The sequence below is a fragment of the Pseudoalteromonas sp. SWYJZ98 genome (genome assembly GCF_015864495.1).
Classification (GTDB): Bacteria; Pseudomonadota; Gammaproteobacteria; order Enterobacterales; family Alteromonadaceae; genus Pseudoalteromonas; species Pseudoalteromonas distincta.
This window is the reverse complement of sequence record NZ_JADYXA010000026.1, coordinates 1-53,613: the sequence shown is the minus strand read 5'-3', so window position 1 is coordinate 53,613 and position 53,613 is coordinate 1. Positions and strand designations below refer to the sequence as shown.

At 36.8% G+C, this 53,613-nt stretch carries 31 protein-coding genes; 3 read left to right on the top strand and 28 right to left on the bottom strand.

Features of this window, described 5'->3' with window-relative positions:
- Nucleotides 1-351 precede the first annotated feature (351 nt).
- The 3 genes from I6F10_RS14100 to I6F10_RS14090 all read right to left on the bottom strand — a co-directional run bounded on the left by I6F10_RS14100 (nt 352) and on the right by I6F10_RS14090 (nt 4,848).
- Entirely contained in the window at nt 352-3,273 is a 2,922-nt protein-coding gene (locus tag I6F10_RS14100; protein WP_165744494.1) for a TonB-dependent receptor, read from the bottom strand.
- A 413-nt stretch (nt 3,274-3,686) separates the two neighbouring features.
- Nucleotides 3,687-4,385, bottom strand: coding sequence for a metallophosphoesterase (locus I6F10_RS14095; RefSeq protein WP_165744495.1), 699 nt, complete (start codon nt 4,383-4,385; stop codon nt 3,687-3,689).
- A gap of 214 nt (nt 4,386-4,599) precedes the next feature.
- On the bottom strand, nt 4,600-4,848 hold the full coding sequence (locus tag I6F10_RS14090) for a YfhL family 4Fe-4S dicluster ferredoxin (RefSeq protein ID WP_024591186.1): 249 nt from the start codon (nt 4,846-4,848) through the stop codon (nt 4,600-4,602).
- Between the two features lie 259 nt (nt 4,849-5,107).
- Between I6F10_RS14090 and I6F10_RS14085 the strand changes: the two genes are divergently transcribed.
- Both I6F10_RS14085 and I6F10_RS14080 read left to right on the top strand, forming a co-directional pair.
- Entirely contained in the window at nt 5,108-6,781 is a 1,674-nt protein-coding gene (locus tag I6F10_RS14085) for a tyrosine-type recombinase/integrase (protein WP_197099041.1), read from the top strand.
- A gap of 123 nt (nt 6,782-6,904) precedes the next feature.
- Complete coding sequence (locus tag I6F10_RS14080; protein WP_197099040.1) at nt 6,905-8,467, top strand: tyrosine-type recombinase/integrase; 1,563 nt, start codon at nt 6,905-6,907, stop codon at nt 8,465-8,467.
- Between the two features lie 42 nt (nt 8,468-8,509).
- Here I6F10_RS14080 and I6F10_RS14075 read toward each other — a convergent pair whose 3' ends face one another.
- The 25 genes from I6F10_RS14075 to I6F10_RS13955 form a co-directional block, all read right to left on the bottom strand.
- Nucleotides 8,510-9,598: a cell division protein FtsZ gene (locus tag I6F10_RS14075; protein WP_197099039.1), complete on the bottom strand. Its 1,089-nt coding sequence runs from the start codon at nt 9,596-9,598 to the stop codon at nt 8,510-8,512.
- A 73-nt stretch (nt 9,599-9,671) separates the two neighbouring features.
- On the bottom strand, nt 9,672-10,529 hold the full coding sequence (locus tag I6F10_RS14070; RefSeq protein ID WP_197099038.1) for a WYL domain-containing protein: 858 nt from the start codon (nt 10,527-10,529) through the stop codon (nt 9,672-9,674).
- A gap of 256 nt (nt 10,530-10,785) precedes the next feature.
- The gene (locus I6F10_RS14065) at nt 10,786-11,391 is read right to left on the bottom strand and encodes a DUF4326 domain-containing protein (protein ID WP_197099037.1); all 606 of its coding nucleotides are present in this window, start codon (nt 11,389-11,391) and stop codon (nt 10,786-10,788) included.
- Complete coding sequence (locus I6F10_RS14060; protein WP_024596468.1) at nt 11,391-11,831, bottom strand: DUF488 domain-containing protein; 441 nt, start codon at nt 11,829-11,831, stop codon at nt 11,391-11,393. The genes I6F10_RS14065 and I6F10_RS14060 overlap by 1 nt, the downstream gene beginning before the upstream one ends.
- Nucleotides 11,832-11,839: 8 nt before the next feature.
- The gene (locus I6F10_RS14055; RefSeq protein WP_024596469.1) at nt 11,840-12,454 is read right to left on the bottom strand and encodes a dual OB domain-containing protein; all 615 of its coding nucleotides are present in this window, start codon (nt 12,452-12,454) and stop codon (nt 11,840-11,842) included.
- Nucleotides 12,455-12,648: 194 nt separating this feature from the next.
- Complete coding sequence (locus tag I6F10_RS14050) at nt 12,649-14,424, bottom strand: hypothetical protein (protein WP_024596470.1); 1,776 nt, start codon at nt 14,422-14,424, stop codon at nt 12,649-12,651.
- A gap of 2 nt (nt 14,425-14,426) precedes the next feature.
- Entirely contained in the window at nt 14,427-16,796 is a 2,370-nt protein-coding gene (locus I6F10_RS14045; RefSeq protein ID WP_197099036.1) for an AAA family ATPase, read from the bottom strand.
- A gap of 3 nt (nt 16,797-16,799) precedes the next feature.
- On the bottom strand, nt 16,800-18,254 hold the full coding sequence (locus tag I6F10_RS14040) for a hypothetical protein (RefSeq protein ID WP_197099035.1): 1,455 nt from the start codon (nt 18,252-18,254) through the stop codon (nt 16,800-16,802).
- Nucleotides 18,244-21,570, bottom strand: coding sequence for a DEAD/DEAH box helicase (locus I6F10_RS14035; protein WP_197099034.1), 3,327 nt, complete (start codon nt 21,568-21,570; stop codon nt 18,244-18,246). Before I6F10_RS14035 ends, I6F10_RS14040 begins: the two co-directional genes overlap by 11 nt.
- A 7-nt stretch (nt 21,571-21,577) precedes the next feature.
- On the bottom strand, nt 21,578-23,008 hold the full coding sequence (locus tag I6F10_RS14030; protein ID WP_024596474.1) for a protein kinase domain-containing protein: 1,431 nt from the start codon (nt 23,006-23,008) through the stop codon (nt 21,578-21,580).
- A complete protein-coding gene (locus I6F10_RS14025) occupies nt 23,001-23,693 on the bottom strand; it encodes a PP2C family serine/threonine-protein phosphatase (RefSeq protein ID WP_197099033.1) in 693 nt (230 codons plus the stop codon). Before I6F10_RS14025 ends, I6F10_RS14030 begins: the two co-directional genes overlap by 8 nt.
- A 12-nt stretch (nt 23,694-23,705) precedes the next feature.
- Entirely contained in the window at nt 23,706-24,383 is a 678-nt protein-coding gene (locus I6F10_RS14020; protein WP_024596476.1) for a vWA domain-containing protein, read from the bottom strand.
- Nucleotides 24,384-24,429: 46 nt separating this feature from the next.
- Complete coding sequence (locus tag I6F10_RS14015) at nt 24,430-24,765, bottom strand: hypothetical protein (RefSeq protein WP_197099032.1); 336 nt, start codon at nt 24,763-24,765, stop codon at nt 24,430-24,432.
- A 91-nt stretch (nt 24,766-24,856) separates the two neighbouring features.
- The gene (locus I6F10_RS14010; RefSeq protein ID WP_197099031.1) at nt 24,857-25,873 is read right to left on the bottom strand and encodes an IS30 family transposase; all 1,017 of its coding nucleotides are present in this window, start codon (nt 25,871-25,873) and stop codon (nt 24,857-24,859) included.
- Nucleotides 25,874-26,079: 206 nt separating this feature from the next.
- A complete protein-coding gene (locus I6F10_RS14005; protein WP_197099030.1) occupies nt 26,080-32,364 on the bottom strand; it encodes a DEAD/DEAH box helicase in 6,285 nt (2,094 codons plus the stop codon).
- A gap of 12 nt (nt 32,365-32,376) precedes the next feature.
- Nucleotides 32,377-35,679 (bottom strand): STY4851/ECs_5259 family protein, encoded by a 3,303-nt coding sequence (locus tag I6F10_RS14000; RefSeq protein WP_197099029.1) that lies wholly within the window; start codon nt 35,677-35,679, stop codon nt 32,377-32,379.
- A 295-nt stretch (nt 35,680-35,974) separates the two neighbouring features.
- A complete protein-coding gene (locus I6F10_RS13995; protein ID WP_197099028.1) occupies nt 35,975-37,237 on the bottom strand; it encodes a DUF2130 domain-containing protein in 1,263 nt (420 codons plus the stop codon).
- Between the two features lie 166 nt (nt 37,238-37,403).
- A complete protein-coding gene (locus I6F10_RS13990) occupies nt 37,404-39,080 on the bottom strand; it encodes a hypothetical protein (RefSeq protein WP_197099027.1) in 1,677 nt (558 codons plus the stop codon).
- Nucleotides 39,081-39,106: 26 nt separating this feature from the next.
- Nucleotides 39,107-40,423 carry an McrC family protein gene (locus I6F10_RS13985; protein ID WP_197099026.1) on the bottom strand — a complete coding sequence of 439 codons (1,317 nt, stop codon included), beginning with the start codon at nt 40,421-40,423 and terminating at the stop codon, nt 39,107-39,109.
- Nucleotides 40,423-42,861, bottom strand: a complete 2,439-nt coding sequence (locus tag I6F10_RS20290; protein ID WP_231619966.1) for an McrB family protein — start codon at nt 42,859-42,861, stop codon at nt 40,423-40,425. The genes I6F10_RS13985 and I6F10_RS20290 overlap by 1 nt, the downstream gene beginning before the upstream one ends.
- A 138-nt stretch (nt 42,862-42,999) precedes the next feature.
- Complete coding sequence (locus I6F10_RS13975) at nt 43,000-44,358, bottom strand: restriction endonuclease subunit S (RefSeq protein ID WP_197099025.1); 1,359 nt, start codon at nt 44,356-44,358, stop codon at nt 43,000-43,002.
- Nucleotides 44,358-46,031, bottom strand: a complete 1,674-nt coding sequence (locus I6F10_RS13970) for an N-6 DNA methylase (protein ID WP_197099024.1) — start codon at nt 46,029-46,031, stop codon at nt 44,358-44,360. The genes I6F10_RS13975 and I6F10_RS13970 overlap by 1 nt, the downstream gene beginning before the upstream one ends.
- A 309-nt stretch (nt 46,032-46,340) precedes the next feature.
- On the bottom strand, nt 46,341-46,790 hold the full coding sequence (locus tag I6F10_RS13965) for an REP-associated tyrosine transposase (RefSeq protein ID WP_197099023.1): 450 nt from the start codon (nt 46,788-46,790) through the stop codon (nt 46,341-46,343).
- Nucleotides 46,791-46,908: 118 nt separating this feature from the next.
- Nucleotides 46,909-50,445: a type I restriction-modification system endonuclease gene (gene hsdR, locus I6F10_RS13960; protein WP_197099022.1), complete on the bottom strand. Its 3,537-nt coding sequence runs from the start codon at nt 50,443-50,445 to the stop codon at nt 46,909-46,911.
- A gap of 62 nt (nt 50,446-50,507) precedes the next feature.
- A complete protein-coding gene (locus tag I6F10_RS13955) occupies nt 50,508-52,028 on the bottom strand; it encodes a sigma-54 interaction domain-containing protein (protein WP_231619965.1) in 1,521 nt (506 codons plus the stop codon).
- A 345-nt stretch (nt 52,029-52,373) separates the two neighbouring features.
- Here I6F10_RS13955 and I6F10_RS13950 point away from each other — a divergent pair, with 345 nt between their 5' ends.
- Nucleotides 52,374-53,021: a hypothetical protein gene (locus tag I6F10_RS13950; protein WP_197099021.1), complete on the top strand. Its 648-nt coding sequence runs from the start codon at nt 52,374-52,376 to the stop codon at nt 53,019-53,021.
- The last annotated feature ends 592 nt before the right edge of the window (nt 53,022-53,613 follow it).

Sequence of the window (53,613 nt, the reverse complement as noted above, 5' to 3'; positions counted from 1 at the left end):
GTCTCAAGGGATGCGAATAATACGCTTTCCTATTTTTTTGTCAACACTTAAATTTAAACTTTCTAAAAAGATTCAATCTAAGTTTTACTTAACACCCTGAGTAGTTCGTGCCTCGCTATGCTTCGGCGTTTCCCGTCTCAGTGGGGTCGCATTATAGGGAGTACAGATTTTTACGCAAGCGTTTTATTGACAAAACTTTAAATAAAGCACTGTTCGCTGAGAATTTGAGCTAAACGCATTAAAAACACAACATAACTAGCACTTTATTAACATTTAACGCCTATTAAAGTGTTTGTTATGGCCTGCGCTATCAAAAAATACTGTCTACAGACCAGCTATTAAGTCATTTAGCTAAAAGCTATAGTTAAAGCCCGCGTAAAAACGACGACCTGAGTAGCTAGTATTGAGTAATCGCGCATCGGTGTCATTTCCTAAACGCGTTACTGATTCAGATTTAGTTAAATTAATAACCGCTGCGGTAAGGCTAAGCCCGTCGTATAAATTTACAGATGCATTTACATCGATTTGTTCGTAAGGGTCTTGGTATACATTTAATCCGCTATTTAAACCGAGTACTGTTTCGCCGCGCTTATTATAAGAAGCACGTACATTAAAATAACCTCCTTCATAATAAACAGAGGTGTTGTACTGATACTTTGCACTACCTATTAAGGCCGACTGACCAAATTCTTCACCATTAATTGTTACATCTGCTTTATTGGTTTTGTTATAAGTGTAATTTGCGTAAAAGCCAAAACCACTATCAAAGGCATGCTGAATAAATACTTCCGCGCCTTTTGATACTGCATCGGTGCCATTACCTACAGTGCTGTAAGGGGCTATATTAATAGTCCCTGCATCCACTATATTATTTTTACCAGCAAAGTTTTGCTCTACGTCGATCACCAGTGGCACAACAAAGTTATCTACTTTCTTATGAAAAAGTGCCAACCCAACAGCAGAACCTTCGCCATAATAATACTCAATAGATAAATCAGCTTGAACTGATTCAAATGGTTTCAAGTTTTTATTTCCGCCACTACCGCTAAAACCAGGAAGCTCGTTAAATGCGGCTCTATCTTCTGCCCATTCACCTGATACATAGGTAATGCGCTGCTGCGCACCTAAATCACTATAGTCAGGACGAGATATTACTTTAGCTATTGCCCCACGAATAACTAAATCGTCGGTTGCATCCCACGCTATATTAAAGCTTGGCAAAACTTGAGTGTCTTTGTTTTGCTGAGTGACTAATTGATAGTCTTCTACAAAACGAGCGTCACCTGTTACTGGCTCACCTGTTTCATCATTTGTGTGATCTAATTGGTAGGTATATAAGTCAGTAGATGAAGTAAGTGTTTTTGTTTGCACAACACGCACACCCAAATTACCTCTGACTTCACTAAATTCAAAATCACCTTGTATATAAAAAGCCGATATTTTTTCTTCTATATCGTAAACAAAATTATCTTCAATGCGCGTATAAGGTACATAACTAGCAGTGACCATATCGCGGTATTTATTCCAGTCGATACTTGGCATTTGGTTTATATCAAAACCACCTGCAATATTATTCTCACTAGTAAATACATTTTGAGCTAATGGCATTCCACCATTCCATTGGTAGCTATCAAAACGGGTAATACCTTGCTCACTTGCTTCCCCTGCAGCAATATCAAAATTTGGATCTAAAAAGAAGGTGTTGCCGGTTTCACGGTGAAGAATTGAGTTGCGGTACTTAACACCGGTTCTAATTGTTTTTAAAAAGCCCCAATCAACATAAAAATCCACATCAGCTTGGTAGTAATCTTCTTCTAGCTCACTGCGTACAAAGCTTGAGTTTGAAGAGCCCGCATCACGACCGCCTCCAACTCCATTTTGTAAATTAACTAATGTATTAGGGTCGATATTAAGTGACACATTATTTTGATTGAGCGACCAGCCAGCCGTTTGAGCTGCGTTTTGAATAGTGGCTGCGTTTTCGCCCGCGTTAGAACTTTTATACGCCGCTTCCCAGCTTTCTTCTGGGCCGCCCTCTGATTGTGTATTACCAATTACAAAGCGCGCTTTAAAATTATCACCTTCATAGGTTAAATTAAAATCAAAGGTATCGGAGGTAGATTCCTCACGTATGTAGCTGCCACGCATCCACGGAAATTGCATATCATTTTCGACACCACTTGCCATTGCATCGTATTGCATACCAGTAACAATAGTGCCCGACTCATCAAGATTTACATCCGTCAAAAAATCAGGATTTAAAGACCACTCTGGTATATCAATCACAGATTCTGTTCTGTCTTGCCCAAGTGTAAAACCAAAATAATTAAAGCCAAGCTCTAAACGATTTGTTGGTCGCCACTGTGAACTAAATTGAATCCCTTCGCGCTCACGTTTTTCGTTAAGAACAGAGCCTCGAACAACTTGTGAAAACCAAACGCCATCGTAACTGTTGCCGTTTGCATCATTAATAGTATCCCAACCATTATTGTTATTAACTGCGTTACCGTTTATATCTGTAGGTTGCCCAGTGCCAGTATAGCGCCATACATTAGCATCAGTACCGCCCGAAAGCGTTCTGTTTGTCCGTTCCTGATAGGTATAGCCAACTAATACACCAAAGTTTTCGTTGTCGTTTTTCCATGAATATAAACCCGTAAACTGCGGCTCATACTCTTTTGTAACATCAGCGTAAGTACTCTCGACATTAAATACACCCGAGTTTGCATTCATATTTAAAGGTTTTCGGCTGTGCATTAATACAGTGCCACCAACCCCACCTTCATCTAAGCGTGCCTCTGGCGATTTATAAACCTCGACGCTTTCAATCATTGAAGACGGTAACAAAGCATAATCAAACGAACGCGAAGGCTCCCCCGGAGAAGATGCTATAAAATTACCATTAAGCTGTGTAAAGGTAAGTTCTGACGATAAACCACGAATACTGACAGATGAACCTTCCCCGCCATCACGCTCAATTACTACACCGGGTACACGCTGAAGTGAGTCTGCAACGTTTTTATCAGGGAACTTTCCAATGTCTTCCGCGGTAATGGCATCAACTACAGATCCCGACATACGTTTTACATCTAAGTTTTCGGCCATACTTGAACGGATACCACGTACTTCTATTACTTCCATATCTTTTGCGTGCTGCGAGTTTTCTTGCGCTGCAAAAGCACACGTAGAACCCAAAGCAGAAAAAATTGATACATAAAGTGACGACTTACAAAACGTTGAAAAAGGGAAAGGGTATATGCTTGCTACTATCATGTGAGAGGCTGTTCCATTTAAATCTGCTTATATAAAACCTAAAGCGAGAAGTTAGTCCTTTTACGTAAATTATTTACGAAATGGCAAAAATTGTTCCCAATTCTACACAGCCAAACTTAACCGTTTGTTAATCATCAATATTAAAACTAAATAAACGTCTCATATAACTGTATTAATACCTATTGGATGAAACTTAAAATCCAACCCACACATCAAAATCACTCTTAATTAACAAGCTAATAGAGGCTTTGTTGAATTTAATAGCTTAATAAAATAATTACGCTGCATAAATCATAGGGTGTATAGAAAAAACAAAGAGGATAACTAGATGTGGTAGTCAGCAGTTTATACTTTAGAAAGCAAAACTGCCGAATGATATTTGAAAGAAGTAACAATTGCTAAATAGCGCTTGGTTAATCAAGCGTAGCAATAACCTCTGAAAGCTCTAAGAGTGTAGGCTTTCCACCATAATAATTTGTATCTATATGATAACTATTACCAATCCAAAAAGGCGCTTTAGTTGAGTTATGTCCATGTATTGAAAAGTCGACTCCATGACTTTTAACTACCTTATTTTGTTTAACTACTTCGCGATCCCACAATAAAGATTGCACGATTAGCGATTTATCATCAGGGTAATTTTCCCAATCCCACGATTGTGCAAATGTATGAGACAACCCTATTGTATAACCACGATACTCAAGTACTATTGAAAGCGGTTTAGTTAGTAACTCATCGCACATGACACTGAGCTTTTCACTTGATACCGACTTGTGCCAATTACCACCATTACCAGTCCATAAATTAAAAGCCGCTTTATCATTACTTAATAATGATTCCAACATTAAATGCTCATGATTACCTAATATCATACATGCCCTAATGGCCTGTAAGTATGTAAATAAGTCATATGTTTTATCCCCGCGATCAACAAAATCGCCTAGGCAAAACAAAGTGTCTCTTTCAGGGTCAAAATTTACGTTATTAAGTGCGCTTTTTAAGGCCGGTAAATCACCATCAAGATCGCCAATTACAAATACTCGGCACTCATCATTAATAAATATGGCTTGTTTTGAAGATACAGCCTGAATAGCGTTAATACCTATATCCAAAATAGACTCCTATAGAATGCAATCTAAAACTTAGATTAATACTTGAGTTTATAAAGCCTTAAGGTAACACAATATAATTGATAATTAATGAAGGTAATAAAATTTGATTGAAACTAAAAATGCATGACGGCGGACTTTAGCTACAAGCTAAATAAGTAATGTAGATAGTTTTTAGCCGATAGTAAAAAGCGGCTTAGCAAAATACCTGAACAAGTTATAAGTTCGTTAGCAGCACAAACTTATCAGCCAGCTCACCTAAACTTTCACGCTTATTAGGATCGGGCTTTATACAGTCAATAGGGCAAACACTTACACAAGTAGGTTTATCATAATGCCCTACACACTCAGTACATTTACTAGCATCTATTTGGTATATTTTAGCGCCCATATAAATAGCCTCATTAGGGCACTCTGGGTCACACATATCGCAGTTAATGCATTTACTATTTATGAGTAAAGCCACTTTTAAGCCCCTTCAATTAAAATCATTATAAAACATAAACATAGATTTAAACGAAATGTTTTTTGACTACTTTTCATACAAGTGTAGTTCAATAAAAAACCTTTATTTTTTATTTAATCGTAGCACACATTCGTAACACACCATTTTATTTTTAGGTGTAAATTACAGCCGCGAATTATGCCTATTTTTCTCTGTTGCTTTGTTGATCTCAATCAATAAAAATCGCCGCGAGGCCTTTATTTATATAGGTTATAACAAAGTGAAGTACTCTTTATCAACGCTTAACAAAGCTCAATATACGAAAGCAAAACTAGAATGGAACCAGCTCAAACCGCCATTTTCTATGCAGCACATAAATCGGTGTGCTACGCTGGCTCAACACATCATATTTTTTGAAGAAAAAAGCACTTATAAACAAGGCTTTAAACCTAGTAGGACTAAAAGGTTATCGAAATACGAAGCGCAACACCATATTCGACTAATTTTCACCAAGTCTGGCGCTGCTATTTTCTACTCTAACTTCCCTAAATCATCTGGCATAGCTAATACCAAATTAGGTGAAGCACCTGAATTAACAATAGCAAAAGCACGAAAGCTTACTGAGCAAATGAAGTATGGCGTTTTAAATAATCATAATATTAAAACTGTGTTTAATGCTTATGAACAAAGCTTAATAGAGCGCCATAACACTGCACCTACCAAATTTGCAGCTTCATCGCTCAGGACATATCAATGCAGAATAAAAAAGCTCAGGCATCATTTCCCACTTAAGCGTGCGTTCCAATCTCTTACAGCTGGAGAGTTAGAAAAGATTGTAGATTTAATTATCCAGACAGAGTCCAATAACCAGGCAATCGAGCTTTTTGCACAGATTAGAAGAGTATGGCGATTTGCTAAGAACAAATTTAACTCAGGTAAAAACCCAGCAGCTGATATCGATGACTTTTACGTATCTGACCGTGTAGAAAGCCCTCGTCCTTGCCAAGTTTATACTGACTTAGATTCAATAGCTGAATTGTGGATAAACCTCGCGTCTGCACCAAATGTACATCAAAAAAATGCAGCTCGATTCATGATTTTGACAGGTATACGCCCTATTAATATTCCACAAATGAAGTGGGAGTGGCTCAATAGTATCGACTTCCCAACATTAATTACCTTTCCGGCATCTGTTGTCGGAGTTCGTGGAGAAATGAAAAACCAAAAAGAATATAAATTGCCCTTAACCAAAGCCATGCGCGCCATTATTTTAGAGCAGAGAGACTGGATGGAAAATGCACTCCCTAACTGTAACCCTGATCACATATTTCTTCAGCCTCGCGATCTTAACAAACCATTTGCTAAAAGGTCGCTGGACAAAATCATCAAAGATTACTCCCCTGTTGATGCAGTAAAAGGAGATAAAAGAAACATTGTAATGAAAGGATCTGCGGGAGCATTTTGCACAATGTGCCGAAGTTTTTTTAAATCCAACGCAAAAGCGATTATGGTTGCCAACGGCTATCATTTTAAACACGCTGAGGAACTCACAAGACTCGCGCTTCATCACCTAAGAAAAGAGGACGATCCAAACGGCTTAAACTATGATAAATCTGAAGAGCTATTTGGCACTTCAACAAAGCTAAAATTTAATGTATTCAAAATTCATGAAGCTAGTATTTTAAAAAGAGCTAAAGAGCTTGAAAATCAGCAGCTAAGACTTACAGGAATGCAGAGTAAACAGGCTAGTAATCTAGAAGAAAACAGCCAAAAAAAAGCACTGAGAGATAGGATTAAAGCACATCTAGTTTACAAGCGCGGTTATGTAAACTTCATTAATCAGCCACTTGGTGATACGGGCAGAGTAACAAAAGATTTGATCTTAACCGAAGAAGGAAGAGCTGTCGTTGAGAGATATTTAAATGACCAAGAGGCCAAACCAAAAAATAATTAAAAAAAGTTTAATTTCGACTTACCAAAGTTTTTGTTAAAAAAATTAATTTCATACCATTGCCTTATTAGAGCGATACCTCATCAGTTATTTGATGATTTTAACTTTTTTAAGGCTTATATATTAATGGCAACATCAGTATTAAATTCAGTAAAACCATGTGAGGTCACGATTAAAAGTCGTGACCTTTGCATGGCTGAATTTAATGCATTTAAGCCACCGTACAATGACGAGTCAATGGAAGAGCTAGCCAGTCTTGCGACTATTATATTGGCGCAAGAAAAAGGAAGAAGACTTTCAAAGTATCAGCTTAAAGATCAAATAAGAATTGTATTCCAGCATGATGGCATTATTAAATTTTTTACTCATTTTAAAAAAGAACATGGCATAAAAAATATCAAGATTGGTGACTCTAATGTTATGAGTTTTTCGGCAGCGAAATTAAGAGCGACCGAAATATACAAAAAGAACACCTCTGATTACACATTCGAATTTGTAGTGAGTAAACAAATAGAAAACTTACAGTCAATTAATAAGCATAGCCCTAGCAAGTTAGCTGAAACTACAGTAACAACATACACCTCTTACCTTAATGCAATTCAAAATGCTTTTGGTAAAAATACGTTATTTCAGACTATTACGCCTGAGATAATAGAAGCAACGCTTGACCAACTACTAACAGAGAAAAGTGGCCCGCATGTGGCTAAGCTATTCGAGCAAATGAAAAAACTGTGGGTATTCGCAAAAAATAAATATAATAATGGCACTAATCCATTCCTAGAAATAGACAATAATTATATATCTTCTCGAACGGCGAAGCCTATTCCTTGTAAGGCCTATACTGATATATCTCTTGTTTCTCAGCTATACATAAACCTAAAAACAGCTAAAAATAATACATTAATAAATGCCGTACTACTGATGATGTTTACTGGGCTAAGACCCATAAATATTTGCAACCTTCATCTATCGTATATAGATGATTTAGATAACCCTAAGTTTTTGACGTTTCCTGAAACAACTCATACCACTCGCGGTGCTATGAAAAACCAAAAAGAGTTTAAAATACAACTTACATCCGAAATGAAAAAAGCGATACAACAAGAATTAAAATTAAACCCAGACATAAACCGCACCTATTTATTCTGCAAGGTTAAAAAAGCCTCAAACCCAATAAGTAAAGAGAGTTTAAACCGAACTCTTAAATATCATGCACCAAAGAACATGGTGGCGGCCCCGCGAGATAACATAAATATAAAAGGATCTGCCGGAGCATTTCCAACACTACTGCGCAGCTTTTTAAAATCGCACATGAAAGAAGTGCTAACTAAAAAAATTGGCTCATCAACGATTGCTGAAATTGAGTCTAAAAAAATGCTTCATCACTCTGTTTCAGAGCACGATCCAATGAGTAAACATTATGATCACTCGAATAAATTATATAATACTGATATTAAAGCACTTTATAAAAACTTCTCACTATTTGAGAAGGAAGTACTTAAAGAAGTAAAAATACAGGCTAAGTTAAAAAACAAAACGACACAAAAATCATTTTTTAAATTTGATAATTCAAATACATTTATCGCCAACGTCAAAAGCACAATAAATGCATATTCAACTATCTGGAGTAATATAATCCAGCAAACCCAAAAGCTTAAAAAGAGCCGCCCTTTGCAAATATTAGAGTAGCGCTTACATATTGCATATACAGCGTTGTCGTTATTTACAAACCTATAAAGAGCTTTTACTAGGTGGTGCAGATTGATTTCTTATAAAAGCAGGTATGTCAAAAATATCAGATGGCTTTGGCTTAGTGGCGACTACTTTAGAGCTTGACTCACTTTTAGTGTCATCAAGTACCATTTTAGAACTCGCGCCCGTAGCAATAACCAGTAGCTCATAATTGGTTGCTAAGGTTTCTATTTTTGAAACACCACAAATAACTAACGCGTTTGGGCTTACCTGCTGACGTACTGTATCGGTAATGAGGTTATAACTACCGAGTGAAATTTCATCTTTGCAATTTACTTGTATTATTACACCCGTACTTGATGACATATCAACTTGATTAACCAGCGGATTGTTAAGTGCCCCATCAAGCGCAGTAGTTAGCTCGCTCTCTTCATTACACTTGCCTACGCCAAGTACAGCATCGCCTTGGCAATCCATAATTTTAGCAAAGTCATTTAAATCAACGTTTATTAAGCCTTGATAGCAAAGCATATCGATGAGTGATTTTATCAGTGAGTGGAGTATTTGGTTGCTATGCTTAAAGGCGTCAAATAAACCAATATCATTACCTAGCACTTCAATAAGTTGATCGTTTGGGAGTGTAATAACAGCATTAGCATGCTCTTTAAGCTCATTTAAACCTGCTTGCGCTATATTATTTCTAAACTGCCCTTCACTACTAAATGGCAATGTAGCAACAAATATAATGGGTTTACCTTGTTCGCTAGCAAGCTCTGCAATATAAGGGCTAGCGCCAGTCCCAGTTCCACCTCCCAACCCTGTTGCACACAGTATTATATCGCAGCCATTAATAAGCGTTAAAAGCTGCTCTTTGCTCTCTTCCGCTGCCTGCAGCCCAACTTTAGGGTCGGCGCCGGCACCATACCCATGCGTGAGCTCAGCTCCTATAAGCACTGCTTCATCACTTTGTGTATGCTCAAGCACCACTTTGTCGGTATTAACGCTGTACAAGTGCGCCTGATCAGACTCACGCTGTTCAAAAATACTGTTAAGCGTATTACAGCCACACCCACCAATGCCAAATACACCGATTGATAAACCATCATTTTGCTGAATTAATTGAAACATAACTACTCCTTAACTTTTAAAGGAGCATAACAAATAGGTGCGTCAATTTTTGACGCACCTAAACTAGTTGGAGTTATTTATAGATGGTAGCGGCCGCTTTAAGCTTTGTAGCGATTCTTTGCCGCAGCTTTTCAGGCTTAATAACTTCAAGCCAATGAGCACATTTAAATAACTCATCGGTTAGTTGTTCAGTATCAATAGTCTGGTAGGTAAGTAATACGTTTTTATCGTCAATCTGTTGCTTGTCAATCAGCTCGCCAAGTTCAATAAAACCTTGATTAACTGCAGAGTGGTTAGGCACTTTTACAATTAACTCGATCGTTTCTTGCTTCATACCTTTATTAATCGCACTGCGTAACGACTTTAACTGCTCAGCACTTGGCTCTCGTCGTGTTTTTTGCAAAATGTGTACATTGCGAATGCGGTAAACCGGCATTTGATAACACTTGTCGTGAAGCTCTCCCACCATAAACTGCGCCATCAACACACCGTCTTGCTCAACTAAGTTATAAAAGCTTAATTCAGCAAACTTTAACCAATGTGCCTCATCGTAAAGCACTCTATAAAGCTCAGCGCTCACAGCACGTTTATGCTTAATCGCATGCTCAATTTGCGCAACTAAATGAGTATCAATATTCACCTTTAACGACGATTTTGGAAGGGTTGCAAGCCAGTCAGGTACATGGCCATTAAAACGCTTAAGAGCCTGCTCTGCTTTAGTATGCACAGAGCGTTTCACATCGCTCGGTACAGATTGCGGTAGTAGCTGCTCTAGCAGCAAATAATGTTCAGCGACTTCACTGCTCATTATTTTAGCGCTACCACCTCGCCACTGCGCATTGATAGACCAACCATACGGCTTACTACGCGTGTCTTTTTCAAGACCGAAGCAGCCTTGCTCATATAGGGATTGAAGATCTCTCTGCAGCATGCGAGTTGAAATCTCGAAGCCCCTAGCTGAAAGCTTAGCTTTCAAGTAGGGTGCTGAAACACAATGTGGAGCTTTTGGTATACACTCCAAAAGTAAATTATACCGCTGAATCTGCATTATTTATAAGAACCTCGCTAATCATTTGATATAAAAGACAACTGGGTTTAATTATTTATTGAAGGGATGGTATAAATCTTTCAATGCATCTCATTGTATTTAAAATATCTATGATTTTTTCTTTCTGCTCTAACGTTGATTACCTATTATCATCCCACTGATTTAAGAAATCAGCCAAAATATCACCATGACAAGCCGCAGGTTTACAAAAACAGCCTAATTTCTTACCAGCTAACTTAAATACTTCACTTTTTTCCTTATTTGGAAATTTCTCAAAATCAAAATCATATTTATATTTACGAATAACTTCGTCTCTATCATCACCATCTTCAAACATTGAATAAGGATTGCCCCAATACGATCCTCTACCAATATATTCATAATTAGGCGTACTTTTTATGCCTTTGAACTCTATATCCTTTTTAATGTTAATGACTCTCGTAACCATAACTTTAATAATTCTTAATGGTATTTCTAAGGATCTAATGATTTTAATTTCATTACTAAATGATTCACCGTCATCAAAAATTATCGCATGAGTTAATCCTGAGTTATCAATCTGCATAATTTGCTCGGCGATACAAATATTATTAGCTTTATTAACATATCCCGTGACTAATTTATTAGAGTCTTGTAAATAAGAGATTTTAAAATTTTCAATGTCGGTTGTGATATTTTTAACTTTTCGATCAAACTTGCTGAAGCAATTGAATAGGTCGGGGTATACGATTAATATATTATCCATTAGTACAAATGTTTTACGGTAAAATTGAAATCTGAATGGGCATTTAAGTACTCAGTTACTAGTCTGCGATGACAAAAGTGAGGCTCATGCTCACTACATAATAAGCAACTATCCTTTAAGAGGCTTGGTTTTAGTATTCGTTCTATATTTCTTCGAGCCATTAAATTTAAAAAACTCTCCTGATAATGCTCCCATGAGATATAACCTTTTTTATAGTTATTAAGTAGCTCTTTAGTCGGTGCTAAATCTGGAATGTGAACATAATCAGAACCACACAATTCTCTCAAAAAGAATTTTAAATCATCTCTTTTAGCATAAGCAGCTAATTGAGATACATTATTTAAACGGACATCTATTAAGGTGGAAACACTTTCATGCTTAATAAAATTGAAAAATGTTTGAGCATTTTTTTTGGTAAAACCAATCGTATTAATTTTCATATTACCGCCTAATAAATTGATGCTACAAGCTTATAGCAATAGCCAAGATATTCTTCGCCTAAGCTAACGCAAAGGATCCCTTTGAGTATTACGTTAGTTTTTAGCAAACTATCAAACATAGGATCTGTTGCAGCTAACTCATACTGAATTCCATTATAAGAAAAAGAACATCTCCTTTTTCCATTATTAGACACAAATAACTTTAAATCCTCAACCTTAACTAAATATAAAGAATTTTGAATTATGATATTACCAGTGTGTATTTTATTAAATGAAACCCTATCGTTCCTTCCCCAAAGATCATTTGGTAAGTCTAAATAATTTTCTAGCTCATTTTCAGCCAATTTATAATGTTGTACCCAATTAGAATCATTTACTTGAAAATTTTCTGGTTGGTTCATTTTCGGAACATGTTGCCCCAGCGTCATTATTATTTTTTGCATTGGTTTAGCTGGATACTGACCATATGGATTAGTGCACATAACTTGCTTGAGGCTTAAAGCACCCCCTGATTCGTCGCTAACAGGCCTAAACCACTCTTTGGTATTAATGTCTTTGCCTGCTACACAGTGTTCACCGTGTTTTATTGAGTTTGCTAATATAACCATTTCTACTTGCTTCATATATCTCTCACTTTACGTATTATTTAAATATGTAAGTGCGACATATATGCCACAAATAAAAATATATTAATTATTAAAAATCAAAAAGTTAAAAACAAGAGACAAAAACACCGCAAAAAAATATAAAATAACTTACTTTATAGTAAGTTACTTTATATTTAAGGTTTGCACTTATAGCTTATTTAATTTGTTGGTTAAGAGTTGAAATTAATAAGAAAAGAGAATCTACCATTAGCTTTTGAACCATTGTTTAATATGAACTCGGACTTTATTTTATCGAAAGTCCATGAGGCTTTACATGCTTTATTTCGGCAATTAGCAGTGAAGTAATCACTCGAAGACTGACTCACACTTTCAGGCTTTGAGGCTTCACTACAAACAGGGCATTGTTTTAAGTATTTTGAAATATTACGTTTAGAAACTATTAAACTGTATAATTCATTATTTGCGTGTTTTTTAGCATTTGCCAATTCATTATCTGTCAGGTAACAGTCATACTTTCCATCATATAATTTACTTATAGAATTCGGTAATTTCACTGGAAAATCAACTAAATACTCTTTGACTATAGTTTTAATGATCTGCTGCTGAAGCATACCTGCTAAGTGTTCCTTACCTAGTATTGTAATAGGAGAAATGGCTAAAATTCTATCGGATTCAATTAACGGGTTTACTTCTGGACAAACAATCAAAGTTCCTTGCACTATTTCATTATCTTTAATCTCTTCGATTAAAGGCTCTGGTATAGCAATTACTCGTGCTACAACATTAGTGTTTCTTAGTAATACCCATTCGCCTTGATTTGTATCCTGGAGATACAATTCAAATGTATTAGCATGTTTTAACTTGATCCCCATACTGTCCTTTTTTAAAGACCAGCCGAGATTCATAAAAACTTGTTTTAATATCAACTCTATATAGTCTTTATAAAGAACAAAGTTCTCTTGTTTTTTCTCTAAAATTTGCTGTGGTGTCAATCGTTCAGTATTTGAATTTTTTAACCACTTTCTCCACAAAGATGCTGCTCTAGAGTAATTTTTATCATGCACCAGAATATTAGTTTGTTTTAGCTCTATTGGTAATTGTACTGCCCTTGGTATCGAACGATATAACTGTTCAGATTTAAGTTGTGATAATTTACGAAGGTTCGCATTTACTTTATCTATACTAGCTTCTGTTTGCTCTTGTAGCTTACCAACATCATTTTCTACAAATGCCCTCCCCCAATCTTCAGATACCTGAGTTACCAACCTATGATCTTTACCATTACCATCTAATGTACCAAACTTCTCAATAAAACCGGTTATTTCTTCTAGTCGCATTTTATATAAAGATAAATAATTAAAAATATGATCAATCAACTTTGCGTAGACAATGTTTTCATATATTACAACCTCATCCTCACTCACTTTTGCAAGTAGCTTCTTAGGGATAATCCCTACAACTGTTCTTTGTTGCCAGCACTCAGAGTGTGCAACCAAATGACTTTGGTAATTATTTGCATAACGTTTTACTCGGCTTGTTGGAAGTAACTCTGTGTCATACCGCATACTCATTCTTGGTGCTGAATTGATTTGAAATAACACTCCATTTTCAAATACTTCATCAATACCCTTATCTAATTCATTTGGCGTAATATCTTTGCTTATTTCAGGGGGTAAAAAGTGACTAAAATCGGCTAGACTCAAGCTTTCATACTTATCATTTATTTGTTTTATTGCATCAAATATTATTGTTAGCTGTTGTTGCTCTTTAACTATCTCATCATTAGTAAATAACTCTTTAGTATCAAAAAAGGATATAGAGCTAGTGTATTTAGTCTCAATTTCTGAAGGTAGTAACGGTTCAAATAATACTCTTTGTTCAAAACCTAATTTTGTATCAGCATTAACCAGGGCATAGCGCCCTGACTGAATTTTTGACACATCATTTAGCTTAATCTTTTTTGATGTTACCCTGTCAAATAACATCTTTAATAAACCCCTTCCTTCTTCCTTAATACTTCAGCTTCAATTATTTTTTCGCCCTTAGTACCATCACCATTAATTGATTTAAAAAGCTCTTTGTAACCGGCTTTCAATTCTTCAAGCTTTTCAATCGAAATATCATAACGCCCCAGTACTTTACCTTTCCTCAACACTCTAGTAATCAACATGTGCTCCAATGCATCAGGAGCTTGCCCGCCACAATCTTTATAAACTGATATAAATCTTAATGCCTGACTTTCCAGACGATTTCCCCAACCAATATCAAATTGACCCTCCAAAATCATTGTAAAGTTGGATTTCAATAATTTTTGTAAAATCCCCTGAATTAACTGTTGATGTGTGTGTTGCGCCTTTACAAATAAATCAGTTACCGAGTTAAAGTCTATAACCGTATGTTTACTCGCTTTCGCTCGCCAGTGTAGTGGTTTTTCTTGTTTTTCAAGATCAAGTGTAAATGCGCGATCATGCGTTTTATCTGCAAATTCAAATGTAGTTTCATCATGGTTTGCCGTACCCATGAACCAAGTATTCGGTTTTAACAATACCTTTCTATCCTCGACAAAGTGTTTGGGAGGGTTAACTACTGATGAGTCCATTAAAACAACTTTACGTTCAAGTTCATTTTGTTCCATCGCTGATAAAAATTCTGCAAAATATTGCTCTGGCCTTGATAAGTTCATTTCATCAAGTAACACAATATTAAAACGATTACTAAATGAAGGTGTATGAGCACGATAGATCGCCTGTAAGCATTCTTTTTCGTAATAACGCTTCTCAAAGGCATTATAATGACCAATCAAGTCATCTCTATCACGCCAGCCAGCTTGCACTGGTACAGGAGTAACTTGTCCACCCACTGCTTTTGCAAACGCATTTACCAAGCTCGTTTTACCTGTGCCTGATATCCCTTGAAAAACATGTAAAGGGCTTAATGCTAAACCCGCAATAAACTTTCTAATTACTTCCAAGTCATAATACAACTCAACATCTGTCGATGTTGCTATTCGGTGCTGTAAATCTTCTGTAAATTCTTTTAATGAATTTATTGGTTGAGCAGCAACTGGTTCACTATGTTTGCGATCCATTAAGGTTAGTTCTTTAAATGTTTCTTGAGACTGTTGCTTTTCTATTAAATCATCCAGCTGGGCACGAATAGCTTCAATACTGTGAGTTAATGCCGCATTGCTGGCTTCCAGTAAATCTTTATGCTTTTGCAGCTCAAGTTTTTCCAGCATACTTAATTTGTATTTACTTTCTCGTCCCTTAACTTCTTGATAACTTTGTTTTAACTCTCGAAGTTCTTCTTCTAATTCTTCTGCTTTTTCCTTGTAGTAGTCAAGCTCTTCTTCAAGATCATCTTCACTTCTTCCTTTTAACTTATTACGTGTGTCTTTTAACTCTTTTTCTAACTCATCCATTCGTTCAAGAACGGCAACTGGAGAGCCAAGCTCTTGAATTCTTGCTTCCCTTTCTAGTTCTTTATAACTTTGTAGGCGATCTGTTAAATCTTTTATCTTCTGTTCGTCACGCTTTCTGTAAACATCCAAATTTTTGAGTTCATTTTCCAATGAAGCTTTTACACTTTGAAATTCCTTTTGGCAATCTTCATATACTTGCTGCTTCCAACTATCTTGAGATTCAAGCTTACTCTTAAGTTGCTCACTTAATAGCTTGTTTTCAGATGCTTTCTTCTCAAATTGAATCTGTTTTTTTTTCAAAATAGATTTTTCGTTTTCAATGCTTTCTCTAATTGCAGAAAAATGAGCTTTCTCTTCTTCTTTTATCAACACTTGTCTACGAGCATTTTCCTCAATCATTTTCAGTTCATCAGCTCTTCTTTGTTCATCTAATGATGATATTTTTTGTTCTACTTTTTGATATTCTTCTTTAAGAGATTCCAAGGCTTCTTGCCTTTCAATAGCGAAACCTGCTTTAGCATTTGCTTCTTGTTCGAATAGTACTTTTTCTTTTTTAGCTAGCTGCTCAAGTTTTGTTAATACACTGCTCTCTTTTGAGCTTAGAGATTTTTCCTTTTCATTTACTGAAGATAACTTTTCTTTATACTCATTTTCTTCTGTATTCAATTTTTCCATTCGCTCCTCAATCTCAAATTTGCTTTGATCTTGAGTCTTTTTTATTGTTTCATTTTCATCAATTAACTGTTGAAGCTTTAAAGTAAGCTCTGATAATTTTTCTCTTTCATCTACATTCAATTTACTTACAAGTTTCTCCTCTGTAGTCACACCTATTTTTTTAAACATATTGTTTAAAACACTACTTGATGTTGCTGAATTAGGTTTTTCTGCAACAGGTATTGCAGGACTATTTCTTCTATTTGTACCTTTCTTGGCCATAACTTAATCCACTAATATTTTTTTTAAAAACTTGTCAACAATGTTGATGTAATGTAACGCTTGCTCTCGAGTGTATTTGGTATTATTACCATGTGAAGCTTCATCTCGATCAAACGATAAGGAATAGACTTCGTCGAATAAAAGCACATCACTTATTAAGAAACTCATAGGATGATGAGAATACTCTTGCATAGAAATAAATATTGTTGCTAAAAGCGAACGCATGGTTGAGCTTCGCCCTATTGCAGTTTGGAATATCTTTCCTGGTTGCACCTTTAAAACGGTCTGAATTTGAGTATTTGTTAGCGTTGTTGCTGTTTCTAGTAGTAAAGTTAATTCTCGTTTTTTTTTGTCATTACTAAGGTTTGGTGTAGGTAAAACTTCCACTCGTTTAAGAGGTTTTTCAACAAGTATGTTTTTACATATAACTTCAACAATTGAACCACAGCTATTTATAACGCTACGGTTTAAACTAAACTCTGAATTCTTATTGCATAGCAGTTTTTCTTTATCATTTAATAATTCAAATAATGGTTCAATCAACCCATTAATTGAGTGAGCACTGGGATATTGAATTAACACCTCTAGCCTTGCTTTTTCTTGCATTAACTGAAGGCTTTCTGTGTAGGTCAACTCTTCATCTTCATGGTTGAATCGTGAGAGAACAAACTTCTGTAAATCAGGCAATGCCTTACTTGCTTGTTCAAAAAGATCATGCATCCAGCTTGCTTTATCACTAAGTGAAAATGGGTCAATGAAATCAAATTTATAACCAGATGACCTATCAGCCCACACCAGAATGTAGTCGGAACTTGATGCCTTTGAGGACAAAATAGCTCTATCCGATGATTTAGCTAAACTATCAACATCGTCCATAACATTAAAAGCTACCCACCTCGCATCACTATCTTTTTTGATAATATCATTGAGTATGAACTCATCCGCTTCATTAGGTGCATTAATGTAGCGCCTTACTTGGTATGCCTGCTCTGTTCTACCTGACGCTCTATCTAATTTAAATGCGAGCTTATTGTTTAAGCCTACAGGCTCTAACTCATTTGATTCGTATGCAACTCTAGGCAGCCACTTTCCTGTAACAGCACATTGAAATATTAACGCTGACGTAATATCAGCATCCTCATTAGATTCTAATAACTTAATACCTTCAGAAGTTATTTTGAAGTTTTTATCTAACCAACCATTAGGCTGCATAGTTGCAGTTAGAATATACAAAACCATATCTTCTTCTAACCCTAGCCATTCTGCTATTTGGGTTGAAGTTAAGCTTCTACTGCCTGTTACTTTTATAAGTTCAAGAATTGTTTTTTCAAATAAATTTAACATCCGCCCTTTCGGTGATGATAAATAAACTTCCTTGCTGTACACCGGCCAGGCAAACAGCTGAGAGTGCTTTACCCTAGGAAATTCTGACATTCTGTAATAAGTATTAGCAAACAATTCCTTTCTCCTTTTGGCATAACTCACTATAAAACTTAGGGAAGCCAACAAGTACCCTCTCTTCAGATGAGCAACTTTCACCCTCAGGCATTAATTGATTTAAATGCTCGCTAGCGAGACTTTTGTCACCAACAACAATTAATAATCTTTTTTGGCGAGACATAGCTACGTTAATACGATTTGGAATTCTTAAAAAACCTAACTGATTGTTCACAGACTCCTTAGTTAAAGTATCAGGCTCTTGCCAATGCCTTACCGTTGAAAGTAAAACGACATCAAATTCTTTCCCTTGAAAAGCATCTACTGAACCTACACGGAAACGCTCGTCACCATTTGATAGACTTGTATATTCTGTTGCTACTACATTTCCAGCCACACTTTTTTCCATCACTCCATTACTTATCATTTTTTCAATAATCAAATCTCTTTGGGCTGCATAAAACGTGATAATCCCTACACTTAAATCGGGCCTTGCTTGTAGAATCCTATATGCTTCATCAGCAACAATAGTTGCTTCACAATCCCTATACTTGGAGCCATTTTTAGAGCGCATTTTTCCCTGAGCTTGAGTAACATTAATCCATGCAGCAAGCTTTCCTTCATAGTGAGGTACATCAAGTGGGAAATTAGAATCACCCAAACCTGCCTTTATTGGTGGTAAACCAAATAACTCATAAAACTCACGGCTTATAAAGGCACCTAATTCTGGATGCATACGAAATTGAGTATCCAACATGACAACCCGTTTATGATCACTTGAACCATCTTGCTCAAACTTCATTAATGAATGATATAAACGCTCAAATAAACTTTGTTTGAGCAGCTCTTGATCTGTTATATCAACTTCATTTTTTTCTTGAAGTTCTTTCTCAACTTTAGGCTCTAACATATGAGGTAACTGACGGTGATCACCAACCAGTACAACTCGCCTACTAGCCATAGCCATAGGAATCATCAAATCTAATGGGTTTGCTCTAGCCGCCTCATCAACAATAACGGAATCAAAATGTATATCTCGACTATGCTCAACAGATTTGATGCCAGCCATCGGAGCACCCGCAGCTTGCTGACACGTAGCCCCCAACACAGCACTGTACTCAGAAAGAGAGCTTTTTACCTGCTTCTTTTCAACTGATAAAGCTTCTAAGTATTTATTACGGAAATATAATTGCCCTAGTCTTGGGGTACTCATCAAAGAAAGCTCCAATTCATCAACTAGGCTATTTAAACTCTTTAGCTCTCTAGAATTTAACCATCTTTGATTCGGGAGTATATATGTGTCTTGAATTGCCTCAATAAGCTCATTTTTTAGAGTTGATAATTTTTTATAATTAACATTAAAAGTATCGAAACTTTCAAACTTGGATGCTATAGCACAAGTCGTATCACTTTCTTTTAATATGGTAATTAACTGTGCTAAACGTAACTCGCCGTCATCAGCATACGCTACTTTTTTTGTTCTAACGGCTCTTGTTGCAACTAATAGCTTTTCCTTAAATACTTTAGTTAATGAAAATGCTGAAATAACAGAAAAGCGCTCCAATAAACGTTCAATGCTTTTATCTTGTTGTTGAGATACTTTAATTCCAAAATCAATTGCCAGTCGTTTCATATACTCCTGCAAAAACTTCAATTGCTCATAAATATCATGTGGTTTGATGGACGTTTTTATCCGAAAAATAGTTGAAGTAATAAGTTCAATAAGCTGAAATTCGCTATTGGTAGAAATTTCTTTTTCAATTTCAGGGGCAAGTTTATTAATTATTTTCTGAGTCCAGCTATCTACCGATGTCGTTTGCTGCTGACTTAAATCACCAACCTTTCCTCCTACTTTTATCGCTGGAAGCCCAAATACTCCTGATCTTGCAACAACATTATCAACAGCATCGTGTTGATAACTAGTTAACAATACTTGGTGCTGAAGTGAAGCATTAAGTTTGTTACCTTCTTCAGCAATACGTTGCTGAATTGCTGAAATAACTTGAGTCTTACCTGTTCCAGGAGGACCAATAATCAAGGCAATGTCAGGTGTATTAAGCGCTACTTTTAAAGCTTTCTCTTGCTTCGAAGTTAATGATTTACCTTGTAACTGTTTTTTAAGGGAACTAGTTACTGCCCTAACCTTTTTCACCTTTACTTCAGGTGGCTGTATACCTTCCAAGATGAATTTTAATTGCGGTAAAGGATTTGCTGACTCTTTTAACAACTTAAATGCTGTTTGCTTACGTTCATGCTGCTTTAACACTCCATTTAAAGAAACATACATGACACCTTTTTGTGGTGGACGTTGGCGCAAATTAGCAATTAAGTCGTCATTTTTAATTGCTATTTTACTTAACAGTAAAGGTTTAGCATCACTTTCAAATTGATGCTCAGTAGAAGAAAGCCAGCTAGGTGGTTCTTTACTAATCTGTAACTCTGCATCATATAATGAATAAGACTCCCCAAGCATTTCTAATTGACTTTTATATTGTTCAAAAAAATGCTTTAACTTCTCACTACCAACCTTGAACTTAAATCTTATCTCTTCATCTGAGTCACTTGAAGCCGCAGTATATTCAATAAACCCCGCAGCTTTAGCTACACGCTCATGTTGTTGCCAATCCATTTCAGAGTACTTTTGCCAAAGCCTAAAATAGCTGGCAGAATCTTGTAAGTGTTGCTCAAGAGATAATTGATATTTATTAGATTTAAGCTGGGTTTCAATTGACTCTAAAGTAAACCGATGCTCACCATAATAAACATATAAATTGTCATAAACGCCATCAAAACTGCGAATAGATGTCAGTAACCATTCATTTTTTACTTTATCGATAATTGCTTTATAGTCTATTCCAATAATGTGAAATGTTGTTTTAGAATTAGCAATAAATTCTACAAACACACCTGAATGATTTTCTTTAGTAAAAATAAACTGATCGAAAAGCCATTCTTCAGCAGATTTAAAGTCTGTCACTTTGCGATCAATTTTATTAATCGCATCAATAACTATATTTTCTAATTTAAAAGTAATATCTTCATTGTAACTATCAAGAATATGCGCATAACGAACGGCTAATGCGTTACTGTTTTTATAGCATGCAACACTTATAACCGAATCAGCAATAGAGTGACTAACAGATATTGCCAACGCTGAATTATTAAAGCTCACTTCTGAAAATAAATTTTCAGCTCCTTGTTTTGCATAATAACTACCACTTTCTTCGAATAGCTCAACTAACTTACCTACCTGCCAATTTTTATTAGCGTCATGCTTGTCTTCAAAAGTAAGTTCAACTACAGCCTGCTGTAAACATTTAGTATTTAATAATTCCATTTAAACCTCACACTAGCTGCCAGCAATAACTAGCTAATAAACTTTGATACTCAGGATTTTTCTCTGCAGCTTTTGGCCAAGTTGTAAATAGATAAGGGTTATGCATACCTCTTCGGTTAAAGGGTATTCTTTGCTTTCTACTGATAACATGTTCTTCAGTAGATTTTGTTCTTGATATTTTGCAAACAGCGCTAGATTCAGGAAGAAAATAAATATCTCCATTTTCCATAGATATATTTAAATCAGCTTCACTTTCAAACCACAGCTCAGTGTTATAAGGTGAGGAATTGAAGGACAATGATCCTCCATCACAAATCACTCGAAAATGATTCGTAGAAACCATTTCTTGATTACTATACTCTCCACCGTCTTCATTAACCGTAGGTTCAAAAATAAATTGTTTAAATACTGCATAATGTTCAGTGCCAACCTCTGCTGGACAAAAAGGGCATTTCTGCTTTTCTGACTGCTCAATGTAAAAGTAGTCTCCACCACACCCTGGACACTCAATAAGATGATCTAACGCTTCTTGAATAGCATCGCGCCATCGCGCCATTGAAGGTCTTTTATATGATTCATTTTTACCTTGCTCAAAGCATTCTGAAAACAACGTAATTAGTTTTTTGTTTGCAACAAGATTAATAGATATACCTCCAGTACTCTCATTGCTATCATCATTTGAGTCATAAACCCAGGGTAGTTCACCTTTATAAGCTTGTTCCTCTACAACCTCTGGTTCACCATCTTCAACATAAACTCCTTTATAAGGATGCTGATGAGTTAATAGCTCAAACGTCATCACTGCAAATGACCATTGATCAGTCAAAGCACTAACAGGCATTTCATTTCTCACAACTTCTGGTGCACCATACCCTGGGGTATGTAAATGCGTATACCCTTCTCTTTCATTAAAACAAAGGTTGTCACAATCTATAAACCAAACTTCTGAATATCGAGCATCTTTAGATACAAAAATGTTAGCTGGTGATATATCGCCATAAGCATATCCACGGCTATGAAGTTCGGCTAATGTTTTAGCTGCCTTAAGCAAAATATCTAAACGTCGCTTTAAACCACCAGTTTTAATAAATTCACTAACACTCTCATTATCAACCAAATCATTAAAACTAGTTTCCAAAACTTCTTGTAGTGGTATCAGTCCATCCATAAGTTCAAGAACATAACCAATCCTAGGCTTTACAATTTGTATTTTTGGAAGTGCCAAATTTAAATCCGACAGGTTTTGCCTCAAACACCATGATATTTGATCATTCCATTTTTTAATTTTATCGGTATCTTTAGTATTTAAGATTTTAACTAAAATCCCATTCATTTGGGTGGTGCAAACAATCCCTTGGCCACCTTCACCAACCCGAGATTTTAATTCATAAGCGTTGTCGAGTTTGTCATAAACCGTACTTTTTCGTTTTTCAGTCATTTAATATTACCACTGCAATTGTTTTATCATCGGTATGATTAGGTGTTGGCCATGCTTTTAATAACGTCATTAATTTCTTTTTTAATGTTCTACAACTTTTACTTTTAGCATTACTTATTACTGATGAGCTAAACCCAACATGATCATCAATATCCTCTGATATTCCATCAGTCATTAATGTTATCCCTTTTTCGCCTTCAGCAAGACAGGTTGAACCTATAAGCCAATCTGAAAGCTTCTTACTAATGCCCAATCCTGTTGTTTCATTAGAAAAAGTATCTGTCTCATTAGATGACAGTTGCCGGAGATTAGAAACAATTTCACCATCTCCAACTTGAAAGTACCGGAATTGACCTTTGTTATTACCCCAAGTCAACAACAGCGTTGTTACGGCATCATTTGAGGAAATATCAGAAGCTTTTAATTCACATAGCCAATTTGAATAAATCAAAGTCACTAACTCTTTATCGGATATATCAAAAGCGCTACGCATACAAACGTCTATAGCAATATTTACTGCTAATTTGGAGCCTATATCAGAAAGCTTTCTCGACCCCATGCCATCGGCAACAGCAGCCACCCAAAAACCATTAGAAATTTTGCATTTAGCAGCATCTTGATTGGATCGCTGCTGCTCTATATGAGCAGGGCCAATTAAAGTGGCTGTAACAAATTTAATACTCATCAAATAATACTTTTATAACGGAATATCTAAATCATCATCTGCCAATTCTTCAACCACATAGTCTAGAGTCATCACATCATTAGGCTTCTGACTCCTTGAATGGTTTGATACGCTCATCGTTACCGCTCGGAAGAAACGAGATATTTCAGAAGCATTTTTAGCATAAAATAGAGGAGCTTCTAAATCATTGCCAAAAGACTTAAGTAGTTCATTATCAGCATCTGCCCCTATTGATAAAGCAAATCGAGTTGCTTTTTTCGCTCGGTCACTTTCAAGTAATTTAGTAAATGAAGCTTGATAAGCGTCGGTTGGATAACCATCTGACGCTAATATAATGACAGGGCGATAAGCCCTTGAAGGTATAAGTTCTTTATCTTCAATTATTCCCCTAACTAGATCACAAGCTTTTCCTAATGGAGTTCCACCATCAGCCACTAAGGTATCCACATGTTCAATCTGATGAGCAGGAATCATTTTTAGATGTGTTTTTGCACTACCACCAAACGTAACAACTGTTAGGTGAATTTCTGCTCTCATTCGCCCTTCTGTTGAAAAACTAGTGATCATGTCTTTGAGCGCAGAGTTTAGAGCTTCAATCTTGCCTTCTATTCCCATACTACCACTCGTATCAGCCATGATAATTACGGGTAAAGGGCGAGCTTTTGTTGCTACAAATTTATTTAGTTCCATGTAAAATCCTTTAAGTTTGATTAACTCTGTGTCAATCAAACTTTAATTAATGTAAATGTTTATGATTATGCTTATATGGACGAACTTTTCTTAAGTCCTTGTTACGGAAGGTAGTTAACACAGTCCCTTTTGATGACATAACAAGTTGAATTCCATTCATATTTTTTAACTCTGGCTCTATAGAACCATACTTTTCAATCTCTTTATTTCCAATCACACGATAAACGGCTCGTCTTGCATGTATCACTCGACCATATTTATAAGCTAGCATTACCTGCTTTTTAGATATCCCTCTTTGTCCCTCTCTAACCAGGGCGTGTTTACTATTGGTTACTTCAGGTAATACAAAAAATCGATCATCCTCTGTGACAATAAAAGCCATTACGTTTTCCTCATATGATTAGATAATCATATAAAGCGAAAACCGTTCCAAATATAAAAAGACGCGGATTCAAATCTGAAGTGCATAACGTTTAGGCGGCTTTAGCCGCCAAGTGATCCTGCATCAATTTTGCAGGCGTTTCAAATCCAAGTGTCTTCCTCGGACGATTATTAAGTTGCTCAAGTACTGGTATAACTTGCGCTGGTGTTACCGCCTTAAAATCGGTGCTCTTCGGCCAATACTGACGTAGTAATCCATTCGTGTTTTCATTCAATCCGCGGTCCCATGAGTGATAAGGGTGAGCAAAATAAACAGGAACACTTAAAGCCTCTGTGATTTGCTCGTGATAAGCGAACTCTTTTCCATTGTCAGCCGTGATGCTATGAAGCGCTGACCTATATGGCCTTAATAGCTCTATCGTCGCCGTAGTGACGGCTTGTGCTGTTTTGCCTGCCACCTGAGTTGATACAGTGAATTGGGTGACCCGCTCTACAATGGTAACAAGGGCGCCTCGATGACCTTTGCCTATGACGGTATCTATTTCCCAATCTCCGATACGACCTTTCTCATCAACTATTTGTGGGCGCTCTTCAATGCTAACGCGATTTTTTATTTGCCCTCGGTTTGTTTTACCNTCTTCAATGCTAACGCGATTTTTTATTTGCCCTCGGTTTGTTTTACCATGACTGCGCTTGTGATATTTCTTACCGTGTCGGCGCAGATGTAGGTATAACTCACCACCTGCTTTTTTATCTTCCCAGATATACAGATAAATGCATTCATGGCTGACAGACCGTTCACTTTCTTTGCGTAACCATCCCGTTATTTGTTCAGGACTCCACTTCTCATTAAGCTTCTGTGTAATTAAAGCTATCATTTCAGGTGTCATCTTAAGCGGTTTTCTTACACTTCTTCGGCGAAACAAAGCCCGCTCATGAGCTTGTTTGTGTCTGTAACCTCGCTTACCTGTATTTCTAGAAAGCTCTCTTGAAATCGTAGATTGCGATAAATTAGTTAGCTCAGCAATACTTTGTTGCGTAAAACCGCTTTTCTTTAGAACGGCGATCTGGCATCTTTGCGCATAGGTCAGTTGTTTGTAATGTCTCATTGTAAAATCTCTTGCCGGAGAAAAAGCAGTTAGTTTATGAGCAACTGACCACTTAATCTAGCCAAAACAAGTTATGCACTTACAATTTGAATCTAGGAGATATAAAAACAATAGGTTAATTATTTTTTAAATCGTAGCGTATAAAACAAATTACATTTTAGTAATTTTTATTACCTTAATGTAATTTGGTTAAAAGAGTTTAATAGCTATGATTTATTTATATATAAAACAGTTTTCCAATCAAAACCGTTTTTAAGGCTCCCATTTTCCCACGCTTCAAACATTTGAAATAATTGCTCACTCACATCTTTAAAATCGAAATAATGTTTATTCCTCGGAAGGTCATGATTCCAGTAGCCAACTCCTTGATCAAAACCAATACAATATTCGTTACCATTTTTGAATTTAAGAGTAAGCTCTCTTCGATGCGATATATCCGTTTTATTTTCGTGTAAATCAATAAAGCAAGGTAACTTAATACCTTCTTGAAACCACAAGTTGATCACCTCAACCATATCTGATGAAATATCCCAATCATGATTTATAAAGCGTCCAGCTCCCGGCTTAGATGAGAATAATGTCTGTAGTTCAAATGAAGTTTTAGAATTAAAAGGCAACCCTCTAATAATTTCTCCTAACATAATCATGTACCAAGGTGATTGAAGGTATCTATCTGTATAAGCAACCTCTATTAACTCACCATCTTTAAATTCATTTGCTAACGGCTCATATTCTCTACAAATAAATGCCCAAAACCTGCCACCAAATGATTTTATTTCACCATTAAGCTCAGTGCTAAACTCAACTCTTGCACCGTCAGATAGGTTAACAATCCACTGGGATGTATCTATTTCACTAAATTTAAAATCTTGCGATAAGCTAGATTTAACTAACATATCCTCACTATTACTTTCTAACCAGTATCCATTGGGTGACAGCATTTCTGCGCTTTGACTAGCAATTGAAACTGATTTATTAGCAGACTCAACCAGAGCGACCATACTGCCATTAGTTAACTCTTTATTTGGTTTTAGTAATTTTATACCCAGTTCTTTATATCTAAGTAAGCTGCGTTTATCATTTTCTCCAAATTGAATGTTTGGTAATACAAAAGACAACTCAACCCCATTAATTTGTATCATCTGATAAATAAACATGTGAACTTGTCTGGCATCCAGATCCCATTCATTAGTTTCTTTTGATAACCAAACTTTGATAGAGTTAGCCCCTTTATTTATTTGGTGAGAAATGCACTCTTTTATCGATTCATGACAGTATATTGATCCAGTTAGATACTCAAATTCAGAAGGAAGTGAAATAAACTTTATAAAGTCATTACCTAACCATTCAGTTGCAGCTTTTCTGTCTAAATGATTGGTATCATGTCTTGTATTTGAATCTAACAAGCATGAAGAGCAAGCTTTATCACAGCTTGATGAACAAGCTAAATTTGAGTGCATATCAACCAATAGTTTACCGATGAAACGTGCTGCACTAGTAGCAAACCCAGCACCACCACTTATTGCATCATAAAGTTGTATGACCATCGCAGGTAAGTTTGAATTCAGATCTCTAGAAGGTCTAACTGCATAGCCAATTTCAGATGTAGAGATACCTAATTTATGAGCTAATGCGTTTCTTAATGAAACAGCTAAAGTTAACGCTACTGTTTCTCCTTCATCAGATACATCGATATATTGTCCTGTAATCGGATGCTTTAATGTCAACTCAAATGCATCCGTCAGGCTTGTACATCCAATGTGAATATCAGAATGCACAGTGGCACTACCATCACAAGGTAGCTGATAGCCATCAGAGTCTTTAGATTTAGGGGTGGATATAATTGGCCTATGTTCTGAGATTGGTGATAACCCTATTGGGAACTCACTATCTATTGTCATCGACTCTGCTTTCCCACAAGATAAACAAACTGCGAAGCCCGTTCCGTTCTCTCCTGATGAGTGTTGAAATAAAGTTGCATTATTACCATAACTCATGAATCCAGTAGCAGGGTTTGGAAGCGGAAATTCTTCACCATTTAGTGATAGCCAGCCTGGCTGAACTGGAATATAGTTCTGTCTAGTAATATCATTACCTGGAGAGTCAAAAAAGTCAGTAACAAAGCCTGTTGGTTCAATTGTTTTTTTAGTTAAAGATGAAGGTATATCACGATTACAACTAGAACACTTAAGTTCATCTGATGTAGAACTAGATCTATCGATGCCTGTTTGGCCACAGTAACTACACTGCCATGCAACATCAAACTTTTGTGCTTCTTTAGCGCTACTACCTAACTTTTGCCAATTAAGTGAAATACCTGCAGAGCGAAATACCCGCCCATCAATAACTAATTGTGCTCCAGGCGCATATTCTCTAATCGCTACCGCTAAGTTACGACTAGGCATACCTCTTAATTGAGATATATTATCTTCACGAAATTTTGCTTTAGACTTTTTCCCCTCTTTGTCACGACGAAAATCAACTATGTTTGAGTTGTTTAAAGTAACAACATCTGTCGGAAACCCGTAGCCAGGTAAGAAGGCTTTTGCTGCTAGTTCTTTTAAAAGATACTCTTTTCTATGTCTAGCCAATTCAAGAGTTATTCTATACTCAAATGGAGAATCTTTTGATGCACTTTTTAATGCTGAGCTTAAATTATTCAACTGAGATAACCATGAAGCCTGTAGTTTTTCTATTGCTTTTTTAGATGAATTAATGACACTACGAACTTCATTTCCAGCTAACGCCGTGCCTCTCACTAAACTTTTTAATGCTTCTTCAATAGGAACTGAAGCCGAATCCATCCAAGCTTTGAACTTGTCACAGGTAGAAATCCCCCCCTCTTCAGATTCGTAGAACCATTGTAAATTTAAAGATGTTTTTTCTTTATCAGTAGTACCAATAACATCTCTTAAATATATTGATAGCAATAATGAGTTTACATGGCGTGCAACCAATCTAGATGAGTCTAATGAGATTTGAGGTGCGGGTATTTTCGTTACAAATGGCCATGCTGTATCATTGAATACCTCACTATCATGAGGGTTACTTTTACAAAGTGTATACGCTATTGCTCTAGATTCATTGCTACGCCCTGCACGCCCTGCTCTTTGCAAATAATTAGCCGGGTGAGGGGGCACATTATTCATTACAACGGCAGAAATACCGCCAATATCAACACCCATCTCCATTGTTGTTGAACAGTTGAGAACGTTTACTTTTCCTAGTTTGAAATCGTCCTCGTAAATTTTTAGCCGATCAGCTGATTGTTGAGCTGAATGTTCAGCAGTACGATAATAAAAGCCGCCCTCTAACACCCTGTCATTTATATCAGTCCAGAGGTTAAGTTCTCTCATTTCTTTTATTTCAGAGTTATTTTTAATGAATTCACGAACTCTTGATAAATCAGTTTGAAAATCTCCTGTTTCTTCAAATGCATCCCACAACTGAGGTAACTTAATAGGTTTACAGGAATATGATTTTGGATCAAAACTCTTAAGATGAGTGGGTAAATAAGGGGTTAACCCGGTAAATGTTGTATCTAAAACTTTATTTGTTGATGGACATAAAAATCCATCACACATAAGGCTAAAAGATATGTTTCTTCTATCTAAATAAAATTTACCGTTATCATTACTCAATAAATTATATTTTGGGTTAGTTAAATGACTCCATGCCTTGGCTAACCAGTCATTAATTAATTGTATATCCGTTTCGTTATCTAATTTTAGACTTCCTCCTAAAGCTAGTAACTTCCCTAAACGATTAGCAACATTTTTCTTTATAGAAGGCCATTTTTTTACTCTGTTTTCATTACTATCATCACTTGTTGGACTAATAAGAGTTTTGGCTGCAAACTTAAAGCCAATCCATTGTCTCCAATCATCATCAAGCTTAAAGTAGCTGTTATCTCTTACATAAAAATCTAAACAAATTTTTAAAAAATCTTTCCAGTCTTGTAATGTTAATTGCTTACTGGACCAATTATCCGGTAAGTCCGTTATTTTACCTAAATTATCATATGTGAGTTTAACTAATCCTTGAGTCTCTAGGTTATGGTAAACCTTAGGCCTTCTAATAAACTCCCGAGTAAGCAGCATATCCGCTACTTTACGTTTTCCCGTATCAGTACCAAATATTTCTTGGTTTGCATATTTGTTATAATGGAGAATGTTGGTATTAATATCTTCTTTAAGCATTAATTCTGTAAGCATTTCTTCCCAAGAAATATTTACAAACTTAAGAGTAGAGCTTCCACTTAATTTAGCATTAATCTCTTCATCAATTTCAGCAGCTTTTGCTGGCATTATAGCCCTTAACTGATTTGCTAGCTTCTTCAGCTCTTCAATATTTGTGTCATCATCAAGACGTTCCTGTTGAGGGGATAGTAATTGTTTCTTTTTAATGATTTCAAAAACTAACCCTCTTAGTTTACTTTTTTCAGCTTCCTGCTGCATTTTTACCGCCATCCGTGCCGTACCTTGACGGCTATCAGTAAAGGTGATTAATTTTCTACCTCTTCCTGGCAGGCTATTGGGTCCTAATCCATCAACAACTTCTGCATCTGGGCAGAATTCTAATAATGTTGGTACAACGTTAGCTACATAGAATGGAGAGCCAAGCATTGCTCTCCTTATTGGTTTATTTCCTGAATAGCCTTTATATGAACAATTTCCACATTCATTTTCATAGTCTTGATATAGATATAACGTAATATCTTCCTCTAAGCCTCCAATAAGCCCAGATGTTTTATTAATACCAACACTTATAAAATTCCCTTCCCTATCTGGAGAAGCTAATAATGTAATTGGTGAAATATAATGCTTTTTATTTGAAGCTCTAGAAGTCGATTCTTCAGGATCTTCATCTACGTCTACTAACAATGAAAATTCATCAGATACATTTGTTTCTCGTTGAGCAATTGCATGGTTTTTCTCAACGGCAAGTAAGTGAGGTTCATTGCAGTCATTACAAAAACCGACTTCACAAACTAGAGCAGTACAGTCACACCGACTTCTCTGTGCAACATACACATTACCAAAAGGCCAGTGATCTTTTAATACGGTACTGTCTTTTGTTGGACAGTTTGGATCTATACAACTCCATAGACCATTTAGCATTCGTTGAAATAAATGCGCTCTTACTTTCAGAAATGCTTGAGAGCTTTTATCTGACTTAGTCCCTGTTAATAAGTCTACCCACTTAAGAACTAGCTCTTGATTAAAATCATCATGTGGAAATCGCCCTTGAAGAAACTCGACTAAATCCGTTAACTTAATAGGTTTATCACTTTGAACAAATTTATCTCGAATTGTCTTTGCAACTTCTGATTGGCATAAAGCTTCAAACCTTTTAGTTGAAACATCAGGATCAAAGTCCTTTGCTTTATCTGATTCATTCGCTTCAATAGCTGATATTTGCGCTAAGGAAAGAGTATTCTTAATATTAAAGCTCACCTCTGGTATTGCTCTCTTACCACCAATGACCACGACTTGGTTTGGTGATACTCCTGCAAGCTCAGCTAAAAAATTTTGTAGCTGTGCTTCAGCATCTTCATCAGCAATTGTTGCCGACGTTGCGACAAACCTTACATTCTTAGCCTCTACACCAAAAGCTTGCAGCACTCGCCTTAATTGCATTGAGAGTTCCGCTGCTTGTGAGCCAACATAAGTATGTGCTTCATCAAGAATAATCCAGCGCAATGACTGCTCTGCTTTAGATTTATTGATAATTGGTGCATCAACATTACGCACCAACATATATTCCAACATAGTTCCATTTGTAACGAGTATTGGCGCAGGCTCTCTACGCATCAACTCTCGTGAAAGTATTTCATTGGGTACTTGAGATTGCTTTGCTCGTACCTTAATCTCACTATTTTCAGTATTTCCGTTATACAAACAAAAACGTATATCACCACCAAAGTCTTCTGTCCACGCATGTAAACGTTCGCGTTGTGAATTTATTAATGCATTTAGCGGGTATAAAAAAATGGCTCTGATCCCCGACAGTTTCTCTTGTTTTCTTTGTTGCTCACGGTAAAGATCTTCAAGAACTGGCACCATAAAACACTCTGTTTTACCTGACCCCGTACCACTCGTAACAACGACTGATTTAACATCGTCACCTAATAACGTTTCCCAACTAGCTAATTGGTGCGTATAAGGATGATACTCTGACTTAAACTGGTACTTATTCTCGACTACTTTGCCCTTATTATTTGTAACTTTTGCTTTATCGAGAGATGACATTACTTTAGAAGATAAGAGTTTATCATCGACTAAATCTTTCATTTTTGGCTCAGCTTGTGTCCAACCAAAAGTATGCTCAAATAATGGGGAGGCTAAAAATGATCCCTCATCTCCGCATTTACCCTGCATTTGTACTTGCAGGTGCTCTCTTAATTTAGGGTTCGTGATCCCCAAAACACTCAAAGTTGATTCTTTCGCTCTGCTTAATGACTGCTCTACTAATGCTGAAAAATAATTCATTGATAATTCCTTTTACACTTCTTGAGTAAAGTAACTCACAAAATAACTATACATAGATGAAAACCAGACGGGTTCAAAGTCTCTTAATTGCTTAAAAGCAAAGGTGATTGCTGAGTCGGTTGAAAATACCTGTTCAAAATTAACTTTTTTAGTTGCTATTGCAGCAGCTATCACCGGATAGTAAACAACCGATGTTTGTCTAAAATGTAAAGGGCCTACAATAGCTCTTGCCTCAGTTAATAAACGCATAGCTTCTTCAATTAATTTTTGCTGTGAATTTGGCCAATCTGATTCAGCATGATCCCTAACTAACTCTTGTAACCAGGTTTCATTTAAGACTTGCTTTTCAAGCGGTAATGGTAACCTTGGTGCCAATTTTTTCCCTTTTAAGTGTTCAATAATTTCTACAGGATAAGTTGGCAACGAATTACTCAAACGATCAAACATTGAATTGACTTGTTCGAGAATAAAGTCAGCAGGAATATTTATTTTTTCTAAAGAGCTAATAAAATCATTTTTGGCACTATGCCAATAGTCCAAAGGAATTAATTCCCAAAGAACCGGAAATTCAGTGTCTAAACGACGAATAAATTCCTCATCCATTTCAAACTTGAATAAAATGCTAGTTAATGCTCTAAGGTTCTTTGTTAATGCTTTAAAAACCTCAAAAGTTGATAAAGGTAAATAACCAAAGTTATCCCACAAACTTCTCATGTAAAGCCAACTGGAGTGGTAATAATCATTAGCCATTACCTCCATCATGTCGGCAATAGCCAAGGGGTTAAATTTAGGATGAAAGGCTCTAACAGCTGATTGCATGCTAGATGAAGATTTAATATTTGCTATTTCGAGTGCATCTTCAAAATAAAATACAGGTCTAAAGTCAATATCAGGCCTATTTTCAGGAATAATTAGCCAAGGCCCCCCTTTAGTCATTTCTTTAGCAACTTCAAACCTATCCAATTCAATGCTACCGAGTATTCTTCGAGGTAAACTTACAGGTTTACATTCAGGTGCTGCTATTTTCATTGCTAGCAGGTTATGGCTCACTTCCCCTGAAGAATCACCTGATTCAAATGAGTACAGTTTATCAACAGGATCAAACTTCACTTCTGATGCAAAGCGTCTTACAGTAAATTGTTTTCTATATCCGCGACATTTGATACTTATAGCAACTTCAGCATCCAACTTGTCACATAAAGACAGCAATGAAACAATTTTTTCTTTAAAACTGTATAAACTAAGAACCTTAGGTTTATTACTTACAGAAATAGATGAAAATATAATGGGAGAATTCCTAATAATAGGCTTTAAGGCAAACTCCAACTCAAATTTTTCGTCATAATCTCGATTAGAAAATAAATAGATTTCAGAACCAAGTAATTGGTGAACGGTAAGCTGTTCTGATAATTCATTCCCATCTTTGTCAAAACCATAAATACCTTCGGCAGGATAAGGCAAAGTAATTTCAATTGGATCACAAAGTAAATTTGCACTTATTTGCATGGTTACTTTTGCAGGAGGCAAAGAATTCGGCGTTATAGTAAAGTGCCTAGTGTTACTATTTTTTGATTGAACTATTTTAGTTTCAGAGGCAATTAGTGAAACAACTATTGGTTGAGCTGTAGTGACATTGATTACTGCATTTTCATTTTCACTGTTGAAGGAAATAGACAAGTCTTGGGGAAGAACCGCTATTTTTCGCTTAATTAAAGTATCGCCGTCATTATTTTTTACACTAAATACATGTTGTCCATATTTCTCATATTCTTTAATAGTATTAACTGGTTTATTATCTAATAATCTCGTCAACCCAAAGTTCACATCTGCATGATCATCTACCGACTTGATTTCAGGGACACCCTTATATACTTGAGCGGGTCTGGTTTCCCATTGAACTTCATCACCAACTATAGCCAGCATTCCACTAGTATTCGATGTAGAGTTTGTACGTAAACGGTATCGGCTTTCTGAACAATAAAATTGAATATCACCTGAAACTTTATACCAACTTAATTTATAGCCATAGGCTTCAATATCTTTATCTTTCAACGCAAAGCCACTAAGGTTTTCGACTTCATAAGATGACGGTACTAAAACATAAATTTCTTTGTGCTTAGTAGTAAAACTTGCCTGACCAATACAAGTATATTTATTTTCATCTTCATCAAAAACAAAACCAATAGGAGCCTCCCCTAATGCAATTGAAGAGTTTTCAATATTAAGCTGCTCAACATTAACCCCTAGTTCAGATAATTCAATAAACAAAGAGCTATCAATATTGGTTCTAGAAAAACAAACACCTTTCTTTCTTGGCTTTATGACTGTGCGATTAGTTTCGAACTGCGCGAACACGCTTCCAAAGTCAGCTCTTTTTTTAGCACCTTCATTTAATCCTAGGTCAAGCTTGCTTGAATTAACGTCTGATTTTTTAAAATTAAAGTTTAGTGATTTAGGTAAGGATACTTCAGAGCTAAACAGTAAATTATTTATATCAAAAAAGTGCTTACAAGATAGTTTCGAATGCTGCTTTTTAATTGAAGAACTTGCTGAGGACGCACCTATCAACCAATTGTCTAATAGGCCTTTTCCTGTATTTACATCTAATGGGATGGGAAATTGACTACGCCAGTTAGGTAAAATTTGATCAAGCTGTGTTGATGGTAAATCATCTTGATTATTTGCATCGACTTTATCAGCCAGCGTCATTAAATTTCGAACGATTTTAGCGATTAGCTCTACTGATTCATCTTCAGTAAAAACGCTAGGAAAATGTTCTAAATAACCACTTATCAATTGCTTTAATGGAATGCCAATTAAATCGACTTTATAATAGTTACGTAAAATCTTTCTAATCAAATCAGAAAATTTATTCTCTTTTGTACTTATTAGTTGAAACGGTAACCCACCCTCTATAAATACAGAGCCTAAAAAGTTACGTCTTTCAGATTCATAGCTTCGAATAGGTCGTTTCCAAAAACCCTTTAACCCCAAAGGAATAACATCAGCCCTTTGAGAAGCTGTTAACTCAAAACCTAAAGACTGCCAGGCTGAATACCATTCCCATTTAAGTGAATCACAATCTCGCCTGTACCATTCAGAGCAACATAATACAAAGCAAGCGGTCCAATCTTTGTGTTTGCGAGAGCTTATGCTTGTCTTTGGATAAAACCTTGACACAACCGTTTTTAGCTCTTGATACTCTTCATACCTCATCTGATAAGTAAACAAAGGCCCGCCAGTTACTGAGTCTAAATTGCGAGAAGAAAGAAACTGAGAAATCCATTGAGATGGAGTTAAAAAATCATTTTGCACAGGGGATTCCCTCATCAATTGATGCATTAGCTTTATATAAAGCTACGGGTAGAAGGATGATTGGCTCGTTTGATATTTTTATTATCCGAGCAGAGCTATAAATAGAGGGGTAACGCTGGGGTATTATCACTGCAATTCCTTTTTACTGCTTCCCGACCTTGGGATAGTTATATACTACTAGCGTTAATCTACCATTCATTTTACTCAAATCAAGTGGTTAAGTGATTATTTAGATAAATCACTTATATTAGCGACCAGTTAAGAGCAAAATTTGCTCTTAACTGGTTTTTGTTTATTACTCTAAAGTAGCTATTTCATCCAACATTGGCATACCACCATGCGAGAGGCCCTGCAGCTCACCACAAATCGACATCATTTGCGATGTTATCCCTGTTATTTGTCCTTCACGCTTTTTCCAAATCCTTTGCATTGCATTTCTTTCTTTATCAAGTTCGATTTTCATTTGTTCTTGATGATCTACAACCGCTTTTAAACGATGAACAAATTGCGTGCTGCAAATATAATCATATATGGCTTCTACTTGTTCACTTTTGCCCGCACTCACCGTTTTTTGGCGCTGTGACTCTAGCAGCACTATTCTAAGCGCCTCACTAAGCCCTTTTGCTAAAGCAGGTTTAACTAACCAAACTCCATCAACCATTAACATAGGTTCATTTGTATTTGCAGGAAATACGGTTGTTACTAGCACTCCAATATCACCAGCAGCATTTTGTACATCTGTTTTAAGTTTGCTGACCCAGGCGTTTGACCAATTTTCAGCTCGCTTTGTTTCCCAAACTATTTTTCCGCATACAGTACCCGAGCGCATGCAAACCGTTTGTATAACATCTGCGCCTTTAGCTCCTTTTTTTACAGGTTCAATAAAATCTACTGGGTATAACTGAGCCAATGTAGTCTCTAGCTCAAGCTCTAAAACTTCACCTTGTAACTGTTGTGACCCTTGCTCTAGCTTGCGCTTAAGGTCGTTATTAGCTTTGGAAGCATCATCAATTTTTTTACGGTACTCAGCTTCTTTCAATTTGAACTCATTTGCAGCATCATCACGAAGTAACTGCTTTTGCTCTTCAATTTTACGTGCGAATTCAAGCTCAAAGTTTTTTTGTTTATCTTCAAGCTCTGTTTTAACTTTTCTGAGTTTAAGCTCTTCGTTTCTAAATTGATCTAATTGCTCATCTTTAGATTTAATTGACTCTTCTAGGCTTTGTTGTTCTAAACTGACAGCCTCTCTCACGCGCTGCTCTACTTTTACTTTTTCAGATTCAATCTTAGCATTTAGTATTTCTGCACTTTGCTTACTATCTTCTAACTGCTCTTTTAATTGGGTTAATTGCTGCTGAAATATTTTTGACGCTGATTTTTCTGCCTCTTTTGTGGCTTGGGCTTTAAAGGAAGTTAATTGCTGGTTGAGTAGTTGCTCATACTCGTTCTCATGCTGCTCAATTAAATGCTTTGCTATCGCATCTTGTACATGAAAGTCAGTATCACAATGAGGACAGGTAATTGAATCAGTTGCATTAAGAATTATTTTAGAAGTCATGGCTGAGCCTTGTAATAGTTAAACACATGGCTACTATTACAAGGTTGATGCCAAAACATAACTAATTGTTTATTAACATATTATGTTTATTTCCAAACTGATAGGTGGAAATTAAATTACTTTTATGTAAATAATTTCACTATTAAAATGTACATATAAAAATAAGTTACTTATTGTGTTTTTCATATATTTGAGTTCTGCTTAGCGTTAAAATTGCTTGGTAAAGAGCAATATTAAACACTTTATATTCATCTTTATTCTGAGGGCCAATCTCACCACTGTAAATTGGAAGAGACTTCCTAAAGTCAATCAAGTTAACCTCAATTTTTCTATCAACAATAACTTGAATATATTGGCTTTTATTTACTTTGTTCACACTGTTAAAAAAGTCGACAGAGTCCACATCGCACAACATGCTTAAGTACTTAAATAGGTCAAATGAATGACAACCTTCAATAACTACATCATGGTTTAACAATGCATCAATAAAATTAGGGGTCAATTTGTTGAGTGGCTCAAGTGTAGCCCTATGAGTAGCTAATAAGCTGAAATACACTTTTTTCAAACATATTAAGTTCTGATATACATAGGCTGCCATTTTAACGGAGCTTTGAAATGGCCTATTAAAAAAACCTGATATTTTGATTTCTTCTGTTAGTTCAATACCAGTATTTATTTCTAAGACAAATTCATACTTGGCATTTTGCTGCCTTACCTTTATTGCCTTTACATAGGGCTTTACAAAGTTAAAATTAAGCTCAATAAACTCTTCGGTTATATCAATTTCTATAAACTTATTGTGGTTACTAACAATCGAAGTAAGGTCTAACCTTTTGAAATAATCATTATCCGAAGCTGCATCAGCGAGTTCATCCTCTAACTCATCAATTTTGTCTTGTTGGACTTCATACTTATCGGCAAGCTGGGTAATGAGTTCCTCTATACCTAGCTCTTTAATTAGTGATTTAGCATATGGTTTACCAAGATTATCTATTAAATCAATAAGCCAAGGCTCATGACCTTGTATTAGCACATTAGAAATTATATTTTCAAATTCGCTTATTCTATTTAGGTTTGTATCTATTGGCTTGCTCTTATAATCCCAATATAGAGATCCTATATAACCACAATCATCACCGTCCACGTCATCAGCATAACCACCCAAAACTATTAATTGCTTAAGTTCATATATTAAATTTTGTTCAATTAATAATGTATTTAACATAGAGTTGTCTGAAAGAGGGACATCAAAATCAACATTTATAAATCTTGCAAAGTTTTGATACTCAGCCTGAAGCAGGACAGCCAAAGGGCAAAACGCAGAGTTAGTTATCGAATACCCGCAAAACTGTCTTACTTCAGGGTTTTCCATCATTGGGGTTCCGATTACTGCAAGGTTTATGTCAGGGAATAAAAGCAAAGCATTAAACACATACTCTAATCCATTAGCCATCGCGAGTGTTATTGGGTAATTTATATCATCGTACTCGCCAACGTATTGATGATTAATATTTGCACCCAGTAATAATAGTGTAATGGCAAGCTCTTCGTCATTACTTTCGATTGCGCTTAAAAGCAACTCTTCAATTTCATCGTATTGCTTAGCTAAATAACAGGCTTTTACAAAATCCCCCTCTTCAAGCGCATTATAATAATCGGCTAGATGGTCTGCATCCTCATCAGCGTAATAGCTAAAACCATCTAATGGTTTTAATATTTTATTTTTATGAGTTTGTAATAAATCATTTTTATGAGCTTCAATTAAATTGCATGCTTTATAATTATTCAGCAGGTCAAAATCTTGAATTATGACCCTTCGAATAGTTTCTTCTATTGGTTGCATCGACTGCTCCACTCGCAACGTTAATATTAAATAAGACCGATATTTAAACAGCTCAAATCTATTCTATTTTCACATTCAGCTTGTATATCAAAAGGAACAACCCAGAGTTTTAGCGCACCACCCTCATAATTAAAGCTCTGCGGGAATGCACTACTAAACACGTCTGTTTTAGGGTAAATAAGGACTAAGTCACCTTCTCCATTTAAGTAAGTATGACCATAGCCAAGCATTTGATAAAAATCAGCTTGAGAAAGCCCAAACTTGTCTTTTCGTTTAGAGTTTTTCTCGTTTATTAATTTCCATTTTGTATCAAGCACAATGTCATTATTTTTATCAATATCACCTTTGTGTGAGATGTATAAATCCGGTTTTAGTAAAAAATAAGGCGTATTTCCATAATCAACTAAAGACTTACTGCTCACCTGGGCAGATACCTCACCCAAACTTATAATATGCTTTTTTAAATACTGAGCTACAAAGCTTTCAAAAACAGCTTCCATAGGAAACAACAACGAAAATGCATTGCTCTTGCCCTGCAAAGTTAACGGAGAAAACCCATCAATAATTAGCTTTGTCCACGCCAGTGGGGCTTCGTAATACTTCATTCCTCTATCTAGCTTAACGCTGGCAAAGTCATTTTTTACATTATTACTTAGTGGTATGTCTGCAAAAGCAAATAACAGCTCTTGCAGTAGTTTTTGGTTATTAGCACTGCGGCTATAGCCTTTCACCTTTACAAGTGCGGTGTGTATTAATCGATTAACCGGCCTGTCTTGTAAATACTCTTCGTACTCAACATAAAACTTATGTTTATTAATAAAGTTATGCTTAACTTGTTTACCTACCAAAAGCTTACCTTTTAAAAAGGCAACGTTATCTTCTTTTAGTACATAGTCACTTTTAAGCCCGCGCTTTATTAAGGTATTTACAGAGGCTAAAAACTGGCTAATAAAAACCTCTAGTAAAGGTATTTTATTTTCAGCTAAATTAGCGTTATTAGTTTGTAAGTGCCTAAACTGCTTAAGTGATTTAAGCATCATTAGTAATGACGCGCGCGAGGCGCTGTCATCACTATTTTTAGCTACTTTAGGCAATACTTCTATTTGGGTTCCATCGGGAGTAAAAATCACACCGGCATAGTTTTTAACTTGTAATACTTCACAGCTATCAACTTGCCTTAAGCGCATAAATCGACTTTCTGAGTCATCACATAAACATAAGCTTTTTAAATAGTCATATGCACTTTGTGGAATAACCTCTACCCGACTAGACATTTGAGCTTTTTCACAAAAGCCCAAATACCCAAACTCAAAAACAGTAGTTTGCTTTTTTACTTCCGGCATTACTGAGCACTCGAGGATGTAACTTCACCTGCATCATCACTAGTGTTCGCTGGGCTTTTAAGCAATGTATCGTCATAAATAGTTTGATAGGCTGTCGGCTTATTCCATACTGAACCTTGAACGTTAAAATCAGCTAAGGTGTATGTGGTTTTTGTGTCTTCGTAGGTTTCTAAGCCATGATTTTCACCAAAAATATCAGTATATTTTTCGTTTTTCGACTTCACAAAAATATATTGTTCTAATTCACTTTTTTCTTTTCGGTTGTCACCTAATACTAAGCGAATTTTATTCCAGTCTTCAAAAAAATACTCTTCAAGTAGCGGGATGATTTTATTTTTGAACGTGTTTTTAAGTTCAGTAAAGGCTTTTTCTTCAGCATTATCGTCACTATTAAAAGCGTCTAAAACAGGGATTAAAAAAGCATGCCCTAATGTATGTTCTCGGTCGTAAAGCACCTCAATACGCTTGTTCATTGTTTTAAGTAGCAGCTCAAGGTCAATACCTTTAACTTCTTTACCTTTAAACAATTCTGGCTGTGGCATCATTTCTATAAAATCAAAACGGCGACGCAATGCAGTATCCATCATCGCTAGTGATCTATCAGCCGTATTCATAGTTCCAATTAAATATAAGTTATCAGGTACTGAAAATGGCTCTTCCGAATTAGGTAAAATAACCTCTAATTCGTCTTTAGCACCTAAACGCTTTGACGGTTCAATTAAAGTAATTAATTCACCAAATATTTTTGAGATATTGCCTCGGTTGATTTCATCAATAATTAACACATAATTTTTACGTTCAATATGGGTATTAGAATTATCATCTGCAAGTGACTTTATATATTTAATCATTGCAGCGTAATAAGGTTCTAGCCCACCTTTAATCACGCGTTTTTTATCAAATATGGCTTTGAGTGTTTTAACATTTAATGAGTGAACTGACGTACCTATTTTTTTATCGAAACGAATGACATCATTATCAATATCGTAAACATTTATAGATGATTTCCCACTTACTGTTTGAATTTCAATACCTGTTTCAACTTCACTAAATTTTTCAACAAATGCTTGCCAGCATGTAATGAAAGACTCACTACTTTTGACAGTGATTGTTTCCCGATAGGTTTTAGCCTCATCACATATTTCTTTAAAAACACCATCCTTTTCAAAATATGTTAACTGTTTACCTTTAGTTCTGGCGGTTAATCCAATAACAAACTCTTCATAACCATAACTCTGATGAAAGGTAACAAAGCGAATTTGGCCTTTGGCAACCAATAACTTATACGCGTTTTCAAGCTTTTCTCTAACCGTTAAATCATCAGATTCAACGGTGTTATCAACAATTGACTTGTGAAGTAAGGGGTCGGCAGCTTTAACAGCTGCTTCAATACAGTGGTAGGTTTTTCCTGTACCTGGTGGCCCGTAAAGGATCTGATTTAGTGGGGAGTGAGCACCTAGTGGACCACCATCTTTATTACCATCATCACTAATACTTTCTACTTCACCATAAAATGTTGGCCAACGAGAATCACCACATAATCCGTTCTCTTGAAAAGTAGCTAGCTGCCCTTTCAATACTTCATTGATTAAAGCTTCATTCGACTTCAAGTCTAGATTGAGAGGAATTTTTTTCGCTTCTTCACGGTCGTATCGCTTAGTAAAATATAAATTTAGTTGCCCCTTTTCAATAACAAACATTCCTGCCACTTTACCTGGCTTTTTCGTATTATCTTTACTTCCAAAACGTAAAGGAGATGACTCTTGATTAATATTGTATAAGTCAAATCTTGGTTCCGCCTCATGTATAACTCTTATGGCATCATCAAATATTTTTTTATTTAAACCTTTCTTATTAATGAATTTTTCAAATGCTATCGAAGTGTTACATTTCTCGATATAAGGAAACTCGTTAGAGTCACTTAAACCAATTTTTTTTGCTAATTGCTCATATGTAAATTGAAACCCTTTAATCTGGCTTGTAGACCACTCAACAATTTGTTCTAAGCTAAGAGCTAAAGCATCATTAATTGGTAATTGGCTTACTATTCCCGATGAGGTAAATTCGCCTCGTACTTCAAGATATCTTTTTCGTTTTTCATCATTTCCTTTCAAAGAAACTGTATCAATTTTTATATTTAATCCTTCAGTATTAAACCCAACGGTATAAGCTAAAGCTTTAGGAGAATTTGTACTTGGGTAAATCTTGCCCCACATATAACTTTCAAACTTTTGAGCTTGATTAACTGGGCTTTTTCTAATATCAATTCGTCCATTGGGGAAAACTTGTGTTTGTAGGCTATCTGTCCATTGCTCGACTAGTCTATAGATATTAGCTAGCCCTTTATAAGCCGATTGATGATCAACATCATTTTTATGATATTTTTGTTTGGCCCACGTTTTTAAAAGATCAAATTGTTGCTTATTGAAAAAGCTCATTGTTTAAGTCCCTGTTACTTAGGTTTATTCCGCAGCCATTCAGTTTTTTCTAACCTTTGGCTTATATATCGCTTTTTTCCGACAATGGGTGTTTATTCGCAACCATGTCGGCATAAATGCCGACCTACAAATAGCGTGTTATTTCTTACTGGCTTTTGCTGCCTTTTTGGCAGCTTTTTCTAGCTTTTCGGCTTCAAGTCGGGCGGCTTTTATACGCGCTAATAACTTATCGGCAGGTTCGTCGTTTGGGTCTTGTGGTACAAGTTCACCGCGAAAGGCTTTGGCTAATATCGATTGAGTTAGGTTATCAACTCGCTGCTTGGCATTCGCGAGGTTCTTTTCTAAGGTATCGGCTAAAGCGAAGTATTGTTCTACAAGACGGACGATTTCGGTTTGTTCGGTCATTGGAGGTAAATTAAATTCTAATGCCTTTAGCTTTTGAGCATTTATATTGGACTGGCTCACACCATCTGTTTTCACTTCCCTACAATAAGCTCTTGCCTTTGGGCTATTTAATAAAAAATTTAAAAAAAGTGCATCAAGTCTTTCACTTCCTTGAACTCTAATCAAATACCCTGCAAAAATACTTTCTTTCTCCCCTAGGTATATTGCTGTTTTTCCAACAAGTTCAGGGCTATTGGTTCGATTAAAAACAACATCATATTTATTTAGTTTATATTTCTTTATTTCATCCGGATCTGAGGTATAAACAAGCTTCTCCCAATCTAGTTTTCCTGATTGAATATTCCCCATGCGCAATACAGGAACCCTACCTTCTTTCTCTGATTTAGTTGAAGAGCCATAATTAAAGCCTTTACCTACATCACCTAACTTAACTTGTTTCCATTGTGCTATGTCACTAGAGTCACGCCATTGCTCGGTGAGTTTGCCGGAGACGGCGGCGGCGAGGACGGATTGGCGGAAACGTTTTATGATATCCGGTAAGTTGTTAAGGCGTTGTTGAATGGTGTCGACCTGCGCCAATACGCTATCAAGCTTTTCAACAATGCGCTTTTGTTCGGGGTGTGGTGGAAAACCTATTGTATGAGCTTTGATAATTTGCTGAGAAATATTTGGCTGTGCTCCACCTTTACCTTTATCAATGAAGTTTTGCTTTTCATTTTTAAGTATATAGTAAAGAAATTCAGTATCTGTAACATCTGCTATAGGCTGACCAACAGCACATGCCTGATTAGTTGTAGCATCAAAGTCTAAGATAGAAGTTTTACCTATCGTGGCACCATACATCGCTATTGCAACTGACCCTTTGGTGAAAAGCTTCGCGCTAGAATTTTTAACACCTAGTTCAGTGATATGCTCAGAAGCTACTTTTAATCTTCTTGGACCGAGATCACCAGTTTTTACCCAAGGGATATCGCCACCGTAATAAGAAGTTTCACTTCTTTTTGGTGTTCCACCTGCTCCCCACTTGGCAATTTCTTCTAAAGGAGCTTCAACCCAGCCCTTAGGTAATTTGATCTCTTCCTGTTGAGTCATTACTCAGCCCCCTCAATGACTTTTTTCTCTAGCCCAAATTCTTCAGCCAACAAAGCAACTTGCCCCTCAGCTTGGTCACTTGCGCCAAGATCTATCATCAGCTGGTTCATTTCTCGTAGCGCTTCGGTCAGTTCTGTCATCGCTTGAGTCGCTAATACATCAGGCTCAGGCAAATTTGCAGCATCGGTTACTGAGTTATCTTTAAGCCATGTTATATCTAAGCTGTCGTTTTTAGCTTTAATAAACTCACGTGAGAATTTGCGCCAGCGAGCGTTTTCTATTAGCTCAGAGTTGTCAGTGTTTTTAATATCTTCATCATTGATAGGTGTAGTACAACCTAAAATATTGTAAACGCCTTCTTCGCGCGAATCGAGCATTTCTTTAAGGCTTTGGCAGCCTGTAGAACCTTCATTGCCTTTTTGGGCTAAAGCCCAACCTACAGGGTTGTATACCTGTTCGAAGTTTTCGAGGTATTTATGAGTAAATGGGCTGCGTTTACCAAAGGTTTGCATGTTAGTACGTAAGTCGTACACCCAGGTGTTTGTTGTACAGTCTTTATCTTGGTTTGGATTTTGCGGCGTGCCTTTTTGAAAAAACAACACGTTAGTTTTAACACCCGCAGCGTAAAATATACCGGTAGGTAGGCGTAAAATTGTGTGTAGGTTACATTTGTGCATTAAGTCGGTGCGTATTTCAGTGCCTCTGCCACCTTCAAATAATACGTTATCGGGTATTACCACTGCCGCACGACCACCTGGTTCAAGGCTATTGTATATATGCTGCATAAAACACAGTTGCTTGTTTGATGTTGGGTATACAAAGGTACGGGTAATATTAGTGCTGCTTGCCGAGCCAAACGGTGGGTTTGTAAGTATTACATTGGCTTTTGGCAGGTTTTCGCCATCGTTACCTAAGCTGTTACCAAGGCGTATAGCACCGCCTAGTTCGTCATTGCCTTCAATGTCGTGTAATAAACAGTTCATTAATGCAAGGCGGCGGGTTTCAGGTACTAGCTCAAGCCCAACAAAGGCACGCTTCATTTGGAATTCTTGGGTTTCGTCGTCTAGGTCGTCTAAATCGTTGGTTTGGCTTTTAATGTATTTGTCGGCCTCGATTAAAAAGCCTGCGGTGCCCGCTGCGGGATCTTGAATGATTTCGCGCGGTTGTGGCTGTAGTAAACGCACCATTGTTTCTATTAGTGGCCTTGGCGTAAAGTACTGGCCAGCGCCCGATTTAGTTTCGTTGGCGTTTTTTTGCAATAAGCCTTCGTACATGTCGCCAAAGTCGTCACGGGTTTTAACAACATTCTCGCCATCGCCGCTTTCGTACCAATCTAGGCTATCCATTGTGGTTACAAGCTCTGTAAGCTGCCCTGCATTGGTAATGGTGGTATTTACGTTTTGGAATATAGCACGCACAATGGCGTGTTTGTCGTTACCTAGCTGTACTAGCATGTTGCGGTAAAACTGTAATTGGTCGAGCCCTATTTTGCCTTTTAGGTCGTTCCAACGCATGCCTTGTGGTAGTAGGTCGGTTTCGGTGCCTGTTTGCTCGGTCATTTTTAAAAACAGCAATGTGGCCAGCTCGTTTACGTAGTTTTGATACGACACGCCGCCATCGCGCAGGGTGTCACACATTTTCCAAAGTTTGGCTACTAAATCATTGTTGTTCATAGTGTCTCTTCATTTGTAGGTTGGCCATTAGGCCAAAATTTAATTTTGCTTAATAACTTGTTGGGCTAAAGCCCGAACTACAGTGTTTATTTGTAGGTTGGCCTTTAGGCTAACATTTTAATATTGCTTAATAGCTTGTCGGGCTAAAGCCCGACCTACATCGTTTATTTGTAGGTTGGCCTTTAGGCTAACATTTTAATATTGTTCAATAATTTTCGGGCTAAAGCCCGACCTACACCTTTATTTGTAGGTTGGCCTTTAGGCTAACATTTTAATATTGTTTAATAGCTTGTCGGGCTAAAGCCCGACCTACAGGTATATTGAATTCCAATATGGATAATTCTTTATATCTTTAACTAGCCCTTTTCTTAATGGGTTAGCAACTATATACCGTGCGATATTCTTTCTATTCTCTTCTTCACGTAAAGCATGATCATAAAACGATGTTTGCCATAATTTTCCTTTACGGCCTAATTCAGCATTTATTTTATACGCTGTGGTGCCTTTTAATTCTGCTATCACCTTTGATAGCTGCTCCTTCTCACCTAACCTTAACAAGCCATGAAAGTGATCTGGCATCAATACCCACGTTAACCATTTACACTGATGCTTTTGTTCATTTACAGCGATGTGTTGGCAAAACAAACGTGCAATTTTAACATCTTCAAATATTGATAACCTATTATGAGTATTAAAAGTTATAAAATATTCTGCACTTGCTTGTGAATATCGTCCTTTTCTTAAGTCATTCCATGACATAATTCCACCCTCTATTTTGTCGGGCTAAAGCCCGACCTACACCGTTTGTAGGTTGGCCTTTAGGCTAACATTTAATATTGCTTAATAATTTTTCGGGCTAAAGCCCGACCTACATTAATTAAGCAGGTTGCTCCCACATATAGTTATTAAATTGTTCTAGCACTTGGTTAAGCTCGTTATTAAAAATAGCATCGAGCTTGCGCTTACCACCTCGGCGGCGGTAATTACCGGTTTTAAAGGTGTCGTCGTCAATGGCTACTTGCTCTTTTAAGCTATTGGCTAAGCGCTCTAACCACTGTAGCTGTTCGTTACTCCACGGTTTTTGCTGCTTTATTTTAGCCAGTGCGTTATTTACACGCTCATCAAACGGGAGTAATGCATCGCCGAGTGCTGCGCGGCGAATATGCCCTATTAACCGTGCGGCAATATCTTGGTTGGTGGTTTTTTTCCATGCAACCCTAAGTGTTGACTCGTCAAACGATTGCGCATCAAACCACTCTTGTAGCTCTATTAATGCTTTACGGGTTAAGTCTTTAGGTTTGGTGATAACGGTTTGTAGTGCAGCTTGACTGTTTTCGCTTTGCTCAACGAGTTTGTCAAACGCGTCTAAAAAGTCTTCGGCGTTGTCGTAATCGCCATAGCCTTCTTTAAATTCTATTAGCTCGTCTTCTATGTCGGTAAAAATAGGCTCGTGGCGTAGCTCGTTTATTTGCTTTTTAAGATGCTCTAGGTTTTCGACCAGCTTTGGAAGTTGAGTAAAAATTTCAGCGCTTTGCTCTGGCCCTTTAGTTTTTAGGGTTTGTGCAAGGCTTGCAAAGTCGCAACCGGCAGCACCGGCCAATACGGTATCTAAGCGTTTTATTGATTGGTCTATTTGGGCTGATTTATCTTGATTAAATACACCATGACCGACAATGCGCTGTACTTTAGCCACGAGTTGCTCGTGGCTGTGGTGTGCAAACGAGCGACCATCGGCTTCGAGTGTTTTATAAGTTTGTGAGTCGGTTATTTCGTTTACTAAGGTGTTTAACTCTACTTTTGGACGCACAACGACTGGGGGCATTGTATCTACCGATTCTAGCGAGTCGTATAAATCGACGGCATCGTAAATGGTAAAGTTAACTTTGCCAACCTCTGGGCATAAACGTGTGGCACGCCCTTTCATTTGCTCGTACAAAATACGGCTTTTTACTTTACGTAAAAATACGAGGTTACAAATACTCGGTACGTCTATCCCTGTAGTGAGTAGGTCTACCGTTACCACAATATTAGGTAAACGTTCTTTGTTGTAGCGGGTGATCATACTTTGTATTTTTTTAGGATCTTTATCGCTTTCGCCGGTTATTTTTATAATGGCGTCGTGCTCAAGGTTTGGATAATGCTTTTTAAAAGCCTCACGCAGCTCAATCACCATGTTATCGGCATGGGTGTTGTTTACACAAAATATGAGTGTTTTTTGCTTACCTGTTGGGTCGAGCTTTGTTGCGAGTGATTCGGCAACTATTTTATTAAAGTTTGATGCAATAATATCGCGGTTAAAGCTGGCTACTTCAAAGTCGCGTTCATCTTCAAGGGTATCTTGAATTAGCTCCCCTTGAGAGGTTAAGCGTGTTACCTCTGAGCCTTTATCTATGTAAATGCCGTTTTGGTTTAATTTAGTAATAATTTTTATAGGCGGTGCTTGGTCTATTAAGTAGCCGTCTATCACCGCTTTGCGGTAGCTATAACGATACACAGGCAAACCAAAAATATCGGTTGTATGTAATGCAGGTGTTGCAGTAAGCCCTATTTTTACTGCATCAAAATGGTCAAGTATTCTGCGGTACGTTGATACATAATCGAGCTGGTTTCTAAACTCCATTTCGCCATCGGTTTGTTCTTTATCAAGAATATAACCACGGTGTGCTTCGTCTACTATTATGCAGTCGTAGCGCTCTACAGGCATAAATTCATCGCTTTGTAGCGTGCGCTTAACTAGCGATTGAATAGTTGATACATGTATTTTAGTTGCGTCTGACGGAAACTTATCGGTCAGGCTTTTTATATTAAATATGGTGTTAAAAGGCACATCGTTTATGCGAGTGTCATCAAATGAGTTTAATGCTTGCTCACCCAATGAGCGCCTATCGACCAAAAACAAAATACGATTAAATCGGCGTGACTGAATTAACCTGTACATAAGCGCAATAGCGGTACGGGTTTTACCTGTACCGGTTGCCATAGCAAGTAGTATATTTTGCTGGCCTTTTTTAATGGCTTGCTCGGTGGCTGTTATAGCCTCTTTTTGAAAATAACGAAGACCTAAGCCAGTTGGTTCGTTAGTTTCGAGCCATTGCTGCGCGGCATCTATGTTGCCATCGAGCTTAGCTTTTAGTTCGCCTGGTGTATGCCATGCAGGTAATGCTTTAGCTTGGTTACTCACTTTACGAACATCGCGATACCAAATACCGCTTTTACTTAATGACTGGCGACGGTACTCTCGCCCGTTTGTTGAAAATACAAACGGTATTTTATAGCTTCTTGCGTTTGGCTCTTTGGATTCTTTCCACGTAATTTGGTAGCTGTTTTGAGTTTGTAGTTGCTCTGCTACTTTTTGATGCTCTGCTTCGTTTGCAGCTCGCGCTTGAATTTCGGCGTTTAAATGTTCAAGGTTAAAGTAAATACTGTAGCGCTGCGCCTCTGCTAATTTGCCGCATACATCGGTATTTATTTTTTTAGCCTCAACAACCCCTACCGGTTGTAAACCCACAAACAATACATAGTCGGCAAAGCCTGTTTTACCTGTTTCGTCGGTATCGGTTGGCCACTCTGCTATAGCTAAGTTTTTACCTATTTGTGGGCGCGTACCGTTTGCATAATTTAATACGGGTGTGTCGGCAGCCCAGCCTGCATCACGCAGTTGCTGATCAATAAGAAAGCGCGTTTCTTTTTCTGATAGGTCTAAGCGGCGCGCTGCTGCACGCTGAGTGATTTCTTGCTTGTATGCTTTGCGCTCTGCTTGTGTTTTTTGTGCAAGCTCTGCTTCTTTGGCTTGTAGCTGTGCTTCAAGCGCGTTTACTCGGTCTTGTGTTTGCTGCTCGGTTTCTTGCTGCTTGCCTTCTAAAATAGCAATATAGCCACTTAGTGCGGTAAGTTGATTTTTGTTTTGAGCAAGTTCTGTGTCGGTTTGCGCGTTACTATTTAATGCTTGTTGTAGCGCTTGCTTTAGCTCTGTTACTTGGTGTTGGTATTCGTTTTCTTGTTGGCCATCTGGTAGTACAAATATAGGCGCTGCAAAATCAACGTCTTTATTAATTAGTCGGTAGTACCAAATACTTAAACGAAATGCTAAACGCAGTGCCATTTCGGCATCGTCTAAATCGTTGTGGTAGTCGTGAACAGCTTGATTACCTACTTTACGCAGCATATGAAAAATATTGATTATGGTGTCATCAACCCACGATATTTTTGCAAGCTCTCTGATAAGGTCAACCTGCGTAGGGGGAAGCTCTAAATCAAGAAGTTTAGCAATGTGTTTGGCTGACGCTTCTCCAAACATGCGCAGTTTTACTAATGTGGTATTAGGATCGTCAGGAAAATTCTTTTCCGCAGCAAACGCTATGCGGTAAAGAATATCGTTCACACCTTTTAAGAATTCAAAGTTTGATTTTTTCACTGGCTACTTCTCCTTTTACTCAATAGGTATTGGCAACTTATATACCAACACTATTGTCCTTTTTATTTTTCGTGTTTGATGTTTAAGCGCTTCATCCAATTGCTAAGCGTTTGGTGATCTTTTAAGTTAAGCATTTGGGCCGCGTGGCTTTTAACATTTCCACTTGCTTTTAAAGCAGCTAAAACATAAGCTTTTTTATATTTATCAACTAACTGCGTAATATCTAATTTATCGTCGTATGACAGCGTAACATCTGTAAAGCTTTCATTTTTAGCACGATTAATCATGGCACTTGATAAGTCATTTTCAGTTATTGTTTGTGAGTCAGACCATAAAAATGCACGGTTTAATGTACTCCACAGCTCTCTAATATTACCTTGCCACGGCTGAGATAAAATAAACTTTATTCCCTTTTCGGAAATATTTTTACTTATGTAGTCGGGATGTTTGCTACCTGCTTTATTTATTTGCTCTACAAGTTGATTAACAATAACTGTGGTATCTTCAATGCGCTCTCGTAGTGCTGGCATTTGTATAATACCCACTGCTAAGCGATAAAATAAGTCTTCGCGGAACTTACCTTCTTCTACTAGCTTTGATAAATCTTTATGTGTGGCTGCAATAACTCGAACATCGACATTAGTGGTTTGGGTGTCACCTAAACGGTTGATCTCGCCTTGTTGTAATGCCCTTAAAAGCTTTACTTGAATTTCGGGGGTTAATTCACCAACCTCATCTAAAAATAAAGTACCGCCGTCGGCCTGTTCAAAAAGCCCTGGGTGGTCTTTTTCAGCTCCAGTGAAGGCCCCTTTTTTATGACCAAACAAGGTTGAGTCAACGAGGTTTTCTGCAAATGCTCCGCAGTTAATTACTTTTAATGGCTTATTTGCTCGCAAGCTTCCTTTATGAATGGCTGTGGCCATTAGCTCTTTACCAGTTCCGGTTTCACCAAGAATAAGTGCGGGCACTTCTGAGGCTGCAATTTTTTTAGCTTTGTTGACTACATTTTGCATTTGCACTGATTTTGCAGTGAGTTTTGAAAAAGCCTGTTCAATTTTAGGCTCAGAGGTTGCCGTATTCGCTATGTTTTTAGATGCCGACTTTACATACTCTTGGCCAAAATCAATGGGGATATCAACGTGTAGCAACTCATTTTTTGGAGATGCTTGAAGGAATTGAACGTTCGATTTACCTTTACCGATAAGCACAGATAAAGTGGTCATTGCAGGCGTGCCAGAGGTCAGATTTATTGATAAGGAATCTGCCTCTTCACTTAATTTATTGATCCAAAGCGCTGTTACTTGGTGAATAGACTCATAATCAATTGGGCTAACAATATTAGCTTTATGTACCTGAATATCATGATATGGTTTTCCAATTGTAGCCATTCGCTTTTTTACAAAGTCTTCAAACTTTTCCCAATACTTATGCTGGTGATTAGAGAGTATTACAATTTTATCAAAAGGAGTTTGAGAGTTAGTAGCGAGAGTTGAAATTGAAGCATTTTTTTCACCATCGAGCATATTATCAATGTCTTTGGTGCCCAGCCAAGAAAGAAGTATATTCACAGTCCGTTTGCTCATATTGTTACTTTGTAAAGTATATTACATTAAATAATATAATTTACCCATAAAAAATAGCTACTTAACATTCTTTTTTATACAAAGATTAATACAAATGGATTGGTAAATTATTTAAAAGCTTAGCTGGCTTGTTTTATGCCAATACAGCCTTTTTATGCGTTTGAATAAAAGAGGTGGGATCCTATTTAATTTATTTAATAATCTTTTCAGAGCTTTACTGATGAGCTCGTTTCGCCCACTTTAAGCGCAGTCCTGTCGGATAATCATACTATCAAATAAAAATAGTTAAACATTTAACATGCGTAATGTTAGTGGGCGGACGTAAGCATATTTAAGGTTTACACTATGAATCAGTTAGAACAATACTTTCCTTCTGGCCTGTCTATTTCTCGCGCCAAAAAAGATGCAAAAAAACTAAAAAAAGCAATGGCAATCCCTTTAAACCAAGCACTAGATGAAATTGCTCAAAGTGAAATGAATTTAACTTGGGAGCAAGCATTAAAGGCTTTGTCGTCCAACGATTATGGACAAAATGAGCCCCTGAACGAGGAAATGTTAACGTTGCCAGAAGCAGTATTAAGTGCAGAACAAACATCGTCTGAAACAATGTCCGAAGAAAGTTGTGGACAGGCAGATACATTTATTTATCCTGCAAACGAAGTTTTCATTCAGGGTAATGGAAATGGTACTAAGCTGTGGCCGTCACCATTGGCTGCAACCGAAAGCAATGCAGACCTCTTCTGCGATATGCTTAATAAGTTCAGCCTACGTATTTTTGAGTATGACCTAATAGATACAATCTATGAAGACGAAATTGGTGAAACTTCTTATGAAATGTGGTATGAATCAAACTCTCCAATCTATGAATCTAGTGACTGTGAGCGCGAAATTACCGCAGACCCAGACTACATACATGTTAAATCACAGCGTTCACTATATTTCGTAATAAATATGGTTCGCTCCACCCTGATAAGCTGGGAATTAGAAATGTAGCTAGCGTAAATTTGCTGGCTTTACTTTCTCTATATTTTAATAAAGTAAAGCCATATGAATCGTATTACTGATATCTGGGAGCGAGATGATGCTCCCTTTATAAAAAAACACTTAAAAAAACAAAAATACAGTGTAATTTTGCTTTTAATGTTAATAAAACGACTGGACTAAATTTAAACATTGCAATTAAAAATACCTATCTACTTCGAAAAAACCATTAAAAACCTACAAATATTGCCGTTCGTGTTATTTTTAAATTAAAAACAACTAAAGGCTTGCATTATAAAACAGGAGCATTTAAAGTTCGAAACATAAGAGGTTAGCAATGTTATTCCTCTGCAGTCTCCGTGGTAAATGGAGAATAATAAAAATATACAATTAGTTCATAAAAAATTAGTTAGCCTGTTGTGCTACTAAGTTGGGTTCCCCGCTTTGGCGGGGGTGAACGGCAAAACGCTGTAGCAAAAAAAATTTAGTTAGACAGTCGTGCTGCTAAATTGGTTTCCCCGCTTTGGCGGGGGTGAGCGACAAAACACTGTAGTAAAGAAAGTTTAGTTAGACAGTCGTGCTGCTAAATTGGTTTCCCCGCTTT

Excerpts from the sequence above, each read along its gene's own strand:
- I6F10_RS13955 (WP_231619965.1), bottom strand. The coding sequence starts at position 52,028 with ATGAGCAAACGGACTGTGAATATACTTCTTTCTTGGCTGGGCACCAAA.
- I6F10_RS14060 (WP_024596468.1), bottom strand. The coding sequence starts at position 11,831 with ATGAAAATTAATACGATTGGTTTTACCAAAAAAAATGCTCAAACATTT.
- I6F10_RS14025 (WP_197099033.1), bottom strand. The coding sequence starts at position 23,693 with ATGAGTATTAAATTTGTTACAGCCACTTTAATTGGCCCTGCTCATATA.
- I6F10_RS14015 (WP_197099032.1), bottom strand. The coding sequence starts at position 24,765 with ATGGCTTTTATTGTCACAGAGGATGATCGATTTTTTGTATTACCTGAA.
- I6F10_RS14075 (WP_197099039.1), bottom strand. The coding sequence starts at position 9,598 with ATGTTTCAATTAATTCAGCAAAATGATGGTTTATCAATCGGTGTATTT.
- I6F10_RS14045 (WP_197099036.1), bottom strand. The coding sequence starts at position 16,796 with ATGGCCAAGAAAGGTACAAATAGAAGAAATAGTCCTGCAATACCTGTT.
- I6F10_RS14005 (WP_197099030.1), bottom strand. The coding sequence starts at position 32,364 with ATGAATTATTTTTCAGCATTAGTAGAGCAGTCATTAAGCAGAGCGAAA.
- I6F10_RS13965 (WP_197099023.1), bottom strand. The coding sequence starts at position 46,790 with ATGTCATGGAATGACTTAAGAAAAGGACGATATTCACAAGCAAGTGCA.
- I6F10_RS13990 (WP_197099027.1), bottom strand. The coding sequence starts at position 39,080 with ATGCAACCAATAGAAGAAACTATTCGAAGGGTCATAATTCAAGATTTT.
- I6F10_RS14070 (WP_197099038.1), bottom strand. The coding sequence starts at position 10,529 with ATGCTGCAGAGAGATCTTCAATCCCTATATGAGCAAGGCTGCTTCGGT.
- I6F10_RS14080 (WP_197099040.1), top strand. The coding sequence starts at position 6,905 with ATGGCAACATCAGTATTAAATTCAGTAAAACCATGTGAGGTCACGATT.
- I6F10_RS14065 (WP_197099037.1), bottom strand. The coding sequence starts at position 11,391 with ATGGATAATATATTAATCGTATACCCCGACCTATTCAATTGCTTCAGC.
- I6F10_RS13950 (WP_197099021.1), top strand. The coding sequence starts at position 52,374 with ATGAATCAGTTAGAACAATACTTTCCTTCTGGCCTGTCTATTTCTCGC.
- I6F10_RS14050 (WP_024596470.1), bottom strand. The coding sequence starts at position 14,424 with ATGTTATTTGACAGGGTAACATCAAAAAAGATTAAGCTAAATGATGTG.
- I6F10_RS20290 (WP_231619966.1), bottom strand. The coding sequence starts at position 42,861 with ATGAGCTTTTTCAATAAGCAACAATTTGATCTTTTAAAAACGTGGGCC.
- I6F10_RS13970 (WP_197099024.1), bottom strand. The coding sequence starts at position 46,031 with ATGAACAACAATGATTTAGTAGCCAAACTTTGGAAAATGTGTGACACC.
- I6F10_RS13985 (WP_197099026.1), bottom strand. The coding sequence starts at position 40,423 with ATGCCGGAAGTAAAAAAGCAAACTACTGTTTTTGAGTTTGGGTATTTG.
- I6F10_RS14030 (WP_024596474.1), bottom strand. The coding sequence starts at position 23,008 with ATGACTGAAAAACGAAAAAGTACGGTTTATGACAAACTCGACAACGCT.
- I6F10_RS14055 (WP_024596469.1), bottom strand. The coding sequence starts at position 12,454 with ATGAAGCAAGTAGAAATGGTTATATTAGCAAACTCAATAAAACACGGT.
- I6F10_RS13995 (WP_197099028.1), bottom strand. The coding sequence starts at position 37,237 with ATGACTTCTAAAATAATTCTTAATGCAACTGATTCAATTACCTGTCCT.
- I6F10_RS14020 (WP_024596476.1), bottom strand. The coding sequence starts at position 24,383 with ATGGAACTAAATAAATTTGTAGCAACAAAAGCTCGCCCTTTACCCGTA.
- I6F10_RS14100 (WP_165744494.1), bottom strand. The coding sequence starts at position 3,273 with ATGATAGTAGCAAGCATATACCCTTTCCCTTTTTCAACGTTTTGTAAG.
- I6F10_RS14035 (WP_197099034.1), bottom strand. The coding sequence starts at position 21,570 with ATGGAATTATTAAATACTAAATGTTTACAGCAGGCTGTAGTTGAACTT.
- I6F10_RS13975 (WP_197099025.1), bottom strand. The coding sequence starts at position 44,358 with ATGACTCAACAGGAAGAGATCAAATTACCTAAGGGCTGGGTTGAAGCT.